Origin of the sequence: Brevibacterium gallinarum (genome assembly GCF_014836885.1) — a bacterium.
Taxonomy (GTDB): domain Bacteria; phylum Actinomycetota; class Actinomycetes; order Actinomycetales; family Brevibacteriaceae; genus Brevibacterium; species Brevibacterium gallinarum.
Map to the genome: position 1 here is coordinate 113,814 of NZ_JACSPY010000005.1, position 57,671 is coordinate 171,484.

General features: G+C 68.3%; 48 protein-coding genes, 1 tRNA gene and 1 CRISPR repeat array (2 of these 50 cut by a window edge). Of the genes, 36 read left to right on the top strand and 13 right to left on the bottom strand.

Annotated elements, in window-relative coordinates; genetic code table 11:
- On the bottom strand, positions 1-144 hold the 5' end (the start) of the coding sequence (locus tag H9634_RS06965) for a Crp/Fnr family transcriptional regulator (RefSeq protein ID WP_175293179.1). It extends 534 nt beyond the left edge of the window; the window shows 144 of its 678 coding nt (coding positions 1-144); it begins with the start codon at positions 142-144; its stop codon lies off the left edge, out of view.
- A 384-nt stretch (positions 145-528) separates the two neighbouring features.
- On the opposite strand from H9634_RS06965, the gene nth reads away from it, so the two are divergent.
- A complete protein-coding gene (nth, locus tag H9634_RS06970) occupies positions 529-1,371 on the top strand; it encodes an endonuclease III (RefSeq protein ID WP_191725976.1) in 843 nt (280 codons plus the stop codon).
- Positions 1,368-2,075 (top strand): NUDIX hydrolase, encoded by a 708-nt coding sequence (locus H9634_RS06975; RefSeq protein WP_318245028.1) that lies wholly within the window; start codon positions 1,368-1,370, stop codon positions 2,073-2,075. The genes nth and H9634_RS06975 overlap by 4 nt, the downstream gene beginning before the upstream one ends.
- Positions 2,076-2,247: 172 nt before the next feature.
- Here the strand turns inward: H9634_RS06975 and H9634_RS06980 are convergent, their stop codons facing one another.
- Entirely contained in the window at positions 2,248-2,655 is a 408-nt protein-coding gene (locus H9634_RS06980) for a phage holin family protein (RefSeq protein ID WP_191725977.1), read from the bottom strand.
- A 224-nt stretch (positions 2,656-2,879) separates the two neighbouring features.
- Positions 2,880-4,820, bottom strand: a complete 1,941-nt coding sequence (acs, locus tag H9634_RS06985) for an acetate--CoA ligase (protein ID WP_191725978.1) — start codon at positions 4,818-4,820, stop codon at positions 2,880-2,882.
- 286 nt (positions 4,821-5,106) lie between these two features.
- Between acs and H9634_RS06990 the strand changes: the two genes are divergently transcribed.
- The 8 genes from H9634_RS06990 to H9634_RS07025 all read left to right on the top strand — a co-directional run bounded on the left by H9634_RS06990 (position 5,107) and on the right by H9634_RS07025 (position 12,982).
- Positions 5,107-7,716 (top strand): hypothetical protein, encoded by a 2,610-nt coding sequence (locus tag H9634_RS06990; RefSeq protein ID WP_191725979.1) that lies wholly within the window; start codon positions 5,107-5,109, stop codon positions 7,714-7,716.
- Positions 7,717-8,044: 328 nt separating this feature from the next.
- Positions 8,045-9,088 carry a septum site-determining protein Ssd gene (gene ssd / locus H9634_RS06995; protein ID WP_225210683.1) on the top strand — a complete coding sequence of 348 codons (1,044 nt, stop codon included), beginning with the start codon at positions 8,045-8,047 and terminating at the stop codon, positions 9,086-9,088.
- Positions 9,085-10,353, top strand: a complete 1,269-nt coding sequence (locus tag H9634_RS07000; RefSeq protein WP_191725981.1) for a TadA family conjugal transfer-associated ATPase — start codon at positions 9,085-9,087, stop codon at positions 10,351-10,353. The genes ssd and H9634_RS07000 overlap by 4 nt, the downstream gene beginning before the upstream one ends.
- A complete protein-coding gene (locus H9634_RS07005) occupies positions 10,350-11,078 on the top strand; it encodes a type II secretion system F family protein (RefSeq protein ID WP_191725982.1) in 729 nt (242 codons plus the stop codon). Before H9634_RS07000 ends, H9634_RS07005 begins: the two co-directional genes overlap by 4 nt.
- Positions 11,075-11,794 carry a type II secretion system F family protein gene (locus H9634_RS07010; protein ID WP_191725983.1) on the top strand — a complete coding sequence of 240 codons (720 nt, stop codon included), beginning with the start codon at positions 11,075-11,077 and terminating at the stop codon, positions 11,792-11,794. The genes H9634_RS07005 and H9634_RS07010 overlap by 4 nt, the downstream gene beginning before the upstream one ends.
- Before the next feature lie 192 nt (positions 11,795-11,986).
- Positions 11,987-12,232 (top strand): DUF4244 domain-containing protein, encoded by a 246-nt coding sequence (locus tag H9634_RS07015; protein ID WP_191725984.1) that lies wholly within the window; start codon positions 11,987-11,989, stop codon positions 12,230-12,232.
- A 1-nt stretch (position 12,233) separates the two neighbouring features.
- On the top strand, positions 12,234-12,608 hold the full coding sequence (locus H9634_RS07020) for a TadE family type IV pilus minor pilin (RefSeq protein WP_191725985.1): 375 nt from the start codon (positions 12,234-12,236) through the stop codon (positions 12,606-12,608).
- The gene (locus H9634_RS07025) at positions 12,608-12,982 is read left to right on the top strand and encodes a hypothetical protein (RefSeq protein ID WP_225210684.1); all 375 of its coding nucleotides are present in this window, start codon (positions 12,608-12,610) and stop codon (positions 12,980-12,982) included. Before H9634_RS07020 ends, H9634_RS07025 begins: the two co-directional genes overlap by 1 nt.
- A 6-nt stretch (positions 12,983-12,988) precedes the next feature.
- Here H9634_RS07025 and H9634_RS07030 read toward each other — a convergent pair whose 3' ends face one another.
- A complete protein-coding gene (locus tag H9634_RS07030) occupies positions 12,989-15,475 on the bottom strand; it encodes a DEAD/DEAH box helicase (protein ID WP_191725986.1) in 2,487 nt (828 codons plus the stop codon).
- A 65-nt stretch (positions 15,476-15,540) separates the two neighbouring features.
- Here H9634_RS07030 and H9634_RS07035 point away from each other — a divergent pair, with 65 nt between their 5' ends.
- On the top strand, positions 15,541-17,259 hold the full coding sequence (locus H9634_RS07035) for a methyltransferase (protein WP_191725987.1): 1,719 nt from the start codon (positions 15,541-15,543) through the stop codon (positions 17,257-17,259).
- Positions 17,260-17,382: 123 nt separating this feature from the next.
- Entirely contained in the window at positions 17,383-20,214 is a 2,832-nt protein-coding gene (gene topA / locus H9634_RS07040; protein ID WP_191725988.1) for a type I DNA topoisomerase, read from the top strand.
- Between the two features lie 17 nt (positions 20,215-20,231).
- On the opposite strand, the gene H9634_RS07045 is transcribed toward topA, so the two are convergent.
- Positions 20,232-21,200 (bottom strand): RNase H family protein, encoded by a 969-nt coding sequence (locus tag H9634_RS07045; protein ID WP_191725989.1) that lies wholly within the window; start codon positions 21,198-21,200, stop codon positions 20,232-20,234.
- 233 nt (positions 21,201-21,433) lie between these two features.
- Positions 21,434-22,174 (bottom strand): lipoate--protein ligase family protein, encoded by a 741-nt coding sequence (locus H9634_RS07050; RefSeq protein WP_404801677.1) that lies wholly within the window; start codon positions 22,172-22,174, stop codon positions 21,434-21,436.
- A 308-nt stretch (positions 22,175-22,482) separates the two neighbouring features.
- On the opposite strand from H9634_RS07050, the gene tmk reads away from it, so the two are divergent.
- A complete protein-coding gene (gene tmk / locus H9634_RS07055; RefSeq protein ID WP_191725990.1) occupies positions 22,483-25,113 on the top strand; it encodes a dTMP kinase in 2,631 nt (876 codons plus the stop codon).
- Positions 25,110-26,294: a DNA polymerase III subunit delta' gene (locus H9634_RS07060; protein ID WP_191725991.1), complete on the top strand. Its 1,185-nt coding sequence runs from the start codon at positions 25,110-25,112 to the stop codon at positions 26,292-26,294. The genes tmk and H9634_RS07060 overlap by 4 nt, the downstream gene beginning before the upstream one ends.
- A 23-nt stretch (positions 26,295-26,317) precedes the next feature.
- Here H9634_RS07060 and H9634_RS07065 read toward each other — a convergent pair whose 3' ends face one another.
- Positions 26,318-27,430: a M20/M25/M40 family metallo-hydrolase gene (locus tag H9634_RS07065; RefSeq protein ID WP_318245030.1), complete on the bottom strand. Its 1,113-nt coding sequence runs from the start codon at positions 27,428-27,430 to the stop codon at positions 26,318-26,320.
- Between the two features lie 173 nt (positions 27,431-27,603).
- Here H9634_RS07065 and H9634_RS07070 point away from each other — a divergent pair.
- The 5 genes from H9634_RS07070 (at position 27,604) to H9634_RS07090 (ending at position 32,202) form a co-directional block, all read left to right on the top strand.
- Positions 27,604-27,676: transfer RNA gene (locus H9634_RS07070), tRNA-Thr, on the top strand.
- 555 nt (positions 27,677-28,231) lie between these two features.
- Complete coding sequence (locus H9634_RS07075; RefSeq protein ID WP_191725992.1) at positions 28,232-29,278, top strand: YeeE/YedE family protein; 1,047 nt, start codon at positions 28,232-28,234, stop codon at positions 29,276-29,278.
- Between the two features lie 30 nt (positions 29,279-29,308).
- Entirely contained in the window at positions 29,309-29,533 is a 225-nt protein-coding gene (locus tag H9634_RS07080; protein ID WP_102161239.1) for a sulfurtransferase TusA family protein, read from the top strand.
- A 125-nt stretch (positions 29,534-29,658) separates the two neighbouring features.
- Positions 29,659-30,546 carry a universal stress protein gene (locus tag H9634_RS07085; RefSeq protein WP_191725993.1) on the top strand — a complete coding sequence of 296 codons (888 nt, stop codon included), beginning with the start codon at positions 29,659-29,661 and terminating at the stop codon, positions 30,544-30,546.
- 135 nt (positions 30,547-30,681) lie between these two features.
- The gene (locus H9634_RS07090; protein ID WP_191725994.1) at positions 30,682-32,202 is read left to right on the top strand and encodes an RNB domain-containing ribonuclease; all 1,521 of its coding nucleotides are present in this window, start codon (positions 30,682-30,684) and stop codon (positions 32,200-32,202) included.
- A 41-nt stretch (positions 32,203-32,243) separates the two neighbouring features.
- Here H9634_RS07090 and H9634_RS07095 read toward each other — a convergent pair whose 3' ends face one another.
- Together H9634_RS07095 and H9634_RS07100 are read right to left on the bottom strand one after the other, a co-directional pair.
- The gene (locus tag H9634_RS07095; RefSeq protein WP_191725995.1) at positions 32,244-32,879 is read right to left on the bottom strand and encodes a TetR/AcrR family transcriptional regulator; all 636 of its coding nucleotides are present in this window, start codon (positions 32,877-32,879) and stop codon (positions 32,244-32,246) included.
- Positions 32,880-32,973: 94 nt separating this feature from the next.
- Positions 32,974-33,846: a hypothetical protein gene (locus tag H9634_RS07100; RefSeq protein WP_191725996.1), complete on the bottom strand. Its 873-nt coding sequence runs from the start codon at positions 33,844-33,846 to the stop codon at positions 32,974-32,976.
- 243 nt (positions 33,847-34,089) lie between these two features.
- Here H9634_RS07100 and H9634_RS07105 point away from each other — a divergent pair, with 243 nt between their 5' ends.
- From H9634_RS07105 to H9634_RS07125, 5 genes are all read left to right on the top strand, one after another.
- Positions 34,090-35,703, top strand: a complete 1,614-nt coding sequence (locus tag H9634_RS07105) for a carboxyl transferase domain-containing protein (RefSeq protein WP_191725997.1) — start codon at positions 34,090-34,092, stop codon at positions 35,701-35,703.
- Complete coding sequence (locus tag H9634_RS07110; RefSeq protein ID WP_191725998.1) at positions 35,703-37,703, top strand: acetyl/propionyl/methylcrotonyl-CoA carboxylase subunit alpha; 2,001 nt, start codon at positions 35,703-35,705, stop codon at positions 37,701-37,703. Before H9634_RS07105 ends, H9634_RS07110 begins: the two co-directional genes overlap by 1 nt.
- A gap of 9 nt (positions 37,704-37,712) precedes the next feature.
- Positions 37,713-38,888, top strand: a complete 1,176-nt coding sequence (locus H9634_RS07115; RefSeq protein ID WP_191725999.1) for an acyl-CoA dehydrogenase family protein — start codon at positions 37,713-37,715, stop codon at positions 38,886-38,888.
- Between the two features lie 122 nt (positions 38,889-39,010).
- A complete protein-coding gene (locus H9634_RS07120) occupies positions 39,011-39,343 on the top strand; it encodes a hypothetical protein (protein ID WP_191726000.1) in 333 nt (110 codons plus the stop codon).
- Positions 39,344-39,464: 121 nt separating this feature from the next.
- Positions 39,465-39,800 carry a hypothetical protein gene (locus tag H9634_RS07125; protein ID WP_191726001.1) on the top strand — a complete coding sequence of 112 codons (336 nt, stop codon included), beginning with the start codon at positions 39,465-39,467 and terminating at the stop codon, positions 39,798-39,800.
- A 557-nt stretch (positions 39,801-40,357) separates the two neighbouring features.
- Here the strand turns inward: H9634_RS07125 and H9634_RS07130 are convergent.
- Positions 40,358-40,699, bottom strand: a complete 342-nt coding sequence (locus H9634_RS07130; protein ID WP_191726002.1) for a DUF3024 domain-containing protein — start codon at positions 40,697-40,699, stop codon at positions 40,358-40,360.
- 39 nt (positions 40,700-40,738) lie between these two features.
- Entirely contained in the window at positions 40,739-41,440 is a 702-nt protein-coding gene (locus H9634_RS07135; protein WP_318245031.1) for a FadR/GntR family transcriptional regulator, read from the bottom strand.
- A 144-nt stretch (positions 41,441-41,584) separates the two neighbouring features.
- Between H9634_RS07135 and eat the strand changes: the two genes are divergently transcribed.
- The 10 genes from eat (at position 41,585) to H9634_RS07185 (ending at position 51,638) form a co-directional block, all read left to right on the top strand.
- On the top strand, positions 41,585-43,021 hold the full coding sequence (eat, locus tag H9634_RS07140) for an ethanolamine permease (protein ID WP_191726003.1): 1,437 nt from the start codon (positions 41,585-41,587) through the stop codon (positions 43,019-43,021).
- A gap of 47 nt (positions 43,022-43,068) precedes the next feature.
- A complete protein-coding gene (locus tag H9634_RS07145) occupies positions 43,069-44,478 on the top strand; it encodes a glutamine synthetase family protein (RefSeq protein WP_191726004.1) in 1,410 nt (469 codons plus the stop codon).
- Positions 44,459-45,262 carry a gamma-glutamyl-gamma-aminobutyrate hydrolase family protein gene (locus H9634_RS07150; RefSeq protein ID WP_318245032.1) on the top strand — a complete coding sequence of 268 codons (804 nt, stop codon included), beginning with the start codon at positions 44,459-44,461 and terminating at the stop codon, positions 45,260-45,262. Before H9634_RS07145 ends, H9634_RS07150 begins: the two co-directional genes overlap by 20 nt.
- The gene (locus H9634_RS07155) at positions 45,259-46,629 is read left to right on the top strand and encodes an aldehyde dehydrogenase family protein (RefSeq protein ID WP_191726006.1); all 1,371 of its coding nucleotides are present in this window, start codon (positions 45,259-45,261) and stop codon (positions 46,627-46,629) included. Before H9634_RS07150 ends, H9634_RS07155 begins: the two co-directional genes overlap by 4 nt.
- A gap of 75 nt (positions 46,630-46,704) precedes the next feature.
- Positions 46,705-47,460: a 3-oxoacyl-ACP reductase gene (locus tag H9634_RS07160; RefSeq protein WP_191726049.1), complete on the top strand. Its 756-nt coding sequence runs from the start codon at positions 46,705-46,707 to the stop codon at positions 47,458-47,460.
- Positions 47,461-47,592: 132 nt separating this feature from the next.
- Positions 47,593-48,264 carry a GAP family protein gene (locus tag H9634_RS07165; protein WP_191726007.1) on the top strand — a complete coding sequence of 224 codons (672 nt, stop codon included), beginning with the start codon at positions 47,593-47,595 and terminating at the stop codon, positions 48,262-48,264.
- Positions 48,265-48,428: 164 nt separating this feature from the next.
- Positions 48,429-49,172: a DUF5058 family protein gene (locus H9634_RS07170; protein ID WP_191726008.1), complete on the top strand. Its 744-nt coding sequence runs from the start codon at positions 48,429-48,431 to the stop codon at positions 49,170-49,172.
- A 28-nt stretch (positions 49,173-49,200) separates the two neighbouring features.
- A complete protein-coding gene (locus tag H9634_RS07175; protein WP_191726009.1) occupies positions 49,201-49,926 on the top strand; it encodes a hypothetical protein in 726 nt (241 codons plus the stop codon).
- 102 nt (positions 49,927-50,028) lie between these two features.
- The gene (locus H9634_RS07180; RefSeq protein ID WP_191726050.1) at positions 50,029-51,222 is read left to right on the top strand and encodes an amidohydrolase; all 1,194 of its coding nucleotides are present in this window, start codon (positions 50,029-50,031) and stop codon (positions 51,220-51,222) included.
- A gap of 98 nt (positions 51,223-51,320) precedes the next feature.
- Positions 51,321-51,638, top strand: a complete 318-nt coding sequence (locus H9634_RS07185) for a putative quinol monooxygenase (RefSeq protein ID WP_191726010.1) — start codon at positions 51,321-51,323, stop codon at positions 51,636-51,638.
- A gap of 99 nt (positions 51,639-51,737) precedes the next feature.
- Positions 51,738-54,149: direct repeats of the CRISPR family, unit length 28 nt; unit sequence ATGCTCCCCGCGCACGCGGGGATGAGCC.
- Between the two features lie 297 nt (positions 54,150-54,446).
- Here H9634_RS07185 and H9634_RS07190 read toward each other — a convergent pair.
- Together H9634_RS07190 and H9634_RS07195 are read right to left on the bottom strand one after the other, a co-directional pair.
- On the bottom strand, positions 54,447-54,713 hold the full coding sequence (locus H9634_RS07190) for a hypothetical protein (RefSeq protein ID WP_191726011.1): 267 nt from the start codon (positions 54,711-54,713) through the stop codon (positions 54,447-54,449).
- Positions 54,714-54,817: 104 nt separating this feature from the next.
- Entirely contained in the window at positions 54,818-56,509 is a 1,692-nt protein-coding gene (locus H9634_RS07195) for an AMP-binding protein (protein WP_318245033.1), read from the bottom strand.
- Between the two features lie 190 nt (positions 56,510-56,699).
- Here H9634_RS07195 and H9634_RS07200 point away from each other — a divergent pair, with 190 nt between their 5' ends.
- Both H9634_RS07200 and H9634_RS07205 read left to right on the top strand, forming a co-directional pair.
- Positions 56,700-57,260 (top strand): MaoC family dehydratase, encoded by a 561-nt coding sequence (locus tag H9634_RS07200; protein ID WP_191726013.1) that lies wholly within the window; start codon positions 56,700-56,702, stop codon positions 57,258-57,260.
- Positions 57,260-57,671, top strand: partial view of an HpcH/HpaI aldolase/citrate lyase family protein gene (locus H9634_RS07205; protein ID WP_191726014.1) — the 5' portion only. It continues 407 nt past the right edge of the window; the window shows 412 of its 819 coding nt (coding positions 1-412); the start codon lies at positions 57,260-57,262; the stop codon falls past the right edge of the window. Before H9634_RS07200 ends, H9634_RS07205 begins: the two co-directional genes overlap by 1 nt.

The following is a 57,671-nucleotide window of genomic DNA, read 5'->3' on the forward strand; positions in this document are numbered from 1 at the left end:
GAGCTCGTTGCCGGAATCACCCTCGCGGAACAGCACGGTACCCCGTCGCAGGCTGCGCGGCTTCATGAATTTCAGCAGCGCACTCGTCGATTCATCATCAAGACCCGCAAACAGCGTGGCATTCCGGACTACTTCGATATCCACAGTTCCTCCTGAGGTCTTCCCTCAACATACGTTTGTCGCCGATGTGTCCCACCGCACACTCTACTTGATGCCGGTGCCGGCGTCATGCCTGTTACCGGCCCGTAGAGCATGTGCGATCCTAACAGGCGCCCGACTCGCGATCGTGAGTTTGGCCGCACTGCGGAACGGAGTTCTCCACGAGCTGAAATGCACCGTGCCCGAGGCGGTCCGCACCTCCGCTCCGGAGCCGGTGATCCCCCTGTGCCGGAGCCGGTGATCCCCCTGTGTCAGGGCCGGTGGACTCCCCGTGCCCGAGCCGGTGGGCTCCCCGGGCCCGAGGCGGTGGTGACCTGCGCGGGGCGGGCGACCCACGCCTCGGGCGCGGGGATCGATAAGGTGGGAGGCATGCTGAGTGTCGCGGAGAAGAGTGCGCGCCGATTCGCCAAGGAGACGCCGCTGGGGCGGACGCGGCGGGCGCGGAAGATCCACCGGATTCTGGCCGAGGTGTACCCGAACGCCCGCTGCGAGCTGGACTTCGAAACCCCGTTCCAGCTGCTCGTGGCGACGGTCCTGTCGGCGCAGACGACCGACATCAGGGTGAATTCGGTGACCCCGGGCCTGTTCGCGGCGTTCCCCGACGCCGAGGCGCTGGCGGCTGCGCGGATCGAGGACGTCGAGCAGCTCATCCGCTCCACCGGGTTCTACCGGTCGAAGGCGAAGAACATCGTGCGGCTCGCCGGCGAGCTCGTCGACCGGTTCGGCGGCGAGGTGCCGGCGAACCAGAAGGACCTCGTGAGCCTGCCGGGCACAGGAGTGAAGACGGCCAATGTGGTGCTCGGCAACGCCTTCGACATCCCCGGGCTGACCGTCGATACGCATCTGGGCCGGCTGGCTCGCCGAATGGGGTTCACCACCCATAAGGATCCGGCGAAGGTCGAAGCCGATGTCGTGGCGCTGTTTCCGAAGAAGGACCTGACGCTGCTGTCGCACCGGATGATCTTCCACGGCCGCCGGATCTGCCATTCGCGCCGCCCGGCCTGCGGAGCGTGTCCAATCGCCAAGCTGTGCCCGAGCTTCGGCATCGGCGAGCTCGACCCCGCCAAGGCGGAGAAGATGCTGCGCTTCGAGATGGCCCCGAAGGCCGAGTCCGAGCAGCCGCACGTCGCCTCTGACCCCGACGTCTATGCCGGCCCCGGGATCGCTGAACAACCCGCGGCCGGCGCCTCTGCCCCCGAGGAGCGGGCGTGAGCCTGTGGGTGCCGAGCCCCGGTGACCCGGTCAAGTCCGCGCTCGCGCGGCTGGCCGAATCCGGCGGCAACGAGGAGTGGATGCGGCGGGCGCACAAGAAGGACGATGCACCGGTGCGCGACGCCTCCGTGCTCATGCTCTTCGGCCGCGGGCAGGCCCCGCGCACACTCGCCGGCCGCCGCGAGCAGGACCGGCTCGAACGCCTCGGCGTCGCCGACGTCGACGTGCTGCTGCTGCAGCGCTCAGCGAAGCTGCGCCACCACCCCAACCAGGTCGCCTTTCCCGGCGGCGGGCGCGATCCCGAGGATGCCGACGAGATCGCAGCGGCGCTGCGCGAGGCGGAGGAGGAGACCGGCCTCGATCCCGACGGCGTCGAAGTCGTCGGCACACTCGACCCGCTCTACATTCCGGTCAGCTCCTTCGAAGTCACCCCGGTTCTGGCGTGGTGGCAGAACCCCTCGAACGTGTGGGTTGTCGACCACGGCGAGTCCTCCCGCGTCTACCGGGTGCCGGTGGCAGACCTCGTCGCCCCGGAGAACCGCGGCACCTTCACCGCACCGGACCGCTCGTATCGCACCCCAGCCTTCGACGTCGGCGTGCTGCGCGTGTGGGGCTTCACCGCAGCGCTGCTCGAGTTCGCCCTCGAGGAGATGGGCTGGGCACGCGACTGGGATCGCGCCGCCCAGATCGACATCGAGCTCTGACCTGCACCTCAGACACGACTGAAGCCTGCATCCGCACAGGATGCAGGCTTCACGTCACAGGCTCACACGGGCTCCCAGCGAGGGAGCCGGAACCGGCGCCTCGGGACCGGAACCGGCACCGCGGCACCGAACCTCCGCCTCGGGACCGGAACCGGCGCCTCGGGAGCGGAACTCAGACGCGGGGGCCCGAGGGGTTGGTCAGGGCGCGCTTGAACGCGTTGAGCGCCGACTTGCCGGAGTTGATCGCCGACTGCGGGGTCGGGTTGCCGTTCTTGAGGAACGGCACGGCGATGCCGACGAGGATGAGCGCGAGCACGAGCAGGATGCCGAAGACGATGAGGGCGCTGAGCCACCACGACAGCCCGACGGCCTCATGGAAGACGGCCACGAGCAGGAAGGTGATGACAAGCGAGCCGAGGAACAGCAGGAACAGTCCGGCGATCGCCAGGCCGGCACCGATGCCGAGCTTCTTGGCGCCCTCGGTGACCTCGGCCTTCGCCAGGGCCGACTCCTCCTGGACGAGTGCTTGGCCATCAGCTTGGATGTCTTTGATGAGCTGGGAGATCGACCGCTCGGACATGCTGGCTCCTTCATAGATGAGGAATGGGTAACGCTGCTTGTGCTCTAGCCTAATGCGTTCTGCCCGCCTGACAAACGCCAGGGCGCGCGGAAATCTGCGAAACCACCGGTCAGCGGCCCGCGCCGGAGTCCGCCAGCGCGGGCGTGCCGCCTCTCGGGCACCGGCTGGGATCCGCTGCTGCGGTCCCGGAGCCGTGCCCGAGGCGGCGGCTGGCCGGGCAAATCTCAGCCCTCGGCGACGCGGCTGGCGATGACGTCCATGACCGAGGCGTCGGCCAGGGTCGTCGTGTTGCCGATGCCGCGGTTCTCTGCGACGTCCTTGAGCAGGCGGCGCATGATCTTGCCGGAGCGGGTCTTGGGCAGCTCCTCGACGATGAACACCTGCTTGGGCTTGGCGATCGGGCCGATCTCGCGGCGCACGTGGTTCTGCAGCGCCGCGGCGGTGTCGTCGTCCTCGGTGGCCTTGCCGCGCAGCACGACGAAGGCGATGACGGCCTGGCCGGAGGTCTCGTCGGCGGCACCGACGACCGCGGACTCGGCGACGTCGGGGTGGGAGACGAGCGCAGACTCGATCTCAGCCGTCGACAGGCGGTGGCCGGAGACGTTCATGACGTCGTCGATGCGGCCGAGGAACCAGATGTCACCGTCGGCGTCGAAGCGCGCACCGTCACCGGCGAAGTACTGCCCTTCGACCTGAGACCAGTAGGTCTCCTTGAACCGCTCGGGGTCCTTGTAGATGCCGCGCAGCATCGCCGGCCACGGCTCGGTGATCGTGAGGAAGCCGGCGGCATCGGTCTCACACGGGTGGCCGGCATCGTCGACGACCTGGGCGCTGATGCCCGGCAGCGGACGCTGGGCCGAACCCGGCTTGAGGTCGACGGCACCCGGCAGCGGGACGATCATGTGCGCACCGGTCTCGGTCTGCCACCACGTGTCGACGATCGGGCAGCGCCCGCCGCCGATCACCTCGTGGTACCACAGCCACGCCTCGGGGTTGATCGGCTCGCCGACCGAGCCGAGCAGACGCAGCGAGGACAGGTCGAACTTCTGCGCGTGCTCGCGGCCCCACTTCATGCACGCCCGGATCGCGGTCGGGGCGGCGTAGAAGATCGAGACCTTGTACTTCTCGACGATCTCCCACCAGCGGCCGCGGTGCGGGCTGTCCGGCGTGCCCTCGTAGATCACCTGGGTGGCACCGGCGGCCAGCGGGCCGTAGGCGACGTAGGAATGGCCGGTGACCCAGCCGACGTCGGCAGTGCACCAGAAGACGTCCTGCTCCGGCTTGATGTCGAAGCTGGCGTACATCGAGTACAGCACCTGCGTCAGATAGCCGCCGGAGGTGTGGAGGATGCCCTTGGGCTTCCCGGTGGTGCCCGAGGTGTAGAGGATGTAGAGCGGATGCTCGGAGTCGAAGAACTCCGGCGTGTGCGCATCCGACTGCTGGTCCATCAGCTCTCGCCAGTACTGGTCGCGGCCGTCGGTCATCTCGATGTCGTTGCCGGCGCGCTCGACGACGACGACGTGCTTGACCGGAGTGTCGCCCTTGGCGAGCGCCTCGTCGACGGCCGGCTTGAGCGAGGACGGCTTGCCGCGCCGGTGGCCGCCGTCGGCGGTGATGACGACCTCCGCCTCGGCGTCCATGATCCGCGAGTGCAGCGCATCGGAGGAGAACCCGCCGAAGACGACCGAATGGGCGGCGCCGAGGCGGGCGCAGGCGAGCATCGCGATCGTCGCCTCGGGCACCATCGGCATGTAGATGGCGACCCGGTCACCGGACTTCACACCGAGGCTGGTGAGCATGTTCGCGGCCTTGCACACCTCGGCGGTGAGCTCGGCATAGGTGTAGGTGCGCGAGTCGCCGGGCTCGCCCTCGAAGTGGATGGCGACGCGGTCGCCGTTGCCGGCCTCGACGTGGCGGTCGAGGCAGTTGTAGGCGACGTTGAGGCGGCCGCCGACGAACCACTTGGCGAACGGCGGGTCAGACCAGTCGAGCGTTTCGGAGAAGTCGGTCTCCCAGTCGAGCAGCTCACGGGACTTCTCCGCCCAGAAGGCGAGCGGGTCGGCTGCGGCCTTATCGTACTCGTCTGCTGTGACGTTGGCGTTGCGCTTGAACTCCTCCGGGGGCGGGAAGGTCTGGTCTGCGGGCTGCTGGCTCTGGTCTGTCATGTCGTGTACCTCCGACATCGTTGGGGAGCTGGGACAAAGGCCTCTGTGGTGCACCTTACATCGAATCCTCTCACCGGTTAAGACTGTTCATCTCAGTCGGCCACAGTGTGGGAAACGGCCGCAGGCTGGCGTCGGCAAGGGGTGATGTCGGTAAGCTAGCCCTCGACATGCTTACGTCCAGCGAAGGACCGCGGGACGCCGGGAGGCCGAGCAGGCCGCCGGTGGGCCGCGGGACTGAGACCCGGCCGCCGCGCCAGGTCACAACGACTGAGGAGAACTTCCGATCATGAGCACTCCCTACCAGCCTGGCGGACAGCAGCCGGATCCGCATCAGCCGACGCCTGCCTATGGCAGCCAGCCCGGCGCTGGATACGGCGCCGGTTACGGCGGACAGGATCCCGCAGCCTACGGCAGCCAGAACCCGGGCGCCTACGGCAGCCAGGGCCAGACCTACGGCCAGCCGCAGGGCCAGGCACAGGGCCAGCAGCAGGGTCAGGCGCCGCAGTCCGCGCAGTGGGATCAGCAGCAGGCTGGCTACGGCAGCCAGATGCCGGCCGCCTACGGCAGCCAGCCCGGTGCCGGATACGGCCCTGGTGGCTACCCGCAGCAGAGCGCAGCCCCGCGCCGGCCCGGTGCCGGACTGCTCGGGCCGCTGACGCTGCGCGACATCCTGCTTCTCGTCGGTGCGCTCTTCGGGCTCATCTCGCTCATCACTCCGTTCTGGCGCGACATGTACGGTTTCGGCTACGGGCTCGAGAACACCTTCCTCATGACGAGCAGGTACGGCTGGCAGATCGTTCTCATGTGGCCGCTGCTGCTCATCATCGCCGGGGTCATCACGCTGCTGAATAAGACGGTGCGCGGCTTCCCGCAGCGCATCGGCTCGCTCAGCCCCGATCAGCTCATCTCGGTGCTCACCTCGGTGGCCTTCGCCACCTGCGCCATCGAGATCGCGCTGACGGTGTTCTCGATGTCTGCCTGGCACGTCGGCGCGTACTTCGCCTTCGTCGGCGCGCTCGTGTCCTTCTTCGCCGGTGTCTTCACGATGCTGCCGTTCTTCGCTGCCGAGTTCGCCCAGCGGCCCGACAGCCAGGCACACCCGAAGGCCCGCCCCGTTACGCGCGATGCCGCGTCGACTGCTCCGGGACTCAGCCAGCAGGCCCAGCCGCACGTTCCGCACGGTCAGTACGACCAGTACGGTGCTCAGTCTCAGATGGGTCAGCAGGCCGGTCAGGGCCAGTTCGGTCAGCAGGACGGCCAAGGCCAGTTCGGTCAGGGCCAGTACGGCCAGCAGGGCCAGTTCGGTCAGCAGGATCAGTTCGGGGCCCAGCCGGGCTACGCGGCTGCCGACCAGCAGCAGGCCGGTGCGATGTCCGCTGGCTACGCCGACCCGCAGGCCTACGGTTCGCAGCCGCAGGCTTACGGCTCCCAGCCGGTAGGCCACGACGGTCAGCCACAGGCCTACGGCTCTCAGCCGGCAGGGTATGACGCGCAGCAGCATGCCTACGGCTCTCAGCCGACAGCCGGTGAGGCCCCGGGCGCTGATTCCGGCAGCCAGGGCGCTGGTGCCATCGCCGGTGCCGTCGGGGCCGGCGCGGCCGGAGCCGCAGCCACCGGCATCGGCATGAATGCCAGTGACACCGACGCGCAGGCCGGTGACTTCGCCGCCGGTGAGGAGCCGCGTCAGCAGCAGGTCTCCGACGACGGCCAGGCCTACCTCGGCAGCCACAGCGCCGATGCTCCTGAGCACGCGCAGAGTGAGCCGACCCAGGCGTTCATGGCCGGCGGCCGCACCCACAGCGCAGACTTCAGCGATGCCGCAGTCGCAGAACCGGCAGCCGAGCACGGCTCCGACGAAGCAGCTGCACAGAGCCCGGCAGGCGCTGACCTCGACGATGCCGATCGCATCGTCGTCGCCGACACCGTCCGCGGTGCTCCCGCTGAGACCATCAGCGAGGAATCGGCCGCGTCCGTAAGCGAGGCACCGGCGGAGACCACGGATCCGACCGAAACCGAGCGCACCGCGGCAGATGCCGGTGGTGAGACCGCAGCGGCTGCCGAGTCAGTCGGCACTGCTGATCCGACCGAGACCGAGCGCACGGCGGCAGCTGAATCCGACAGCCAGCCGGTCGACGCCAGCGGCTTCGGCACCGCGACTGCCGACACCTCGGACGCGGGCGTCTCCGGCGTGGACGGCTCGGGCGTGGACACCTCCGTCGCGGATACAGCAGCTGAGGAACCGGCCGTCGCGGCGCCAGCTGCCGAAGATCAGGCTGTCGAAGCTCCGGTCGCCGACACCTCGGCGCCGGCTGCAGGCGAACCGGCAGCCGACCAGCCGGCCACCCGCCGGGAGGCGCGTGTGCGCGGCGAGCAGCAGGCCAGCGATGACCCGAACGAGCCAACCCAGTGGTTCCGGGCCTACGAGCGCGACACCTCGGGCGCGGCAGCGACCGGTTCGGGCAGCACCTCCGGCAGCACCGCCGCCAGCGATCTCGCCGACAGCGAGCAGACCGTTGCTGCAGGTGAGCCTGTAGTCACCGGCGATCCGTCGCTCGACCAGCCGACCCAGGCATGGAGCCCCGCGGTTGAGGCACAGGCGCCCGCCTCTGATGCGACACTCGACCAGCCGACCCAGGCGTGGAGCCCGGCAGCCGAATCGACGACCGACACCGGCGAATCGGCCCAGGCCGTGCCCTCGGGTCAGGCCCAGCCGTTCTGGTTCGCCGTCCCGGAGCCGCGCGAGGCGATCGACCCGAGCACCGGCCGGCCGCTGTTCACCGTCACCCCCGGTGAGTGGTTCCTGGCGCTGTCGGACAACGGCACCACCTTCACCGTCCGGGATGCCACCGGACAGGAGGGACTGCTGCGCAACCTGGAGGGCATCCAGCGCGGCTGACCCACCGCTGGCACCCTGAAGCACACTGCGCGCCCTGGCCTGCATCACCGATGCGGACCAGGGCGCGCAGTCGTGTGTGCAGGTCGACGGGCGGGAGGCGACGTGCGCGCAGAAGCTGTGGACGCGTGAGCGGATGCCGGCGCGCCGGTGGGCCCCGCAGCCGGGTCCAGCGCCGGTGAGATCTGCGATTCAGCGGGCTCACCAGCATCGACGCTGACGGCTGTGGACGCCGGTGACCTGTGGTCACAGGCGCCAGGTGTGGCCGTCGTCATCCACAGCCGAGGCGGTCTGCGTCCTGGGGAGAATGGGTTCGGGTGAGGCTGAGCGCATGTCCCGCATCGCGCTCGTCACCCAGCTGACCAGCCTCGCCGAGCAGTGCGCCGCACTCGCCGACGGCATCGGCATCCGCCTCGACGTGCTGGCTCCGCACTCCGGCGGCTGGCAGGACGCCGTGCTCGTCCTCCTCGGTGAGGATGTCACCGACCCGCTGCCAGCACTGTCCGCGCCGACGGTGCTCATCGCCGTCGACCACGCCGCCGAGGTGTGGCAGCAGGCCGCGCGGCTCGGCACCGACACCGTCGCAGTGCTGCCGGCCGCCGCCGAATGGCTCACCCAGCGGATGATCCACGCCGTCGAACCGCCCGGCAGCCCGGCCACCACGATCGGTGTCGTCGCCGGTTCCGGGGGAGCCGGCGCCTCGGTGCTGGCGTGCGCCCTCGCCCGCCATGCCGCGACCGAGGCGGTCGAGACGGTGCTGCTCGACGCCGACCCGCTCGGCGGGGGTGTTGATCTTGTGCTCGGCTACGAGAACATCGACGGGCTCAGATGGCCTGCGCTGACGACCTCGCGCGGGCGGCTGAGGCCCTCGACTCTGCCGCAGGCGCTGCCGCGAAGTGAGGGACTCTCCGTGCTGTCCTGGGACCGCGAGACCCACGCCGATCTCTCCGGCGACGTCTTCGACGCCGTCATCACCGCAGCCCAGCAGGCCTTCGACCTCGTCATCGTCGACCTGCCCCGGCACGCCCCGGTCGAATGGGCCTCCAGCTGCCACCATCTCGTCCTCGTCACCCCTGCCCGCGTGCGCGCCGTCATCGCCGCCTCGTGCGTGGCCAGCCGGCTGCGGGCCGTCCATCCGGCTGTCGGCCTGGCCGTGCGCAGTGTCGACCGGCAGGGTCTCGACCCGGCACTCGTGGCCGACAGCATCGGGTTGGAGCTGCTCGGCAGCTACCGCGACGACCCACCCTTAGCCGCCCAGGTCGACCGCGGGGAGGGCATCCCCTATGCGCGCACCCGCCTCAAGCGGTTCGCCGCCGAAGTGCTCGACGGGATCCTCACAGACTCACCGCACTACGCCAGCGCAGGTGGCCGATGAGTGAGTGGCTCGAACCCGGACTCATCAACGATGTGCGCGCTCACCTGCTCGATCATCCCGGCCCGATCACAGCCTCGGCAGTGGCGACGGCAGTCCAGCGCACCGGGCGGGTGCTCGGCTCGGCGGCACTGCTCGAACTCGTCGCCCGGATCTCCGCGCAGCTGGCCGGGGCCGGCCCGCTGCAGCCGCTGCTCGATGAACCAGGGGTCACCGACGTGTTCGTCAACGGCCCGCGTGACATCTGGGTCGACCGGGGCGCGGGCCTGACGCGGGTGCGGCTGTCGCTCGGCGGCGAATCCGATGTGCGCACGCTGGCCGTCAGGCTGGCAGCTCTCGGCGGCAGGCGCCTGGACGACTCGACCCCGCTCGTCGACGTGCAGCTGCCCGATGGCGTGCGGCTCAACGCCGTCATCCCGCCGCTGTCCGGCGAGCACACGATCATGTCCTTCCGCATCCCGCGCCCGCGCGGATTCACCCTCGCCGAACTCATCGACACCGGTGCGGTCCCGGCCGCCATCGCCGAGCTGCTGCACCAGATCCTGACCCGGCGGGCGAACTTCCTCATCTCCGGTGGCACCGGATCGGGCAAGACTGCCCTGCTTGGGGCGCTGCTGGCCGAATCGGCAGACGACCAGCGGCTCGTCATCGTCGAAGACTCCCGCGAACTCAGTCTCGACCACCCGCACGTCGTGCAGCTCTCGGCCCGCCAGTCCAATGTCGAAGGGGCCGGCACCGTGTCGCTGACCGACTTGGTGCGCAATGCGCTGCGAATGCGCCCGGACCGTCTCGTGGTCGGGGAGTGCCGCGGCGCCGAGGTGCGTGACATGCTCACCGCACTCAACACCGGTCACGAGGGCGGGTGCGCGACCATTCACGCCAATACCGGCGAGGCGGTGCCGGCCCGGCTGGAGGCCCTCGGCGCGCTGGCCGGGATGACTCCGGCCGCAGTGCGCTCCCAGGTCGCCAGCGCCATCGACGTCGTCATCCACATCCGCCGGCTGCGGACCGGTGAGGCAGCCGGGACCGGCGAGGCAACCGAGACCGGCGAGGCAACCGGGTCGGGTGCAGGTGCGCGTGCAGGTGCGGGTGCAGGTGCGGGTGCATCGCGCCAGGTGAGCGAGCTGAGCGTGCCGCGTGCCGAACCCGATGGCCGGATCGTCATGCACCCGGTCTGGCACGTCGGCACCGGCTTCGACGCCACCGGCCTCGACATGCTCACCACCCTGCTCGCCGAACGCAGCGGCATCATCGGGCCACACCGATGACCGCCGTCATCCTCACGCTCATCGGCAGCCTGACAGCCGCCGGCTGGTGGCTGCTGAGCGCTGACACGGCAGCCAGCCGGCTCGCCCAGCTGCTGCCCGGCAGACCTGGCCGCAGGCAGACCCCAACCCGGCCGAGTCTGTTCGCCCGCTGGCGCGGTCAGGGGAGCAGCGCCTCGGACCCGGACGATGAGTCCGCAGCGATCGCGATGATCGACAGGGCCGCTGCTTTGCTGCGCGTGGGCATGCCGCCGGAGGCGATCATGAGCCAGCTCGGCGAGCTCAGCGACGATCCCGTCAGCGCCGAGGTGCTCGGCCGCATGGCACGCTCGCTGCGACTGGGCGAGCGCCCGCACGAAGCGATCCGCCGGCACGCCGGACAGCTGCCGGCAGCCCAGCACGACATCTTCGATGGAATGGCCGCCGTGTGGTTCGTCGCCGAGACCGCCGGCGCGCCGGCAGCCGACATGCTCGCCCGCTACGCGACCTCCTGCCGCGAGAAGGCCGACGCCGCCCGCGAACGAGCAGTGGCGCTGGCCGGCCCGACATCGACGGTGCGGGTGCTCACCTGGCTGCCGGTGTTCTCCCTCGGGCTCGGCGCGTTCATCGGCGCCAACCCGCTGCGCCTGGTGCTCACCGTGCCCGGGGCGCTCAGCCTCGGCGGCGGCATCGCACTGCTGCTGGCCGGCCGCGCCTGGATGCGCAGGATGCTCAGGAGGGCGCAGTGAGCGGGTTCGTCATCGCCGTCATCGCTGTCATCGGCGCGCTCGTCGCGGCCGCCGTCGTGCTCTTCGATCCGGGTACCGCCGGCCGGCTCGCCCGGCTGAGCGGCAGCCGCACCCATCCCCGCGCCCGAGGCGGTGGTTGTGATGGCCGTGAGCCGGTCTCGAGCACCGGGTCGGGCGGCAGCGACTCGGCTGTTGACCGGCTGGCCTTCGACCTGGAGCTGGTGGCGATCTGCCTGCAGAGCGGCCTGACCCCGGAGCGGGCGCTGATGCTGGCAGCGCAGGCCGCCGGTGACCGCAGCGGGCTCGGCAGGCTGGGTCACGCGATCGCACTCGGGCAGCCGACTGAGAGGCAGCCGACCGAGAGCAGGCAGTCCGGGCCCGCGCACGCGGCAGCACACGAGGAGCCCGGCATCACCGGTGGCGGCTCAACCGGGCCGATCACCTCACGCCTTCCCGACACTGATGAGCGTTTGCGCCCGGTCGTCTCGCTCATCGACTTCAGCCGCCGCACCGGTGTTGCCCTGGCCCCGCTGCTGCGCGGGCTGTCAGCGGATCTGCGCCGCAGCGAGCACCGCCGCCGTCAGCTGGCCGCCGCGCGGCTCGGTGTCACCCTCGTCATCCCGCTGGGTGTGTGCATCCTGCCGGCCTTCATCCTGCTCGGCATCGTCCCCGTCGTCATCACTCTGGTCTCGGACATGGCAGGGGTGTTCCAGTGAGCGCGGCTGTGGATGACGGTCTCGCGTCTGCGCACACGGGTGTGGACGCACGTCGGCCATCCACACCTGAGAGGCGGTATCTGGAGACAGCCGGCTGGCCACCGGAGGCTGGGATCAGCTCGCCGACCCCTGGGTGCTCAGCCCGTGGGCAGCGCAGCTGGAGTCCGCAATAGCACACAGTGAGGAGACACCATGGACACGACACGAGACCGCACAGCACCGGCACGCAGCCCGGACCAGCAGACGGCAGCCGGTGAGCAGACCCGCCTGCTGGCCCAGCGCATCAGCTCCGATGAAGGCGCCACGACTGCCGAATACGCGATCACCACACTGGCGGCCTGCGGGCTGGCGGCACTGCTCGTGACCCTGCTCAAGAGCGAAACGCTGCTCGAGCTCGTCACGGGTGTCATCAGCTCGGCGTTCGGGCTCGGCAGCTGATATGACCAGGCCAGCCTGCGAAGCGCGCCGGCGGCGGATCGCCAGCGACCGGGGAGCGGCGACCGCGGAGTTCGCCATGGTGCTGCCGGCCCTGGTGCTGCTGCTGGCGCTCTTCGCAGGCGCGGCCACCGTCGGGATGACCCAGCTGCGCGCCTACGACGCCGCCCGGGCCGCTGCCCGCGAGGCAGCGCGGGGAGAACCACAGCACTCGGTTATCTCCGAGGCAGAGAAACGCGCCGGACCAGGATCGAAGGTGACGATCAGGACCGACGGCGGATACACCGAGGTCGCCGTCGTCATCAGCCTGCCGCGACCGGTGAGCATGGTGCAGAAACAGGTCGCATCGTCAGCGACAGCGAGGACGGAGGGCGGCTGATGCGCAGTCCAGCCACAGCTCCACACGAGACTGATGCGGGGTCGACAAGTGTCGCGGCGATCATGATCGCCGCTGCCGCCTTCGCCCTGGTGGCAGGACTCGGATTGGGCGGCAGAGCCTTCCTCATCCACGCCCAGGCCGCCGGGACCGCTGACCTGGCAGCGCTCGCCGCCGCTGATGCCGCACGCGGCATCGCACCGGGCGACCCCTGCGAAGCTGCCGCCGCCACGGCCGCGAAAGCCGATCTCAAGGTCACCGAATGCATCGCCCGTTCCGACCTGGGCGCGGCAACCGTCACCGTGAGCGCACCCCTGCCGGCCCCGCTGCCGGCGATCAAGGTCAAAGCCGTCGCCGGCAGCTCGGCGGGCCCATAGGCGGGATCAGATCCCGCGAAGCAAGGCGGTGAGGATCCTTGCGGCAGCATCCTTGTCCAACGGGTTGTTGCCGTTGCCGCACTTCGGCGACTGCACACACGACGGGCAGCCGGTCAGGCACTCGCATGCCTCGATCGCCTCCAGTGTCGCGGTCTGCCACTCATCGAAAGCACTGAAGCCGCGTTCGGCGAAGCCGGCACCGCCGGGCTGGCCGTCGTAGACGAACACCGTGGTCTTCCCGGTATCAGCATGCCGGTCAGTCGACACCCCGCCGATGTCCCACCGGTCGCAGCCGGCGAACAGCGGCAGCAGGCCGATCGAGGCATGCTCGGCGGCATGGACGGCACCGGGCAGATCCGGTGTCACGATCCCGGCGTCCTCGACCAGGGACTCAGGCACCGTCCACCACACAGCCGAGGTGCGCAGGGTCCGTTCGGGCAGGTCGAGGGTGTGTTCGGAGAGCACGACGCCGGTGCCGTTCTGCCGGATCTGATACCCGGTGACCTGGTCGAGCACCTCGACCATGCCCAGGTGCACGCGCCCGCCAGAGGGCAGTGGGCGGGAGGCGGTGACCGATTCGATGCTGATCTCGGTGACGGACTTCGGCTGAGTGGTGTAGTCGACGGTGCGCGGTTCGACGAGGGCGACCCGCTCATCGAGATCGAGATCGGTGACGACGAAGGTCTGGCCCTGATGGACGTACACGGCCCCGGGATGGGACTGGCGCAGCGCCCCAGCATCATCGACGGTGCCGAGCACCGTGCCGGTCGCGGCATCGACGAATCGCACGATGCCGCCGCCTCCGCCGCGGATGTCGGTCAGTGCCGCTGCCGGCTCGCGCTTCGTCCAGTACCAGCCGGTCGGCCGGCGGCGCAGCAGGTTCGCAGCAGCCAGCTGCGCGACCGTCTGCTCGGCAGTCGCGCCGAAGAGCGCGAAGTCCTCCTCGGTCAGCGGCCGTTCGGCAGCCGCCGCGCACAGATGCCCGCCGAGCACATACGGGTTCGACGGGTCGATGACCCCGCCGTCGACCGGCGAGCCGAACACCGACTCCGGATGATTGACGACATAGGTGTCGAGCGGGTCGTCGCGGGCGATGAGGACGGCCAGCCACTCCGAACCGGCGCGCCCGGCCCGGCCGGCCTGCTGCCACAGCGAAGCCAGGGTGCCCGGCCAGCCGGCCATGACGACGAGATCGAGACCGGCGATGTCGATGCCGAGCTCGAGGGCATTCGTCGAGGCCACCGCGCGCAGCCGGCCGTTGCGCAGACCGGTCTCCAACAGCCGGCGCTCCTCAGGCAGATAGCCGCCGCGATAGGCGGCGACCGTGCGGGTGAGCTCCGGGAACGACCGCGAGACCGCCGCACGAGTCGCCTCAGCCAGTGCCTCAGTGCCGCGGCGGGAGGCGATGAAGGCGATCGCAGAGAAGTCCGAGCACACCGCGTCGGCAAGCAGATCGGCGGACTCGGCGATCGTCGAACGCCGCTGTGGCCCATCGGTGAGCACCCCGAGCGGATCCCCGGCCTCAGCGCCGAGCCCCAGCGGATCATCACCCTCGGGCCCCACACCGACCCCGAGCGGGCCAGCGACCCCGAGCGGGCCAGCGACACCAAGCGGGTCATCGACGCCGAGAGCATCGAAGACATCGGCATCAGGGTCCCCGGTGGCATTCGGCACAAGCGGCGGCTCCCACAGCACGAAATGCCCGGCCGCCCGCGGCGACCCGTCCTCGGTCACCGCCGTGCACTCCCGGCCGGTGAGCCGGGCGAAGGCGGCAGCCGGATCGGCCATCGTCGCCGACGCCCCGATCACCACAGGCTGAGCGCCGTAGTGGGCGGCCAGGCGCAGCAGCCGGCGCAGCACGAGGGCGACATGCGAACCGAACACCCCGCGGTACCGGTGAGCCTCATCGACGATGATGAACCGCAGATTCCGCAGCCACCGGGCGAACCGGGCATGCTGCGGCAGGACCGTCCGATGCAGCATGTCGGGATTCGTGTAGATGAGATTGGCGTGCGCCCGGGCCCAGTCCTTCTGCGCCTGCGAGACATCCCCGTCATAGGCCGCCGGTCGCAGCCCCGCGAGCACAAGCTGGCTGACCTTCTCCATTTGATCGTGGGCCAGCGCCTTCGTCGGCGACAGATACACCGCCGTCGCCTGCTGCCGGGGCAGCGCATCACGGGTCGCAGCGAAGGCTTCGAGGACCGGCAGCAGGAACCCGAGCGACTTGCCCGAGGCAGTCCCGGTCGAGATGACCGTATCCGCACCGGCATGGGCCGCCTCGGCGGCAGCCGCCTGATGCGTCCACGGCCGGGTGATCCCGAGCGACTGCCAGCAGGCGACCACCTCGTCAGGCACCCAGTCCGGCCAGTCGGCGTACTCGGCCTGCCGCGCCGGCAGGGTCTCGACATGGCGGATCCGGTCCTCACGCTGACCGAACCCGCTGACGAGGTCGAGCAGCCGCCGTGTCGGCGCCGCATCCTGCCGCTGAGCCATAGGCTCCCATTGTCCCACCAGGCCAGGACACCACCCCGTCCTGCCGGTCTCGTACAGTGGGACACGTGAACACCACGCCATCCACCGTCTCGGTCCCGGTCCCGGCTGCCCACGAGACCACCCTGCGCCGGCTCGCCGAGCTGCTCAGAGAATCCTTCCCGTTCAGCCCGGAGGCCGCGCCGCTGTGGGACACCCACGCCCAGGCGGCGATCGAGCGGTCGAACGCCGCCCCGGCGATCGTGCAGGCCCAGGCCCGCGTGGCTGCCGGTGAGATCCCCGCACCCGAGGCGGTGCTCGCCCTGCTCTTCACCCTCGACCAGGCCGTGGACGCCGGTGACGTCGCCGAGGCGTGCGGGCCTGAGCTGTACGGCGCGCTGCGCGCAGACGGCTGGCTCATCGACGCAGATGAGACGGCCAGCAGCAGCACCCCTGGCAAGACCCCCGGCGAGGCCCCCGCCGGCGGCACCGGCGACGGCCAGGTGCGTGCGGCGCTGACGATCACGACCTTCGACGGACTGCTCATCGCCGCCGACTGGGGCACCCTGACCCGCGACGAACCGCTGGCAGGCGACCATGTCCTCGGGCTCGGGGGAGCAGGCCGGACGCTGGCGGCGATCACCCCGCGCATGCCCGTCGAGCTGGCCTGCGACATCGGCACCGGCTGCGGCATCCAGGCGCTGCTGCTCGCCGCCCACAGCCAGCGCGTCATCGCCACCGACATCTCCACCCGGGCGCTCGCGATCGCCGAGCTCAACGCCGGGCTCAACGGCATCGAGTCGATCGAATTCCGGGCAGGTGACATGCTCGCCCCGATCGACGAACCGGTCGACCTGCTCGTGGCCAACCCGCCGTTCGTCATCACCCCGCAGGGCCAGACCCAGGCCTTCGAATACCGCGACGGCGGGCAGCCGGGGGACGCGATCATGGCCGGGCTCATCGCCGGCATCCCCGAACGGCTGCGCCCGGACGGCAACGCGGTGCTGCTGGGCAACTGGGAGTACCACTCCGCCGGCAAGCACAGCGCACCCGGCGACCCGTCCGGCGGGCGCACCGTGCCCGAGGCGGTGGTGGCCGAGGTGCCGGCACCGATCCGCTGGTGCGAGGAGCTGAGCACACCCGGCAGTCCGGCAGCCGAGACGTCGATGCTGCTGATCGAACGCGAGCACCTCGACCCCGTCGCTTACGCCGAAACGTGGATCCGTGACGGCGGGGTGGCCCGGATGAGCGACCGGTGGCAGGCAGACACCACCGCCTGGCTCAACGACTTCGGCACCCGCGGGGTCGCACGCATCGGATTCGGGTGGATCCGCATGCACCGGGCACCCACACCTCGGGAACGGGCGCTGCACCATGTCAGGGAGACCGGGCCGCTCGCCGGGGACACCGCCACCCTGGCCGCCGTGCTCGACACCCGGCTGGCCGTGCTCGAATGGCTCGCCGGCACCGACGACGCGGGCCTGGAGCACACCGCGTTCATCCGCGGCCAGGACCTCGTCGAGCACCGCCACCACACCCCCGGCGAGGACGAACCGCACACCATCACCTATGAGCAGGGCACCGGATTCGGGCGCACCATCACCGGCGACACCGCGCTGGCCGGACTCCTCGGCGTCAGCGACGGCAGCCTGACACTCGGCGCCATCAGCGATGCGCTCGCCCAGCTGCTCGACGCCGACCCGGCCGCCCTGCGCGCCCAGCTGACCGGGCAGGTCCGCCGGCTGCTGGCCGACGGATTCCTGTTCCCGGTGCTCGAACCCGGCGATCGGGAGTTGAGCACGCGCTGAGGGTCGCCGTGAGCGGCAGATGCTAAGTTCTGTAAGGTGTAAGCCACCGTGCGGCCAGTCAAGGACCGTCCGGCCGCTGCGGTGCACCGTCGCTCCGCGCACATTCCGTCGAAAGGGAACCTCGTGGCACAAACGGCTGCTCAGCCGCGCCGGCTCGTCATCGTCGAGTCTCCGACCAAAGCCCGCACCATCGTGGGCTACCTTGGGGACGGCTACGACGTCGAAGCCTCGGTGGGCCATATCCGAGACCTGCCGCAGCCCTCGGAGCTGCCTGCGGATATGAAGAAGGGCCCGTTCGGCAAGTTCGCCGTCGATGTCGACTCCGACTTCGAGCCGTACTATCGGGTCGCCCCGGACAAGAAGAAGAAGGTCACCGAGCTCAAGCGGCTGCTCAAGGACGCCGACGAGCTCTATCTGGCGACAGATGAGGACCGTGAGGGTGAGGCGATCGCCTGGCATCTGCTCGAAGTCCTCAAGCCCACGATCCCGGTCAAGCGGATGGTCTTCCACGAGATCACTCCCGAGGCGATCGCCCGCGCCCTGGAGAGCACCCGCGAACTGGACTACTCGCTGGTCGACGCGCAGGAGACCCGCCGCATCCTCGATCGGCTCTACGGCTATGAGGTCTCGCCGGTGCTATGGCGCAAGGTCCGCGCCGGGCTCTCAGCCGGACGAGTGCAGTCGGTGGCCACCCGCCTCGTCGTCGAACGCGAACGCGAGCGGATGGCCTTCGTGCCTGCCCACTACTGGGACCTCGACATCGACCTGGCTGTGCCCGGCTCGGGTGCCGAGTTCGCCGCCCGCCTGACGACGTATCACGGCCGGCGGGTCGCCGGCGGCCGTGATTTCGACGATGCCGGGCAGCTGAAGAAGAAGGCCGCCTCTGAGGTCGTCGTGCTGACTGAGGACATGGCGACCGAACTCGCCGGCCAGCTCACCACCTCGGCGAAGGACAGCCTGCGTGTCGCGGCGCTGGAGACGAAGCCGTACTCGCGCCGCCCGGCCGCGCCGTTCACCACTTCGACCCTGCAGCAGGAGGCTGGCCGCAAGCTGCGGATGACCGCCCGCCAGGCGATGCGCACCGCCCAGTCGCTGTACGAGAACGGCTACATCACGTACATGCGAACCGACTCCTCGGCGCTGTCGACGCAGGCGGTGACCGCCGCCCGGAATCAGATCGCCGAACTCTACGGCCCCGAATACGTCCCGGAGTCGGCCCGGGTCTACGCCCAGAAGCAGAAGTCCGCGCAGGAGGCGCACGAGGCGATCCGGCCCGCCGGTGACTCCTTCCGCACCCCGGCCCAGGTCTCCGGGAAGCTCTCCGGCGATGAGTTCCGGCTCTACGACCTCATCTGGAAGCGCACCGTCGCCAGCCAGATGGCCGATGCCAAGGGCAAGACGGCCACGATGCGCATCACTGCCGACCTCGGTGAGGACAGGACGGCGGGCTTCACCGCCTCGGGCACGGTCATCACGTTCCGCGGCTTCCTCGCCGCCTATGAGGAGGGCCGTGACGCCGAACGCTACGCCGCCAAGGAGGGCGGCTGGCTGCCGGAGGTCGAAGAGGGCCAGGCGATCTCCGTCGCTCGCGCTGAGGCCGACGGCCACACGACTGCACCGCCGCCGCGCTTCACCGAGGCCAGCCTCGTCAAGCGGCTCGAAGAGCTCGGCATCGGCCGGCCGTCGACGTACGCGGCGATCATCTCGACGATCCAGGATCGCGGCTACGTCACCGAACGCGGCAGCGCGCTGGTGCCCAGCTGGCTGGCGTTCTCCGTCGTGAGGCTGCTCGAAGAGCACTTCGGAGGGCTTGTTGACTACCAGTTCACTGCAGCTCTCGAAGCCGACCTCGACGCGATCGCCGGAGGTGCGAAGGAGCGCAGCCAGTGGCTCAGCGAGTTCTACTTCGGCACCGGGGCTGACCATGAGGGTCTCAAGCCGACAGTCGACGACTTAGGCGACATCGATGCGCGGGCGATCAACTCGATCGACATCGCCGAGGGCATCGTGCTCAGGGTCGGCCGGTACGGACCCTATCTGGAGGTCTCGCCCGAGGCGGCGGCTGCCGCCGGTGCCAAGCAGGCGCCTGCCAACGCCGATGGCGAGGTCGCCCCGGTCCGCGTGTCGGTGCCCGATGACCTGGCACCCGATGAGCTGACCGAGGCAAAGGCCCGTGAGCTCATCGCCGAACAGGGCCAGGGCGACCGCGAGCTCGGCGTCGACCCGGAGACCGGGCACACGATCGTGGTGAAGTCCGGCCGCTTCGGCCCGTATGTCACCGAGATCCTGCCCGAACCTGAGGAGAAGCCCAAGCGCGGGGCCAAGAAGCCCAAGCCGCGCACGGCCTCGCTGTTCAAGTCGATGAACCCGGCGACGGTCGACCTGTCGACGGCGCTGACGCTGCTGAGCCTGCCGCGCGAGGTGGGAGCCGACGCTGAGGGCGAGGTCATCACCGCGCAGAACGGCCGGTACGGCCCCTACCTGAAGAAGGGCAGCGACTCGCGGTCGCTGGAGACTGAGGAGCAGATCTTCACCATCACCCTTGAGGAGGCGCTGGCGATCTACGCCCAGCCCAAGCAGCGCGGCCGCCGTGCGGCTGCCGCCCCGCTCAAGGAGTTCGGCGAGGACCCGGAGTCGAAGAAGCCGGTCGTGCTCAAGGACGGCCGCTTCGGCCCCTACGTCACCGACGGGACGACGAACGCGACCCTGCGCAAGGACGACGCCGTCGACTCGATCACCGCCGAGCGGGCCTTCCAGCTGCTCGCGGAGAAGCGGGCGAAGGGACCGGCGAAGAAGCGCACGACGGCTAAGAAGACGACTGCCAAGAAGGCGCCGGCGAAGAAGACGACGGCGGCGAAGTCGACGACTGCCAAGAAGTCGACGACCGCGCGCACGACGGCGGCGAAGAAGACCACCGCGGCGAAGAAGACGACGGCTACGCCGAAGACGCCCTGACCGCAGGCCCTCGCCGTTCAGGCGACGGCTGCTGCGGCAGAGGGGTGCACCCACAGCCGATCCGAGTCGCACGGTGTGAGGAGGTCCAGGGGGACGACCGGTGGTGTGTGCTGTGGGTCCGTAATGTCACCTGATAGTCCGCTGCGGCCCACGCGGGCACACTCATCGGCCAGGACATTGCCCGGGATTCCAACATGTGCCGGGACGTGTACGAGCAGCATCGGTGCCGTGCGTCTGGCGAGGGCACGGATGAGTCCGCCGTCTGCAACCCGCTTCGGAGCGCTGTAGATGCCGGTGTCGTCAGAGTCCTTGTCCATGAGCGATTGCGGCAGCTGCTCGCCGGTGTCAGCCACGTGCAGGAGCATCCGGGTAAAGCGGATCGCACTTCTCGAGTCAGAGCACAGAACCACCGGCACGTTGTGCGGGACAGCTTCCAGGGCGATGGCCAGTGCACGAATCTCGACCTGTCCGATGTCGTCTGACTCGTACAGTGGGATCCGCTCGATTGCGCAGATTGTGCGATCGAGGGTGACGGCAGCCGCTGCCGCAGTCTGGGAGTCGCTGCACAGGGTCGCGTCAGTGTAGACGACCCGTGTCTCGGTGGTCTCCGTTGACAGTTGGGACACTGCCGCTGTCAGGTCGCGGTCGAAGCGTGCCTGCAGCGCAAGGCTGCGCAGCAATCGCGAGCGGCTGCTCGGCGCGCCGTCCTGAAGCTGGAGAGTCGTCACCTGAGAGGCCGCGATGCGATTCGGCCGGATCCCGGACAGCTTCCGTCTCAGCGCCTCCTGTGCCAGGATCGTCACGCGGCGCTTGCTGCGCGAACTGTTTTGCGGGCGCATGAGCGTCATCGCGTCACCGACCACGCCGCAGACCTGATCGCCGATGTCACCGTCAGGGTCGAGCTGCAGGGCCAGCTTCGTCGCCGCGCCGATCGCTGTGCCATGCAACCGCAGCCCGCCGAGAATGAGGCGGTTGAGAAGATCCACTTCAATCCAGAATGCGTAATGAGCTGCTGGATTCCGCTCTGCCGTTCCCATCGTGTCCTCCTCACCGGCTGTGACCGACCCTTTGCCGATCAGCTTCCACGGTAAAAGGGGGGACGGACATCGTCTGATGAACCGGCATCACCGACGTACGGGGATGCCCGGTTCGGCTGCATGCGGGTCGTTCGTTCCGATGACAATGCCGCCGCTGGGTCAGCGCACAGCCGCTGCGCCGCTCACAGCTCGTGTTTGTCCCGGTACTCTGCCGCTGCTGCCAGCGTCTCCTCACCGATCTCCCCAGCGACCACCTCGTAGGCGGTGCTGTAGGCGGCGTCGAAGGCCTCGGCGACCGCTTCGACCGTCACCTCGGGATGCACCTCGCTGATCGACCCGCCGGTCGCTGGATCCCACTCGACCCCCAGGGCTGCCTCGACGTCGGTGAGCACTGCCCGGATCGGATCGGGATCGGTCACGACGATCGACGATGAGAACAGCCAGCCGGCCGCGGTCACCCGCTGCGCCGTGCCGATCGCCTTGATCCTGCCTGCGACATTGACGCTGTGCTCACCAGGGCAGTACTCACCGGGAATCTCGCCGAGGCGCGCGTCGATGCCGAGCGAGCGCAGCACCTGGGCGTACATCGCCCCGAAGTCCGTGAACCGGCCCTGCGTGCCCGACAGCAGCGTGGAGGCCGGTTCGATGTGATCGATGACGAGGCTGCCGCGGTGATACGGGGCCACCCGCCCGCCGAGCGAGCGCAGCACCGGCGTGAACCCGTGGGCGCGCGCGGCTTCGACCGCGGCGGGAAATCCGGGCAGGAACCGGTCGCGGGCACCGAAGGCGACGGTCGGCTCCGGCCGGTAGATCCGCAGCACACCCGGCCGCTTCCCGGCCCGCACCTCATCGAGCAGCACGCGGGCCAGGGAGAGCGCATCGACCGGGTCATCGGTCCCGCGCCCGAGGCGGTGCAGCCGGATGCGGGCAGGCGCAGGCTGGCCATCGGTCAGGGGAGAGGCTCCGGCCGGGTCGGCAGCCGGGGCAGAGGCATCAGCCGGCTGGGCGGAATCAGCGGCCCGGGCGGCTGCGTCACGGGAGTCGGTGTCGGTCACCTAGATAGGATAACCGCGGCCGCGCCCGCCCCGGCCCGCCGGATCCGCCGCATCCGGCCCCGCCGCCGCGTCCAGCGCCGGCAGCCGCCGCCTGGCGCCTCGTCCAGCAAGCGGACAGGTGGGCCTCGTAGGCTGATATCGTCGATGTCCGAGCCGATGAGTATCGTGGAGATGTGATGACAACTCCGAATCCCCCGAGCGGCGCGTCCGCAGCCGCATCAGCGGCGCCCAGACGGCATCCGCTCGCCCCGCTCGTCCCGCTTGGACTCGAAGTCGGCGCCTGGCTGCTGCTGCTGACCACCGGTGCGATCGCCTTCGGTCTCGCCGGCATCATGGGATTCTTCGACACCGGCCTGCCCGCTGACCTGCACAGCGTCCAGCCGGTCTGGGAGGTCGGCGAATTCAGCGTCCGCCACGGCGCGATCGCCCTCACCGTCCTCCTCGTCGTCGCGGCAGCCGGCCTGTTCCTGCCGACTTCGCTGCTCGGCTCACGCCTGTCGACCACCGGCGGCCGGGTGCTGTCCTCCTCCGCCGCAGCTGCCGGAGTCTCGGGCCTGTTCCTCTTCTTCTTCCCCTCCGTCTGGCTCGCCTGGCTCACCGGCCTGCTGCTGGCGGTCATGGTCGCCCTGCTCGTCCGCCAGGCCCCGGGCGTGCACCGCAAACCGTGGCGCTCGGTCGGCGTCGCCGCGGGCCTCGGCCTGTTCGTCACCTACATCGCCCAGATCGCCTCGGGCGTCTCCGCCGGTGTGCCCGCCCAGCGCTGGCTGCTGCTGCTGGCCGCCCTCGTCATGCTCGCCGCGGCGATCGCCTCCTTCCTGCTGCCGGTCTCCGCTGATTCCGTCGACCAGACCACTGGTGCGTTCCCCGCTCAGCACCGCGGCCGCGGCGAGGCCGAGATCGCCCGCCCCTGGGCCTGCTACGTCCTCTTCGGGGCACTCGGCGTCATCGTCGCGCTGCCCCAGATCGTCGTCGCCGACCTCAGCTTCGGTCAGGCCGGCACCTACGCGATCCTGTGCGCCGCCCTCGTCGGTTGGGCCGCCGGCTTCGAAGCCGGCCCGACCTTCGCCCCGGGCATGACGCGCCCGCGCCTGACCTCCTTCGCCGTGCTCACCGCCGGCGTGCTGCTCGTCCTCATCGGCGCGCTCAAGGAGCTCTCGGGCATGGCGATCCTCTCCGGCGCCGCAGCGTTCGTCGTCGGCATCGGCGTGCGCGCCCAGCCGTATGCGTTCTCCCGCCGCATCGGCTTCGGCATCGGTGCCTTCGCCGCCCTGCTGCTCACCTGGCTCGGCACCGCGCTCAACGTCCCGGTGACCGACTTCATGGTCTGGGAGATCACCACCACGGAGGTCGCCTACATCATCCCCGGCCTGCTCACCATCGCCGCCGGCATCATCGCAATCACGACGTTCTCCCCGCTGGGCGTGCGCGGCCTCGGCGTCGACCTCGTCCACGCCTTCCGCGCACCCGCCGCCCGCACGACCGCTCCCGAGGCGCCGGTCGCCGCGCCCGAAGCGGTGGCCGGCTCCCAGCCGGGTGCCGTCGATGCTGCCCGCAGGCTCGCCGAGCGCGGCCTGTTCATCGCCTTCGAAGGCGGTGACGGGGTCGGCAAGACCACCCAGATCCGCAAGCTCGGTGAGCACTTGGCCGCCCGCGGCTTCACCGACATCCACACCACCCGCGAACCCGGCGGCACCGAGGCCGGACAGCGCATCCGCGAGGTCCTGCTGGGCGGCAGGGGAGTGGCCCAGCGTGCTGAGGCGCTGCTCTTCGCAGCTGACCGCGCCCACCACATCGCCGACCGCGTCGACCCGTGGCTCACCGCCGGCGGGGTCGTCATGACCGATCGCTACATCGACTCCTCGCTGGCCTATCAGTCAGCCGGCCGGCAGCTCTCGGTCGCTGAGATCGGGGCGATCTCCCGCTGGGCGACGACCGGGCTCATCCCGCACCTGACGATCATCCTCGACATGGATCCGGCGGCAGCGAACGCTCGCACCGAATCCCGCGGCGGGGCCAACCACCTCGACCAGGCCGGCCTCGAGTTCCATTCGCGGGTCCGGCAGGCGTTCCTCGACATGGCCGCGGCAGAACCGCAGCGCTACGTCGTCATCGACGCCGACCGCGACCCCGATGCTGTGGCCGCCGACATCGCCGCAGCCGTCGACCGGACGCTGACAGTCCAGGGCATCCGCCCCCAGCCGCCGGTCGTCGATCAGCCGGCGGCCGCCGGTGAGCAGCCAGCAGACGGACACCACCGGGCAGACGCTGCGAGGGAAGCCGGCCCTCAGCTGAAAGGCGACTCGTCAGCTGCTGAGGAGGACGCCACCACGGTCCTGCCCTCAGCCAGCAGCGGCACCGGCAGCCACGCGTCCGGCGAGGACGAGACCACAGTCATCAGCACTCCGGCAGTCGACGAAGCCGACGATGACTCGGCCACGACCGTGCTGCCGCACCGCGGCCGCGAACCCGGTTCCCAGGACGCCGTGCTGCTGCCCCAGCAGCACGACGCCGGCAACCGCGAGGACACGGTCCGCCACGAGAACGCGATCCACCAGGAGGATGCGAACTACCGGGAGGACGCGCTCCACGAGGAGGACGCGACCCGCCAGTTCGACGCGCCCCCGGCACCGCAGCAGCCGGAAGCCGAGCCGGATCCCGGTGACGCCGAGACGACGGTGATGCCGCGCCAGCAGCTGCACAACTCCTCGCGACAGAAGCTGCAGGCCCAAGCCGAGATCGAACGCCAGGCCCGTGAGCGGCTGCGCGAAGCCCGCATGCGCGGGATGCGCCGAGGAGACCAGCAGTGACCGGCGTGTGGAGCGAACTCGTCGGCCAGGACGCAGCGATCGAACAGCTGCGCCGCGCCGCCCATGCCGCTGGCCGCATCGCCGCCGGCGACACCTCGGGCACCGCCTCGATGACCCACGCCTGGCTCATCACCGGCCCACCCGGCTCGGGCCGGTCGAATGCCGCCCGCGCCTTCGCCGCCGCGCTCTTCAGCCCGTCCCACGGCGATGAGCTCGATGCCGAATCGCACCGGGCACTGGCCGGCACGCATGAGTCGATGACCGTCATGTCGACGCAGAAGTCGCTCATCTCCATCGACGAGGTCCGCGACCTCGTCTCCCAGGCCCACTCCGCCCCGGTCAACGCCCCCTGGCGGGTCATGATCATCGAAGACGCCGACCGGATGGCCGAACGCACCTCCAACGTCCTGCTCAAGGCGATCGAGGAACCGCCGCCTGCCACCGTGTGGATCCTGTGCGCGCCCAGCACCCAGGATGTGCTCACGACGATCCGCTCACGCTGCCGCAACGTCAACCTGCGCATCCCGCCGACCGAAGCGATCGCCGAGCTGCTCATCACCCGCGACGGCGTCGACCCGGACAAGGCCGCCTGGGCGGCGGCAGCCGCACAGAACCACATCGGCCGGGCCAAGCGCTTCGCCCTCAATGAGGCGGCCGCCGCCGAACGGCAGCGCACGCTGGACATCCCCTCCCGGCTGACGTCGCTGGGCACCACCGTCCGGCTGGCCGGCCGGGTCGTCGACAGTGCTGCTGAGCGGGCCAAGGAGCGCACCGCTGAACGCAATGCCGCCGAACGCGAGGAACTGCTCACCACCCTCGGCGTCGAACCCGGCAAGGCTCCGCCGCCGGCCGTGCGCGCCCAGGTGCGCCGGCTGGAAGAGGAGCAGAAGCGAAAGAACGTCCGCGCCCGCAACGACGAGATCGACTCGATGTTCCTAGAGCTGCTCTCGCTCTACCGCGATGTGCTGCTGTGCCAGCTGGGCATGAGCGAGGGCTACATCAACAAGGGTGAGGACGAGCGCATCCGCGCACTCGCCGAAGGCAACACGGCCACCACCACGCTGCGCCGCATCGACATCCTCACCCAGGCCCGTCAGCGGCTGGCGACGAACATGGCTCCGCTGCTCATTGTCGAAGCCGCGTTCATCGGGCTTGTGAACCCCTGGCTGCTCGACGAGTGAGCCTGCCAGCAGGCTGAGGGTGCTCAGTCGTCGAGCAGGCTGCCGACGAGGTCCCGGACGAGCTCGACCCGCCTGGGAATCCACGCCGCCACCGCATGCTCGCTGTCGGCGTGCGACCCGCCGCCGATTGTGCCGAGCCCATCGAGGGTCGGCACACCGATCCCGGCGGTGAAGTTCCCGTCCGAGCCGCCGCCCACACCGATCGAGCGCAGCGGCGGGTGCCCGAGCCTGCCGGCGATCCGCTGGGCACGGGCATAGAGGTTCATCGAATGCTTCGTCTCAAACGGCGGCCGGTTGATGCCCCCGCGCAGCAGCAGCTTCGCACCCGGATGCTTCGGCTTGAGCATGCGCAGCGCGGCATCGACCCGACGCTGCTCCTCAACCTGCACCGCCCGGGAGTCGATGCCGACCTTCGCGGCCGCCGGCACCGTGTTCGTCGTCGTACCCGAGGTCATGACCGTCGGCACCACGGAGGTACCAGCCGAGCGATCGCCGATCGTGAGGATATCGAGCACCTGGGCTGAGACCTCGGCGGTGGCATTGATGCCCTTCTCCGGCTCGACACCGGCATGCGAGGCACGGCCGCGCACCTCGAGCTCATAGATCGCCACACCCTTGCGCGCGATCTTGACCGCCCCATCGGAGCCGCCGGACTCGAACACGAGCGCAGCCTTCGCCCCACGCGCCTCCTCCTCGATGAGCGACCGGGAGGTGATCGAACCGAGCTCCTCATCACCGGTGATGAGCACTGAGACGCCGTCAAGGCTGCCGCGGCGGGCCAGCAGCTGGCCGAGGGCGTGGAAGATGATGAGATCCCCGCCCTTCATGTCATCGGCACCCGGACCGCGGATGATCCCGTCGATGAAGGAGAACGGCAGCCGGCGGATCGTACCCAGCGGCCACACCGTGTCATGGTGGCCGATGAGCACCACCTCACGCGGCCCGGAGCCGAAGCGCCAGAGTGCGTGGGTGGCCTTGTCGATGCGGATGAGCCGGGCGGCGCTGCCGAGGTGGGAGGCACCGATCTTCGAGACGAGACGGGCGCTGCGGGCGACCGCATCAGGATCCGAGGACGGGGACTCGCATTCGATGAGCTCCTCGAACTCGCGCAGGAAGCGATCCATATCCACGGCCACGTTCTCTCCAGGTCCTCTCGTCTCTCGCAGGGGCGATATGCGGCGGCAGGCGGGGCTGCCGGGCAGCGGTGCGAGCGCTGTGCTGCCAGCTTCACTGTATCGCGCCGGCTGGTGCAGGCGCGGGGATGTCCTTTTGACGCTCGGCTGAGCGAGCCGCTATCCTTGTCCAGGTTGCCTCCTTAGCTCAGTCGGCAGAGCGTCTTACTCGTAATAAGAAGGTCGCCGGTTCGATTCCGGCAGGAGGCTCTCTTCTTGCCCGGAAACGCGCGGATGTCACCAGATGACATCGGCGCGTTTCCGCGTCCGGGACTCTGCTACTCTCAGCAGAGTCCGCTGCCTGACGGGCGCTCGGCACCGCCGAGTGAGCACAACCGAAACAGCACACATCGAATGAAGGGAGAGTCAGCGCGATGTTCCGCCTGCACCTGTTCTCCCGCCGCGTCATCGACCTGATGTACGTGTGCACCTCGAGCTGTCGCGCCTGATCTCAACCCGCCGCCCCGGCATCAACCTCCGGCCCGGCACCACCAGCGCATGTGTTCCCTGCGTGGAACTTCCGCGGGGGGAACTTCCCTGCGTGGAATCTCCCTGGGGAACGTTCCTGAGCGGAATTCTCCGGAGCGCCGAGACCTGGAGCCATCGCCGCCTGCGGCCAGCCGTCGCCCACCCCTGACACCTGCCTGAACCAAGCCCGGTGCCAGGCCACCGCGACGCAACATCCCCCCGTTTCTCACTGCCGTACACCCGCCTGCCCGATTCAGGGCCGCGCGGCATGACGGCCATGGATCACAAAGGACTTCCATGATCATCACCGGACTTCTCATCGGCCTCGCCCTGGGCTTCGTCTTCCAGCGCGGTCGCTTCTGCGTCACCGGAGCCTTCCGCGACATCTTCATCGCCGGCAGCACCCGCTGGTTCTCCGCGTTCATCCTGCTCATCGCCGTCCACGCCGTCGGCCTCATGACGCTGGGCACCCTGGGCATCATCACCTTGGAGACCAGCCCATTCCCATGGCTGGCCTCGATCGTCGGCGGATTCGTCTTCGGGTTCGCCATCATCCTCGCCGGCGGCTGCGCCACCGGCACCTACTACCGCTCCGGCGAGGGACTCATCGGAAGCTGGTTCGCCCTCGTCTTCTACGCCCTCTTCTCCGCGATCATGAAGGCAGGACCAGCCGCCGGCTTCACCGAATGGATCCGCGGCATCACCCTCGAGCGCGGGTCCCTGCCGGCGACCTTCGGCGTCTCCCCATGGGTGTTCGCCGTCGTGCTCGCAGCCATCGCCGCAGCACTCGTCGTCCACCACCAGCGCAAGGCCAAGACCCCGCTGGCGGCCCTGCCGCCGCGCAGGACCGGCCTTGCCCACCTGCTGACCGAGAAGCGCTGGAACCCGTTCGCCACCGCTGCGGTCATCGGCATCATCGCCACGATCGCCTGGCCGCTGTCAGCGGCCACCGGCCGCAACGCAGGCCTCGGCGTCACCACCCCGTCATCGAACCTCGTGCAGTACCTCACCACCGGTGACGCCGACCTCATCGACTGGGGCGTCATGCTCATCCTCGGCATCCTCACCGGCTCGTTCATCGCCGCCAAAGCCGCAGGCGAGTTCCGGCTGCGGGTGCCCGACGCACCCACCGTGCTCAAGTCGATCGGCGGCGGTGCGCTCATGGGCGTCGGTGCAGCGATCGCCGGCGGCTGCACCGTCGGCAACGCGATGGTCGAAACCGCCCAGTTCAGCTACCAGGGATGGGTCTCACTCATCTTCATGATGCTCGGCACCGGGCTGGCATCCAAGCTCACGATCAGACCAGCCACCGCCTCGGCGCCGGCCGCCCGCGTCAGCGCCTGATAACCACCACACACCGAAAAGGAGACCACCATGCAGCATGTGCTCGAGACCAACGGACTCGTCTGCCCGTTCCCGCTCGTCGAGGCCAAGGACGCGATGAACGGCCTGCCGGCCGGCGACGAACTCGTCATCAACTTCGACTGCACCCAGGCCACCGAGTCGATCCCGCAGTGGGCGGCCGACAACGGCTACCCGGTCACCCACTTCGACCGGACCGGCGAGGCCTCCTGGACCATCACCGTGCAGAAGGCCTGACCGCCTCGGCAGCGGAACCGACGCTGGGCGCGCGAGAACCGCGCGCCCAGCGTGCGTCCCGCCTGTCGAACACGCAGTGAGACCCGGTAGGGTACGCAGTGAGGGTTTGAACCGAGGCAGGTGCGATGCAGATCAACGGCGACATCATTGTCGGAATCGACGGCTCCGAGGCGTCATGCGAAGCCGCAGCGTGGGCGCTGAAGGAATCCCGGCGCTCCGGCCAGCCGCTCAGGCTCGTCTCCGTCGCAGCCGCCGCCCACCCCAAGTTCGCCGACCTCACCGAAGCCCGGCAGGCCGCCGAGGCCGCACTCGCCGACGTCGGCCAGCGGCTCACCGAGCTCATGGAGGGCCAAGAGACCCCGGCGGTGTTCACCACCGAACTCCACGACGGCGACCCTGCTGAGGTGATGGCCGAACTGAGCGAGGACGCCGGCCTGCTCGTCATCGGCCACCACGGCTCCGACCAGCCGCCCACCGGCCGGATCGGCACCGTCAGCTCCGGACTGCCCGGCCACGCGCTCAGCCCCGTGCTCATCCACCGGGCCGTGCGCGGCAGCGAATTCGACTCCGTCGACGTGCACCCGCGCGGTGAGGCCGGCGTCGTCATCGGCCTCGACACCTCCGACTACTCCGGTGTCGCCGCCCTCAACGCCGCAGGCTACGCGGCCGCGACGAACGCGACCCTGCACATCGTCGTCGGCACCGCCCCGCTCGACGGCGACGAGATCGTGCGAGCCCAGACCGAACTCGACATGACCTGGCTGCGCTCGCACTTTCCCGGCCTGCGCGTCGATGCCGCCTACCACGACGCCGACCCCGTCGACCTGCTCATCGACCAGTCCCGCGAGGCCGACCTGCTCGTCATGGGCAAGCGCGGCATCGGCCGGTTCGCCAGCATGCTCGCCCAGCTCGGCCGCACCACCTCGCAGGTGATGCCGCGCGCCGAATGCTCCCTGCTCGTCGTGCCCTTCCGCGACGACCCGAAGCTCGAAGACCGCCGCCTGGCCGACTGAACGGGCTGACTGAACAGGCCGTCTGAACGGGCTGACTGAGCCGGCTGACGCCTGGCCGACTGAACGGGCTGGCTGAGCTTGCTGAACCGGCTGCGATTGCGCGGCACCACGGGCGGTTCCCGGTAACCTGATCCCATGCTCAGCCGCCTGCGTCTGCCCAGCTCACTGTCCCCTCGGCGCCGGGAACCGGCCCCCGGCCCACTCGCCGCGCGCCTGCGCGAGGCCTACGCTGCGCTTGCGGCCGACCTGCCGGCGGAGTACCCGGCAGCCGCACTGGCCGACGCCGAGGCGGCGGTCGCCGAACTCGGCAGCGACCCTTCTGCCGTCGGCCGGGACGGTATCGCGGCCGAGCGGGCCGACCTGCGTGAGATCCCGTTCGTCACCATCGACCCCGCCGGTGCCACCGACCTCGACCAGGCGATGCACCTCGAAGCCCTCGACGCGGCTGAAGACGGGGCAGCCTTCCGCGTCCGCTACGCGGTCGCCGACGTCGGCCGGTTCATCACCCCTGGCGGGCCGCTGGATGCCGAGACCCACGCCCGCGGGCAGACGATCTATCTGCCCGACCGGCGCATCCCACTGCACCCGGAGGTCATCTCCGAAGGCGCGGCCTCCCTGCTGCCGGGCGAGGACCGGGCCGCCTACGTCTTCACCGTCGAACTCGCCGCCGACGGCACGATCCTGAGCCAGGACCTGATGCGCGCGGTCGTGCGCTCCCGCGCGCAGCTCGACTACGACACCGTCCAAGCCGACGCCGATGCCGGCCGGCCGCTGCCCGAGGCGATGGCCGCGCTGCCGGCGATCGGCGCGGCCCTGCAGGCCGATGAGGTCGCCCGCGGCGGCATCGACTTGGCGATCCCGGACCAGGAGGTCACCGAGACCAACGGCGACTACACCCTGGCCTACCGGCCCAGGCAGGGCATCGAGGACGACAACGCGCAGATCAGCCTGCTCGCCGGCCGGGTCGCAGCCGCCCTCATGCTGCGCGCCGGCCACGGGGTGCTGCGCACGATGCCGCGCCCGGATGAGGAGACCATCAGCGCATTCCTCGCCATCGTCACAGGCCTCGGCTTCGATGCCGCGGCGCCCTACCAGGACGTCATCCGCAGCGTCGGCCACCAGGAGCGCGACCCGCGTGCGCTCGCCGTCCACTACGCCTCACCCTCGCTGTTCCGGGGTGCCGGCTACACGCTCATCGGCGCGGAGACCGGTGAGGATGAGCTGCTGCAGGCCGCCGTCGGCGCCCCCTATGCGCACACGACCGCTCCGCTGCGCCGGCTCGTCGACCGCTACGTGCTGCCGATCGCCGAAGCCGCATGCCGGGAGGCCGACGCCCCGGCGTGGGCGCTCGACGGGCTGACCGAACTGCCCGAGGTGATGAAGGAGACCGGCCGGCTGGCCGGCCAGATCGACAAGCAGGTCATCGAATACACCGAGGCCATCCTGCTCGCCGAGCGCACCGGCGAAGTCTTCGACGGGGTCGTCGTCGGCTCGCGGACAACGAAGGACGGCACCGCACTCGTCGAGGTGCACGTGCCCGAACCCGCCGTCGTCGTGTGGGCTGCCGGCAGAGCGCCGGTCGGCGAGCCGGTGCGGATCCGGCTGCGCTCAGCTGAACCGGAGACGGGCACGCTGCTCTTCGACGTCGTCGCCTGAGCCGCAGATCCCACCAGGGCGCAACGATTTCAGTCGCCGGTTCAGCCTCGGGCGGGCAGCCCGAGTGAGGCGCGCGCACCGGCGAGCAGCTGGGCGCGCACGATGTCGCGGTCGATGCGCCGGGCGACATAGGGTGTCGAGTTGATCATGCCGAACACGGCATGGACCCGCACGGTCGCCTCATCGAGGCTGAGTGCGGGGTCGAGGGCGGTGAGCTGCTCGGCCCACAGGGTCACGTACTGCCGCTGCAGCTGCCGCACCCGGCGGCGGGCCTCATCGGGCAGCGCGGTGAAGTCACGATCCTGAATCCGGATGAGCTCCGGCTCGCGGAGGGCGAAGTCGACATGGAAGTCGATGAGCCGGCCGATGAGCGCAGCCGCGCCCGAGGCGCCGGTCGCCTCGGCCAGCAGCTCGCGGCCGCCGGTGTGCAGGTACTCGGAGATCCCGACGAGCAGCTCGATGAGGATCGCTTCCTTCGACGCGAAGTGCCGGTAGACCGCTGGCCCGGAGATCCCGGCCCCGGTGCCGATGTCCTCGATGCCGACAGCGTGGAAGCCGCGTCGGGCGAACAGCCCCTTGGCCGCCTGCAGAATCGCCTCGCGGCGCTGCGCCTTCGCAGCCGCGCGGACACCACCGCTGGGGGAGTGGGTGGCAGCCGGGACAGCAGAGGCGTTCATGGCCGACAGCCTAGCTCAGTGAGTCGCCGCTAACCGAATCATCTCAGGGCCGCCGGAGCCGATGCCCACAGCGCGGCAGGAGTTCGCGTGCGGATCAGTGTGGGCGCTTCCAGTTGTGTGCGGTGGGCGGTGAGGCACCCCGGCTGGTGATGCCGGATGCGGCGGAGGGGAGGAAGCGCAGATCTCCCAGCGGCAGGCGCACCTCGGGGCTCGGATGGGACAGCGAGGCGATCATCTCGCAGGCACGGTCCTGCCTGCGCTTCATGAGGGTGAAGCTCAGCATGACGCCCACTCCGCAGGCGATGAGCGGAATGGTGACGACGACGATGCTGATGATGCCCCCTATGACCTGCCCGTTGCCGAAGAAGTACAGCGGCGCGAGGACGGCTGGGACGATGCACAGGATGCCGGCGGCGACGGGGATCCTCCAGTCACCGGGTTGGTATCCGCCGGGGAAGTTCGGCAGGCCGTCAACACCGCGGGCCAGCCGTCCAGGCTGGCTGCTGGCCCATTCGAGCACTGTTTCGATGACGCTCGCGCGGTATCGGTCAGCTGCCCGCACTTCGATGCCGAGACTGACGGCTGCCGCGATGAGGATGCAGAAGCTGGCGAGCACCGCCGCCCCCCCGATGGCGCTGCCGGAGCCGGGGGAGCGGTGATCGAGCCAGAACCCGAGCGCGATCACCGCCCAGGACGCGATCCACAGCCCGATCAGCGTCATCGTCACACGCCTGAGGAGCCGGCAGCGCCGCCAGGCGCGTCCGGCGACAGCAGTGAGCACAGCCTGCAGCTGGCGGGCCTCCGCCGTGCGCACGGCATCCGGGCTGGGTGCGGCAGCTTCGGCGCGACGCGCCCGCGCCAGCTCGGCGACAGCCCGGCCGCGGTCGGTGAGTCCGAGGGCGCGGGACAGCTGGGCGTCGCTGAGCGCGGCGACCATGAGCTGTGCATCGGCGTGGGAGGTGTCCATGACTTCACACTAAGTCCCGGCCGCCGTGTCAGCCGGTGCGCGCATGTGGCAGGGCTGCCACAGCCGGGGAGCCGGACCGCCGCAGACGCCAGTCGGCAGCAGGGCCGCCCGACGCCAGTGCCGGCCGGCAGCTGTGCTCGCCGCCAGAAGTGCCGGCCGGCAGCTGTGTTGTCCCTCACGTGAATCGTTCGCTACCATAAGACTCGGTTAACGATCATTAACTGAACTGTCGGGAGATCACATATGCCAGTCATCGGCTCACCGGTCGATCCCGCCACCGCAGAGGCCAACGCATCCGCCCACGCTGAGCTCATCGCCGAGCTGCGCCAGCGGATCGAAGCCACTGCCCACGGCGGCTCTGAGAAGTCACGCGAGAAGCACCTCGCGCGCGGCAAGCTGCTGCCGCGTGACCGCGTCGAGAACCTCCTCGACCCCGGCTCACCGTTCCTGGAGCTCTCCCCGCTGGCCGCCAATGGCATGTACGACGACGCCAGCCCGGGAGCCGGCATCATCACCGGCATCGGCCGGGTCGCCGGCCGCGAATGCGTCATCGTCGCCAACGACGCCACCGTCAAGGGCGGCACCTACTACCCGATGACGGTCAAGAAGCACCTGCGCGCCCAGGAAGTTGCCCGCGAGAACCGCCTGCCCTGCATCTACCTCGTCGACTCCGGCGGGGCGAACCTGCCCAACCAGGACGACGTGTTCCCCGACCGCGAGCACTTCGGCCGGATCTTCTACAACCAGGCGACCCTCTCTGCTGCCGGCATCCCGCAGCTGGCCGCCGTCATGGGCTCCTGCACCGCCGGCGGCGCCTACGTCCCGGCGATGGCCGATGAGTCGATCATCGTCCACGAGCAGGGCACGATCTTCCTCGGCGGCCCGCCCCTGGTCAAGGCCGCCACCGGCGAGGTCGTCACCGCCGAAGAGCTCGGCGGCGGGGCCCTGCACTCGCGCACCTCCGGTGTCACCGACCACCTGGCCGCCAACGACTCCCATGCCCTGGAGATCATGCGCGACATCGTCGCCACCCTCGGGCCCAAGGACGCCCCGGCCTGGCAGCGCACCGAACCCGAGGCGCCGGCCCACGACCCGGCCGAGCTCACCTCCATCGTCCCGACCGACTCGAAGGTCCCCTACGACGTCCACGAGGTCATCGCCCGGATCGTCGACGGCTCGAAGTTCCACGAGTTCAAAGCCGAATACGGCACCACGCTCATCACCGGCTTCGCCCGCATCGACGGCCATCCCGTCGGCATCATCGCCAACAACGGCGTGCTGTTCGGCGAATCGGCGATGAAGGGCGCCCACTTCATCGAACTGTGCGATCAGCGCGACACCCCGCTGCTGTTCCTGCAGAACATCTCCGGCTTCATGGTCGGCCGCGACTACGAAGCCGCCGGCATCGCCAAGCACGGCGCCAAGATGGTCAACGCTGTGGCCACCGCCCGGGTGCCCAAGTTCACCGTCGTCATCGGCGGCTCCTACGGCGCCGGCAACTACTCGATGTGCGGGCGCGCCTACAGCCCGCGCTTCCTCTGGATGTGGCCCAACGCCCGCATCTCCGTCATGGGCGGAGAACAGGCCGCCAGCGTGCTGGCCACCGTGCGCCGCGACGCCATCGAAGCCCGCGGCGAGGACTGGCCGGCCGAGGCCGAAGCCGAGTTCAAGGCCCCGATCCTCGATCAGTACGAAGCCCAGGGCAACCCGTACTACTCGACTGCCCGCCTGTGGGACGACGGCATCATCGAACCCGCCGACACCCGCCAGGTGCTCGCACTGGCCCTCGAGGCCTGCCGGTACGCGCCCCTTGCCCGCCCGCTCGACGCGCCAGGCTATGGCGTCTTCAGGATGTGATGACCGTGAAGCTCTTCGACACAATCCTCATCGCCAACCGCGGCGAGATCGCCCTGCGCGTCATCCGCACATGCCGGCGCCTGGGCATCCGCACCGTCGCCGTGTACTCTGATGCCGACGCCGAGGCCGCACACACCCTGGCAGCCGATGTCGCCGTGCACCTCGGCCCGGCTGCCGCCAGCGAGTCCTACCTCGTCATCGACAAGGTCATCGCCGCAGCCCAGGCCACCGGCGCGCAGGCGATTCACCCCGGCTACGGCTTCCTGTCTGAGAACCCCGCGTTCGCCCGCGCCTGCGAAGAGGCCGGCATCGTGTTCCTCGGCCCGACGGCCGATGCGATCGAGACGATGGGGGACAAGATCACCGCCAAGCAGGCGGTGGCCAGCCACAACGTGCCGCTCGTGCCCGGCGTGTCCGAAGGCGGGCTGAACAATGAGCAGCTCGCCGCCGAGGCGGTGAAGATCGGCTTCCCGGTCCTCATCAAGCCCTCGGCGGGAGGCGGCGGCAAGGGCATGCACGCCGTGTTCGAGGAATCCGAACTGGCCGACAGGCTCGCTGCCGCCCGCCGTGAGGCGGCCAGCTCGTTCGGCGATGACACCCTGTTCCTCGAGCGCCTCGTCGCCACTCCCCGCCACATCGAAGTGCAGGTGCTCGCCGATGAGCACGGCAACGTCATCCACTTAGGCGAACGCGAATGCTCCCTGCAGCGCCGCCACCAGAAGGTCATCGAAGAGGCCCCCTCGGCGCTGCTCGACGAAACCACCCGCGCCCGGATCGGTGAGGCCGCCTGCAACACCGCCCGCTCGGTCGGCTACCGCGGGGCCGGCACAGTCGAATTCATCGTCGCTGCCGATCAGCCCGATGAGTTCTTCTTCATGGAGATGAACACCCGCCTGCAGGTCGAGCATCCGGTGACCGAGGAGGTCACCGGCATCGACCTCGTCGAATGGCAGATCCGCATCGGCGCCGGTGAGGAGCTCAGCCTCACCCAGGACGACATCACTGTGAACGGCCACGCGATCGAGGCCCGCATCTACGCTGAGGATCCCTCCCGCGGCTTCCTGCCCACCGGCGGCCAGGCCATCGACGTCATCACCCCGGAGGGCGAGGGCATCCGCGTCGATGCCGGGCTGGCGGCCGGGCAGTTCATCGCCTCGGACTACGACCCGATGATCGCCAAGCTCATCGTCCACGCCCCCGACCGGGCCAGCGCCGTGCAGAAGCTCATCGCCGCGCTCGGCCGCACCGCAGTGCCGGGGATCGTGACGAACATCGATTTCCTGCGCACGCTCATGAGCCGTGACGACGTCAAGGCAGGCGAGCTCGACACCGGGCTGATCGACCGGATGAGCGAAGACGAACTCGCCCACACCCCAGCCGAGCTCGACCTGCTCTTCGCCGCCGCGGCGATCATTGAACGCGAGCAGCGAGCCGCGACCGCCGTCGGCGCGGTGACCGTCGACGGGGCCGACCCAGCCGGCGCCTCGGCGTGGGACCGGCCGACCGGCTGGCGCACCTCCCGCCCGGTCGAGGTCACGGTGCCGCTCGTGCACGCCGGAACCGCACACGAAGCGATCTGGCGCGGCGAGCAGGTGCGCTGGAGCGCCGACGGTGAGTGCCGGCTCGTCAGCGGCGGGCGCACCCACCGTGCGCGAGTCGCCACCGCCGGGGACACCGTATGGGTGATGAGCGAACGCGGCATCTTCGCCTTCACCCGCCCGCAGGCTGACACCGCCCTGGACCCCGGTGCCGCCGGGGCCGACATCACCGCCCCGATGCCCGGCGCGGTCATCGACGTGCGGGTCGACGACGGCGCCGAGGTGAGTGCCGGCACGCCGGTCGTCGTCGTCGAGGCGATGAAGATGGAGCACGTGCTCACCGCCCCCGCCGACGGGATCGTGCACCTCAGGACCCAAGTCGGCACCCAGGTCGCACTCGACGAGGTGCTCGCCACCATCGTCGACGCTGATGCAGAAGAAGACAGCCAGGCAGAGAAGTGAGGATTCACCATGACGACGACATTCACCCCGGGAATGCTGCCCGACGAGTACGAGGACCTGCGCCAGCAGGTCGCGAAGTTCACCGACACTGAGGTCGCGCCGGTCAGCGCCGAACTCGATGAGAAGCGCGAGTTCCCGTATGCGCTGGTGAAGAAGATGGGCCAGATGGGCCTGTTCGGACTGCCGTTCGACGAGGAATACGGCGGCATGGGTGGCGACTACTTCGCCCTGTGCCTGGCGATCGAGGAGATCGCCAGGGAGAACCAGTCGCTGGCCATCACGCTGGAAGCGGCCGTGTCGCTGGGTGCGATGCCGATCTACCGCTTCGGCACCGAGGAGCAGAAGCGCGAATGGCTCCCGCAGCTCACCGACGGCTCCGGCCTGGCCGCCTTCGGCCTGACCGAGCCCGAGGCCGGCTCCGATGCCGGTGGGACGAAGACGAAGGCGACGCTGACTGACGGTGAGTGGACGATCAACGGCGGCAAGTGCTTCATCACCAACTCCGGCACCGACATCACCCGGCTCGTCACCGCCACCGCGGTCACCGGCACCCGCACCGGCCGCGACGGTGCGCAGAAACCGGAGATCTCGACGATCATGATCCCGGCAGGCACCCCGGGCTTCACCGTCGAGCCGAAGTACGACAAGGTCGGCTGGAACTCCTCGGACACCCACCCGCTGACCTTCGAAGACGTCAAAGTCCCGGAGGAGAACCTGCTCGGTGAGCGCGGCCGCGGGTATGCGAACTTCCTGCGCATCCTCGATGAGGGCCGCATCGCTGTCGCCGCACTCTCAACCGGTGCCGCCCAGGGGTGTGTCGACGAGTCGGTCAAGTACGCCAAGGAGCGCACCTCCTTCGGCAAGCCGATCTCGGAATACCAGGGCATCTCGTTCAAGATCGCCCGCATGGAGGCCCGCGTCGTCGCTGCCCGTGCTGCCTACTACCTGGCGGCCTCGCGGATGATCGCAGGGCTTCCGTTCAAGAAGGAGGCGGCCGTGGCGAAGATGATCGCCGGTGACGCCGCGATGGACAATGCCCGCGATGCCACGCAGATCCACGGCGGCTACGGCTTCATGAACGAGTACCTCGTCGCCCGCCACTACCGCGACTCGAAGATCCTCGAGATCGGTGAGGGCACCACCGAGGTGCAGCTCATGCTCATCGCCCGCGACCTGGGGCTGTGAGGCTGAGGGGCCGCGGCTGAGGCTCAGCAGACAGCGGGGTCGCGACGAATCGTCGCGGCCCCGCTTCGTCGTGTCAGGGGGTTGTCCGTGCATCGTGCTAGGCTTGAGTAAGCAGAAAAGCTATGCTGCTGAAGGAGGCGGACATGGCTGTCCAATCACTCGCTCACCCGAACGGCACTCTCAGACAGCGGCTGGACGAGATCGACACCGCGGTGTCGATGGTGGTCGTCTACGACATCGTCAGAGAGGCAGGGAGCTCTCTGGCTGGTTACTGCTCTCGCCGATCTCTATGGCATACGGACGACGAGCGTGAGAAGGACTATTGGAGTACGCGCGCCCGGTTGGTGCGCTCGCAGATTCGCCGCCTCGATCCTAATGACCTCCTCGGTCTCATCGTTCAGGGCGACGCGTGGGTGGATGAGCTGGCGGAACTCGATCGTCAATATCCTGCGTAGTCATCTTCCAAGGACCCTGCGGCTTGATACCGGGTCTCCGGAACGACCGTTGTCAGTGCGTCGTGCGACTCTCGAAAAGACAAGGCCATCACATGGGTGATACCACTCGGAAAGGGGCCTTGTGGCCGTCCGAGTACCTCATATTCCCCACGCCACACTCAGGCAGCGGCTCGACGCCATCGACACCGCAGTGACGATGACGGTCGTCTATGACATCGTCAAAGACGCCGGCGAAAGCTTGGCCGGTTACTGTTCGCGCCGTGGACTCTGGCATACGGATGACGAGCGTGAGAAGGAATACTGGACTGCTTGGTATCTGCTTGTGTGTGCTCAGATTGACGGGCTCGACCCGGACGACCGCCTGGGCCTCATTGTTCAAGGCGATGTGTGGCTCGACGAGCTGGCGGAGCTGCGACGGCAGTCCGTAGCTGATTCTTACTCAGCAGCGTCAAAGTGAACCCGTGAGCGAAGAAGCCTGTGCAGCTCAGGGCTGTCCTGCCGATCTTGTTCCAATCTTGAGGAGATGAATATGAGTACCATGCCCGGATCGATCACGGCGATCACCGTCGGTTTGCTTGCAACAGTCGCGCTTCTGATAACCCTCTACGCGGCCGGAGCGCCGGTATGGGGACAGGTCGTGCTCCTGGTGTGTGCGGCAGTCCAAGCCATCGCATTGTTGCTGTGGATGAATGATCAACGACGGAGGCGGACACGATGACCGAGCGTTACCTGTCTCTCAGCGAAGTGGCGGAGCTGCTAGAGGTGCAGCCCGCGACTCTCTCTCGCGGTACAAACTGCCAGAACCTGATGCGCTGATCGGCCGCACTCGCGGCTGGCGACGAGAGGCGATCGTCGAATGGAATGCGTCCCGGCCCGGTCGAGGCTGGCGCAAGGGACAGTCCGGCACTCAATAACGGGGTATCCGGACGCCGCAGTCTTCGCGGTTAGGGGAGTGGCATCGTCCGGCGCTGGTGGCCCAGGGCCTGATATCTGAACTGCTGTTGGCCGGCATGCTCAACCCCAGAACGCGAAGGTCTCATCACGGTCGATGCAGCGCAGCGCCGCGTTGATGTCCGGGCTGGGCATGAAGAGGTCGTAGTACCGCCAGCGCAGGTTCCGGTTCATCCGATAGATCGACCATTCGCCGCGGCTGGCGGTGTACCGCAGGCGCGCAAAGGTCTCTTCTATCCAGTCGTGGTCCTCGCCTGATCTGCCGGGGCACAGATTCCACAGGCTGATGGTGACAAGGAGACGTGAAACAGTGCAGGTGACGTATGTCCGCTGCCGCAACTCCTCCGGAGAGTGTTCGAGACACCACTCTTCGATGCGGCGTATATCCCGTTCCGGTATCGCCATATCGAAACGGCAGCAGGTCCGTGGAAACGCGCGGTGGCGTCACGGAGCTCTGGAATCCTTGAGGTACCCGACCAGAAGCGCGGCGGTTCCGCGCGCGTGCTCGAGCGCCGCATGCTCAGCTTCCGTCGGACTTCCGCTCAGCACCGCTTCCAGAATCGCGCGGTGCTGTTCATTGGAGTGCGCCAGGTTCGTATTGATCATCGGGATGCGATCGAGCATCGCGTTGACCCGGTCGCGCACCTCCGCGGCCGCCTTGTGCAATGACGGGGTGCCCGTCAGTTCAGCGATTGCGAGGTGGAATCGAGAATCAAGCTGACGATACTGGCTCGGCTCGGCGGCATCACAGGCATCGCAAGCTTCGCGCAAGTGCCGACGCTGCTCGCCGGTCAGCGGCGCCTCCGCCGCGAGTCGAGCGGCTGCCGAATCCAGCACGGCTCGGAACTGCAGTGCATCGTTGAGCTCGGATTCGTCGATCGGACGATGCAGCTCATGGTCTGCTGGCAGCCCAATAACGAATGCTCCACCGTAGCGTCCGCGCTTGATGTCAAGGACGCCTGTCTCCTGCAGCTCGTGGAGGACGTCGCGAAGCGTAGCTCTTGAGACTCCAAGGCTTTCAGCGAGCTCCCGTTCGGCGGGGAGCTTTTCCCCCACCATGTACTGGCCGAGGCTGATGGCGCGCAGCAAGCGAGAAAGGGTCTCTTCAAAGACGTTTCCGGTGCGTACCGTGCGGATGTCGCTCACCTATGTCTACCCCTCTTCCGAAGTGTCTGCCTCACCGTAGAAGTATACGGAACCCTTGACACCGGCATGTGATCGGGGTTACATTCTCATCAGTTTAATGGTTTGTAAGCAGACCAATAAAAGCATTTTTGGGCAGGGGTCCTGATGAAGCAAAGAGTTGAGTACGGCAGCGTCGCCGACAACTACATGGAGAAGCGCCAGCTGCGCAGCGGAGCAGCCGGATGGATCCTGCTGGCAGGTCTGGGGGTCGCATATGTGATCTCCGGTGACTTCTCCGGCTGGAATCTCGGCCTGGCCGAAGGCGGCTGGGGCGGACTTGCCATCGCGTTCTGCCTGATGGGAATCATGTACGTGTGCATGACTCTTGGACTGGCAGAACTGTCTTCCACGCTGCCGACTGCGGGGGCAGGTTACGGCTTCGCGCGGAGGGCCCTTGGTCCACTTGGAGGTTTCGCAACCGGAACCGCGATCGTCATTGAGTACACGATGGCGCCTGCAGCGATCTCCACGTTCATCGCAGGCTACGTGCAAGCCCTTGGAATCCTCCCGGAAAGCGTCCCCAACTGGGTCATCTACCTCGTCGCCTATCTCATCTTCGTCGGCATCCACCTCTGGGGAGTGGGCGAAGCGCTGCGGCTGATGTTCCTCATCACCGCTATTGCGGTCATCGCCCTCCTCGCCTTCGTCTTCGGCATGATCTGGCACGTAGAACCGGCCAACATGTTCAACATCGCCCCTGACGGATCACTCGGATCAAGCGAGTTCCTGCCCTTCGGAGTCTCCGGGGTGCTGGCATCGCTGGTCTTCGGCATCTGGTTCTTCCTCGCCGTTGAAGGCGTACCTCTCGCCGCCGAAGAATCCGCCAACCCCAAGCGCGACATGCCGCGGGGCATCCTCACAGCGATGGGATTGCTCGTCGTCTTCGGTGCGCTCATGCTCATCATTGTCCCCGGCACGGCTGGCGCAGACGCGATGGGCGTATCCGACAACCCGCTGCCAGAAGCAGTGAGGACCGTGTACGGAGAGAACTCGATGCTGGCCACGTTCGTCAACTGGGCCGGCCTTGCGGGTCTGATCGCCAGCTTCTTCTCGATCATCTTCGCCTATTCGCGGCAGCTCTTCGCACTTTCGCGTGCTGGCTACCTGCCGAAGTTCCTGTCGCTAACTGGAAAGCGCAAGACGCCCTACATGGCGCTCATCATCCCGGGCATCATCGGGTTCGCCCTCGCGGTCGCGACCGGTGGCGATGGCGGAATCCTGCTGAATGTGGCGGTGTTCGGTGCCACGGTCTCCTACGTCCTGCTCAACCTCTCCCACGTCGTCCTGCGGTTCAAGGAACCGCATCTTGAGCGCGGGTACCGCACGCCCGGTGGAGCAGTCACCACGATCACCGCACTGGTGCTGGCCTCTGTCGCCGTCGTCGCAACCTTCTTCGTCGACATCGTCGCCGCTGGAATCGCTGCCGCTGTGTTCCTCGTCTTCCTCGCGTACTTCTGGTTCTACTCGCGCCACCACCTTGTGGCGAAAGCTCCCGAAGAGGAGTTCGCCCAGATTTCCGAAGCCGAATCGGGTCTGCACTGACGATCGGCACATCTCAACTCACTGACCATATCCACGGAAGGATCTCAATGACCGCGCCCACAGGATTCGGCGACCCGCAGCGGGTCACCACCGGTTCAAACCCAGCACCGGCCCTCACCCGTGAGGATCTCATCAGCCTCGTCGATGAAGGAACGATCGACACCGTCGTCGTCGCGTTCACCGACGTCCAGGGGCGGCTGCAGGGAAAGCGGCTCGGAGCGCGCTTCTTCGTCGACGATGCCATCGACCACGGCTCCGAGGGATGCAACTATCTGCTGGCCGTCGACGTCGACATGAACACTGTCGAGGGCTACGAGATGTCGTCGTGGAGCACCGGCTACGGAGACCTCGTCATGAAACCGGACCTCTCGACACTGCGGCTCATTCCGTGGCAGCCGGGAACCGCACTCGTCACCTGCGACATCGAATGGACCACCGGCGAGCCCGTCGTCGCCAGCCCGCGGCAGATCCTCGCAGCCCAGGTCAAGCGACTCGAAGAGCGCGGTCTCACGGCGTTCGCCGGTACTGAGCTGGAGTTCGTCACTTTCGACACCAGTTACGAGGAGTCCTACAACCGCGCCTACCACGACCTCACCCCGTCGAACCAATACAACGTCGACTACTCCCTGCTGGGCACCGCCCGCATCGAACCGCTGCTGCGTGACATCCGCAACTCGATGGCCGGGGCCGGAATGTACGTCGAAAGCGCCAAGGGCGAATGCAACCTCGGCCAGCACGAGATCACATTCAAGTACGACGAGGCGATCCGGTCGTGCGACAACCATGCCGTGTACAAGAACGGGGCGAAGGAGATCGCCTCCCAGCACGGCAAGGCCATTACTTTCATGGCGAAGTTCAACGAACTGGAAGGGTCCTCCTGCCATGTGCACCTGTCCTTCCGCGGACTCGACGGCGAGCTCGCCATGGCCGGTGACGACGAGCACGGGTTCTCTCCGCTCATGGGCCAGTTCATCGCCGGCCAGCTCGCCTGCATCGAGGACTTCACCTACTTCCATGCCCCCAATATCAACTCCTACAAGCGCTTCGTCGAAGGCTCCTTCGCCCCGACAGCAGTGGCCTGGGGCTTCGACAACCGGTCGTGCGCCTTCCGGGTCGTCGGCTCAGGCCCGTCGCTGCGCGTCGAGTGCCGCGTGGGCGGCGCTGACCTCAACCCGTACCTTGCCGTCGCCTCGCTCATCGCCGCCGGCATCTACGGCATCGACAACGAACTTGAACTGCCACCCATGACCGACGGCAATGCCTACGCTTCGGATGCCCGCCGGCTGCCGACGACGCTGCGCGATGCCCGCGACCGCCTCGCGGAATCCGACATCGCCCGCGAGGCCTTCGGTGAGGAGGTCGTCAAGCACTATGTCAACGCTGCGAATGTCGAGCTCATGCAGTTCGAGGCAGCCGTCACAGACTGGGAGCGCTTCCGTGGCTTCGAACGGCTCTGACGCGCCCGAGGCGGTCGTCCCGCCGCGGATCGGAATCACGACGTACATGCAGCCAGCTGACTGGAGTCACTGGCGCGGCGTCGAGGCAGCACTCATCCCGGCGGAGTACGTGCGCATGGTCACCGCTGCCGGGGGAGTGCCGATCCTGCTGCCGCCGCATGGCACCCACCCGACGATGCTCGACGCGGTCGACGGGCTGCTCATCTCCGGAGGAGCAGACGTCGGCCCGGAGACCTACGGTGCCCAGGCTCATCCAACGACTGCCGCACAGTCATGGCGGGACGAACATGAGTTCGCTCTGCTGGCCGAAGCCCGCGACCGGGGCATGCCGGTGCTCGGTATCTGCCGCGGGATGCAGGTCATCAACGCGGCATTCGGCGGCACACTGCACCAGCACCTGCCCGAGATTCTCGGCCACTCCGACTATCAGCCTGCCCCGGGCGTCTACGGCGAGGTAACCGTTCAGATCGAACCGGGCTCCACTGCTGCCGCGCTGCTCGGGGCTGAGACGACGGCACCATGCTTCCACCACCAAGCCGTCGACCGCCTCGCCCCCGGACTGCACGTCACCGGGCGGGCCGCCGACGGGACGATCGAGATCCTCGAGCCGGCCGCCGCCTCGGGAACGGAAGCGCTGAGCGCTGAAGCCGCGCTGCCCGGCAGCGGCTGGCTGCTCGCCGTGCAATGGCATCCCGAACACAACAGCGCTGATGCGCGCATCGTCACAGGACTCGTCGCCGCCACCCGCAGCTACCGCACCGACACGTCCGGAGGAGGACAATGAGCACCTATGAGGTCATCAACCCCGCCACAGCCGAAGCGATCCGCACCGTCGAGCTGGCCGATGTCGCAGCCGTCGATGATGCGATCGAACGCGCCCAGCGGGCGTTCGAGCAGTGGCGGGCCGTCGCGCCGAGCGACCGCGCCCGCCTTTTGCGCCGCTTCGCCGCCGTGGTCGACGAGCACATCGACGAACTCGCCGAACTCGAAGTGGCCAACTCTGGGCACACGATCTCCAACGCCACCTGGGAAGCCGGCAACGTACGCGACGTGCTGGAATACTCCGCCGCTGCTCCCGAACGCCTCTTCGGCCGGCAGATCCCGGTCGACGGAGGCATCAACATCACCTTCGCCGAGCCTCTCGGCGTCGTCGGCGTCATCGTGCCGTGGAACTTCCCGATGCCGATCGCCGCATGGGGATTCGGCCCAGCGCTGGCCGCCGGCAACACCGTCGTGCTCAAGCCTGCCGAGGTGACCCCGCTGACGGCTATGCGGATCGGTGAGCTCGCACGCGAAGCCGGCATCCCCGAGGGTGTGCTCACGATCCTGCCGGGCAAGGGCTCGGTCGTCGGCGAGCGATTCGTCACCCATCCCGGCGTGCGCAAGGTCGTCTTCACCGGGTCGACCGAAGTCGGCAAGCGGATCATGGCCGGCTGCGCCGACCAGGTGAAGAACCTCACCCTGGAACTCGGCGGCAAGAACGCCAATATCGTCTTCCCCGACGCCGACCTCTCAGCCGCAGCCGCCGCAGCACCCGGCGGTGTGTTCGACAACGCCGGCCAGGACTGCTGCTCCCGCTCCCGGCTGCTTGTCCACGCGGACGTGTTCGACGACTTCCTCAGCGAGCTCAAAGACGCCGTCAGCGGGTTCCGGTGCACTGACCCGACAGACCCGGACGCGGACATGGGGCCGCTTGTCACCGCCGCCCACCGCGATTCCGTCGCAGCCTATGTCGACGGTGCCGAGGTGGCGTTCCAGGGTGAGTGCCCGACCGGCCCGGGCTTCTGGTTCCCGCCGACGGTCATCACCCCCGATGACATCACCGCCCGTGACTTCAACGAGGAGATCTTCGGCCCCGTGCTGTCCGTCGTGCCGTTCCGCTCAGAGTTCGAGGCAGTCTCGATCGCGAACAACACCGAGTACGGACTCTCCGGTTCGATCTGGACCCGTGATCTCGACCGGGCGATCCGCGTCTCCCGGTCCGTCGAAGCCGGCAACCTGTCGGTCAACTCCCACTCATCGGTGCGGTACTGGACGCCGTTCGGCGGCTACAAGCAGTCCGGCCTTGGCCGGGAGCTCGGCCCCGATGCGGTCGCCGCCTTCACCGAGACGAAGAACGTCTTCATCGCAGTCGGCCCAGCCTCGGACTGACCGCGCTGACCTGATCCCAACAGCATTCCCTGACAGAAGGAGAACTCCGTGAACACACCAGTCGTCGCCGGCCGGATGGACGGCAAAGTCTGCGTCATCACCGGTGGGGCCTCGGGCATCGGCCTGGCGAGTGCCCGCCGCTTGGCATCCGAAGGCGCCACCGTCGTCATCGCCGACCTTGACGAGACCCGCGGCCCGGAGGTCGCCGAGGAGCTCGGCGGACTCTTCGTCCGCACGAATGTCGCCGACGAAGACAGTGTCAAGGCACTGTTCGAGCAGACAGTCGCCGCGTATGGACGCGTCGATGTGGCCTTCAACAACGCAGGCATCAACCCGACCGAGGACAACTCGATCCTCACCACCGGGATCGAGGCGTGGGCGAAGGTGCAGACCGTCAACCTCACATCGGTCTACCTGTGCTGCAAGTACGCCCTTGAGCACATGGTCAGGCAGAAGTCCGGCTCGATCATCAACACTGCCTCCTTCGTCGCCCTGCTCGGCGCGGCGACCTCGCAGATCTCGTACTCCGCCTCGAAGGGCGGAGTCCTGTCGATGAGCCGCGAACTCGGCGTGCAGTTCGCCAAGGAGGGCATCCGCGTCAACGCGCTCTGCCCCGGACCGGTCAACACGCCGCTGCTCGAAGAGCTCTTCGCCAAGGACCCGGAGCAGGCGCAGCGCCGCCTCGTCCACGTTCCGCGCGGACGCTTCGGCGAGCCCGAGGAGATCGCCGCCGCCGTGGCCTTCCTCGCCAGCGACGACGCCTCCTTCGTGAATGCCGCGACGTTCACCGTCGACGGCGGGATCTCAGCGGCATACGTCACCGCTGAGTGACACTCCCGCACACGCCCGCCGCCTGAGAGCACACCGCTCCCGAGGCGGCGGGCGTGTCTGCGTGTCGGGTCGCCTCTCGGCGGGCGACCGGCTCCTCGGGCCCGGCAGACGGTGCGTGGTTGAATGGCAGAGATGACTGCCACGCTGCTCCTCCTCGCCGGGCTCGCGCTGCTCGATGCCACGAGCATCGGCACACTCGGCATCCCGCTGTGGATGCTGCTTGCCCAGCGGGTGCGCATCAGTCTCGTCTTCGTCTACCTTGCGGTGCTCGCTGGGTTCTACTGGCTCGTCGGCGTCGCGCTGTACTATGGCGGGCTTGCTGCGTTCAGCTGGATCGGCGCGTGGTCGGGGATCCCGTGGATCGAGCTCGTGCTCGGCGTCATCTGCCTCGCCTCGGCATTCCTGCCCCGGCGCCTGTGGGAAGGGCAAGTGGGTTTCGCCAACCGGTTCCAGGACAAGGTGGCCGTCACCGGGACCTTCGCCACCGCCTCGGGCCTGGCGCTCATCGCTGGCCTCATCGAGATCACCGGCATGTACCCCTACCTGGCCGGCATCGGCGTCATCATCAACGAGGGCCTGCCCGGCGTCCTGACGCTGGCAGCCTACGCCGTCGTCATGGTGCTGCCGGCCCTCATCCTCGCGATCATCCGGCTGCTGGTCCATGAGCGGATCGAGCCTGCGCTCGCCGGTTTCCGCGCATGGGTCGAGCGCAACACCGGCACCGTCACGGCGGTGACCTTCTTGGTCATCGGCGTGCTGCTCATCTTCGACGCCGTGGTCAATCGGTTCGGGTGGATCGGGTGACTGGCAGATCGAACTGCGAGACGTTGCGTTCTGTATATTGACCCTTTTGTGATGGCATCCGTAGAGTGATGAGCACTCGCGAATATATTCCATCCCGCGATGCTGTGCCAGCAGACACAACGATGTGATCTGGAGTCGCGGAGCGACTCGGAACGGAGGCGACCGTGATCCACCTTGCCCAGTCGCGCGACATCGGCGCGATCGCGAATCTGCCGCTGCTGTGGGTTCTCGCGCTCTGCGTCTTCGGCGTCATCATCCTGCAGTCGATGATCTATATGCGTGCCGTCAAGCGAAACGCCGAGTCCGCGGACATGAGCAAGGCCGAGGTGCGAGCGGCATTCCGTGCGGGCGGAGTCGCATCCATCGGGCCGTCCTTGGCCGTGGCGCTGGTCGCCATTGCACTGCTGCCGCTGTTCGGCACTCCGCCGGTGCTCGTGCGCGTCGGTCTCATCGGATCTGCAGCCACCGAGGTGGCTTCGGCATCGCTGGCATCGGGGACCATGGGAGCCGACCTCGGCGGGCCGGAGTACAACCAGACGGTCTTCGTTGTGGCGCTGATGGCCATGAGCCTCTCGGGGGCTGGCTGGATGATCTCTGCGCTCATCCTCACGCCGATCTTCAAGCGCGGTTCGGTCAAACTGCAGCAGGTCAACCCGGCACTCATGTCCGTGGTACCCGGTGCCGCACTGCTGGCGGCGTTTGCCGCACTGACGATGACCGAGCTTCCCAAGTCGACAGGACACATCATCGCAGTCGCCGCCTCGGCGGTCGTCATGCTCATCTCACTGCTGGTCGCGCGTGCACTCAACCTCGCCTGGCTCAGGGAATGGGCGCTCGGCTTCGCGATCGCCGGTGGCCTGGTCGCTGCCTACTTCGCCCACTACGCCGGCCTCGGCCCGGCGGCATGACCGACTGCGACAACGAGAGGGACTGATCATGGCAACGGCAACCACCACCCCGTCGCATGAAGCATTCGAGCGGACCACGAGCACCTGGGGCACGATCACCTTGAGCATGGGCCTTGTCATCGCGACGTCCATGCCCTTTCTGCTGTGGATGTTCTCCGATCTCGACATCACCTGGGCGCAGATCGGCGTCGCCTTCCTTGCCGTCTTCGCTGTCTATGGCGCCTTCTACGTCATCGAACCGCTGACGTACTTTCCGATCCTCGGACCGGCAGGTATGTACCAGGCCTTCATGATCGGCAACGTGGCCAACAAGCTGCTCCCGGCCGCGATCGTGGCCCAATCGACGATCGGAGTGAAGCCCGGCACCCGCAAGTCAGAGTATGTCGCGACCGCTGCGATCTGCGGGGCAGCGGTCGTCCACGTCGTCTCGATGCTGCTCTTCGTCGGGCTGCTGGGCACCTGGCTGGTGTCGATCACGCCGGATTCCATCACCGAGGTTGCGCGCATCTACATCCTGCCGGCGATCCTCGGTGGGGTCACGGTTCAGCTCATCGGAACGCTCAAGCAGTTCAAAGGCACGATCATCGCGCTGGGTGTTGCTGCTGTCATCATCCTCGTTGCCGTACCGCTGCTCCCTGTCATCTCTCCGGGTGGCACGGCTATCGCCGTGCTGCTCACCATCGTCCTCACCTGGGTGCTGCGCGACCGGCACACCCGGCCAACCGATCCGCAGAACATGACGTCGATCAACTGACCGACCCGACTCACTGGAGGAACCTTGACGCCTGAATCCCGTGCGAGCCACACCGCTGGCAGTGGCCTGAGCAACGCAGCTGTGGCCGACCAGCTGGAAGCGATGATGCCGCAGCTCGAAGCCGACTACCGCGAGTTCCACGCGCATCCGGAACTGTCGATGCAGGAGACCTGGACTGCCGGCCGGATCGAAGAACACCTGCGCGAACTCGACCTGACTCCGCAGCGCTTCGGCGGCACCGGCGTCGTTGCCGTCGTGGAGAACGGAGACGGCCCAGTCGTCGCCTACCGCGCGGATACGGACGGCCTGCCGATCGATGAGGACACCGGTCTCGAGTACGCCTCCACGGTACGCGGGACGCTGGCCGACGGCACCGAGACGCCCGTGATGCACGGCTGCGGACACGACACCCACATCACAGTGGCACTCGGCATCGCCAGGCTGCTGACCAGCAACCGGGAGGCATGGTCGGGCACCGTCATCATGATCTTCCAGCCGGGAGAGGAAACCGGTGAAGGCGCGCTTGCCATGCTCGAAGACGGACTGTGGGAGAAGCTGCCGAAACCGCAGGCTGTCTACGGCCAGCACGTCTGGCCGAACTTCGCCGGCCAGGTGAGCCTGTCAGCAGGCACGGCGATGGCCATGTCGGACTGCCTGCGAGTGACGGTGCGCGGCAAGCAGGCGCACGGCTCCCAGCCCGAGGCTGCGATCGACCCGATTGTGCTCGCAGCCTTCATGGTCACGCGACTGCAGACCGTTGTCTCACGTGAGATCTCCGCCCGCGAGGCGGTGGTCGTGACGATCGCGACGATCCGCGGTGGTTTGAAGGAGAACATCATCCCGGACTCCGCAGAGTTCACGATGAATATCCGCACCTTCAGTGAGGAGGTGCGTGCAGACGTTCTCGCCGCGATCGAGCGGATCATCTACGCGGAAGCCGAGGCCTCAGGTGCTCCGAAGCCGAGCATCGAAGAGATGTACCGGTTCCCGCGCTGCTACAACAGCCCCCAGCATGCCGAGGAGCTGAAGAGCGTCTTCTCATCGGCGATCGGTGAGGACAATGTCGAACTCACCGAGCCGGTTACCGGCTCTGAGGATGTCGGTCGGTTCGGTGACTCCATCGGCGTGCCGTACGTGTACTGGTTCTTCGGTGCGTACTCGGAAGAGAAGATGGCGACCGAAGGCGGTCCTGCAGGCAACCATTCGCCGTTCTTCGCTCCTGATGAGGTCGCCAAGACCTTGAGCACGGGTGTGCGCACCGGGATCGCTGCGATCCTGCACGAGCTGCAGCGATGAGGGAATAGTTGGCTGCGCGGACTGCTGGCCGCGGTGGTTCAGATGTGCGATTCTTGCAGGTGAGACCGTTTGATCGAGTGTCGCGCTGAGGAGGCAACATGTATTTCATCGTCGTCAAGTTCCCCGTCAAGGATGAGAGCGTCGAGCAGTGGCCGGAGATCGTCCGCGAGTTCACCGAGGCGACCCGCGCTGAACCGGGCAACCTGTGGTTCGAGTGGTCGCGCAGCCTGGACAACCCCAACGAATTCATCCTGTGCGAGGCGTTCACCGACGAGGGCGCGGAACCGCATGTCACCAGCGACCACTTCGCCAAGGGACTCGAAGCGATGAAGCCGCACATCACGGCGACGCCAAAGATCCTGTCGCGTCAGGTCGACGGCGATGGCTGGGACGAGATGGGCGAACTGCAGGTGTGAGGAGCCACCTCACTGGCTTCACAGAGTCCAGCATCGTCTGAATCCCCAGAAGTGAATGCGATCTGACCATGCTCTGGGTATCGTTGCAGGTCAATTAGTATGCTCCCCGCGCACGCGGGGATGAGCCCCGGTGCTCCTTCTCAGCAAGCTGCCGGGCGGCATGCTCCCCGCGCACGCGGGGATGAGCCCTGAGGGCAGATGTGCTGATGGCGCGAGCCGGGATGCTCCCCGCGCACGCGGGGATGAGCCCTCTGGTCGGGATTGCGACGATCGACCTCACGAATGCTCCCCGCGCACGCGGGGATGAGCCGTAACGGAAGATGTCGAACTCGGCGGTGTAGTTATGCTCCCCGCGCACGCGGGGATGAGCCCTACACGCCAGCAGCCCAATACTCACGCGCATGATGCTCCCCGCGCACGCGGGGATGAGCCCAGACCGGCATACCGTTGCAGTGTCAACTCGGCATGCTCCCCGCGCACGCGGGGATGAGCCTGGTTGATGATCTCCAGCTGGTACTCGACGCTGATGCTCCCCGCGCACGCGGGGATGAGCCCTCTTCGAGACCGCCGACGCGCAGATCGGCATCATGCTCCCCGCGCACGCGGGGATGAGCCCCACGCCGTCAGAGGCTCGCGAGAAACGGTGCCATGCTCCCCGCGCACGCGGGGATGAGCCCCACGAGGAGACAACATGAACACAAGACCAGACATGCTCCCCGCGCACGCGGGGATGAGCCCCGTAGGAACCGACCTCAGCGATCTGCTGGCCCATGCTCCCCGCGCACGCGGGGATGAGCCGCCTGCGAGAGACTCCACTTTCGGCCCCATCGTATGCTCCCCGCGCACGCGGGGATGAGCCGTAGTCCCCGGCGCGGCGTCCTGCCTCAGTGAAATGCTCCCCGCGCACGCGGGGATGAGCCGCGCTGGGACTCCAACGGAAGCGCCCGGTGCTTATGCTCCCCGCGCACGCGGGGATGAGCCCAGCCCGGCCTCGATGTGCCGCTGGTAGGCGTGATGCTCCCCGCGCACGCGGGGATGAGCCCCCCCCCTCCCCGTCGACTACGCGGCCGACCGAGGCATGCTCCCCGCGCACGCGGGGATGAGCCCTCCCAGGGCCTCGATACGGCCCGCCCCGCCCGATGCTCCCCGCGCACGCGGGGATGAGCCCGGTCTCAACGATGACCGATGAGACGGCACCAGATGCTCCCCGCGCACGCGGGGATGAGCCCACCTCAGCGGGCAGCCGCAGCCGCAGCTTCACATGCTCCCCGCGCACGCGGGGATGAGCCCGTGCCATAAGTTCCCCTCCAGCGGGCACCCACATGCTCCCCGCGCACGCGGGGATGAGCCGTTGGTCAACGGCATCACGTATGTCAACAAGCCATGCTCCCCGCGCACGCGGGGATGAGCCCACTGGTTTCTGTGAGGTTGTTGCCGGGGTGTGATGCTCCCCGCGCACGCGGGGATGAGCCGAGTTTCGGCGCGTTGAACCCCGGATTCGATGCATGCTCCCCGCGCACGCGGGGATGAGCCCGGCGCGGTGGATGGTGACCGGATTCTGCGTAACATGCTCCCCGCGCACGCGGGGATGAGCCCCCTCGGATGTTCACGCCGTGCGCGAGGGCCGGATGCTCCCCGCGCACGCGGGGATGAGCCCAAGGACCTCGCGGGGCGGACAAGAACACCGCCATGCTCCCCGCGCACGCGGGGATGAGCCCCAGGCCCGGTTGCGGGTGCGCCCGGCGCTGGGATGCTCCCCGCGCACGCGGGGATGAGCCTGCATCAACCGCGGCGGCCTTGTCATCGACCATATGCTCCCCGCGCACGCGGGGATGAGCCACCGGCCGGTGAGCAGGAAGTCGGCGATGAACTTATGCTCCCCGCGCACGCGGGGATGAGCCGCGGTGCCGCAACGTGTGACCAGTCCAGGCGCCATGCTCCCCGCGCACGCGGGGATGAGCCCTCCAGATCGTCATACTCCGGGCCCTCGCTCATATGCTCCCCGCGCACGCGGGGATGAGCCCCCCGACGCGTAGACCAGAGCCCACAAGTAGAATGCTCCCCGCGCACGCGGGGATGAGCCTAAGCCGTCAGCCACTGGTCATATACGGCAGTCATGCTCCCCGCGCACGCGGGGATGAGCCGGGTGAGGGTTGTGGAGGAGGCAGCGATGGGAGATGCTCCCCGCGCACGCGGGGATGAGCCCGGCTGTGGCGAAGCCCGACCCCGCTTCATTGGATGCTCCCCGCGCACGCGGGGATGAGCCCGTGCGGAGGGCGCGCTCACCTGTCGCGGCCCAATGCTCCCCGCGCACGCGGGGATGAGCCCCGTTCCGCCTCACGACGGTACAGATCGAACTCATGCTCCCCGCGCACGCGGGGATGAGCCTCGTACCTGGCGTGTGAGTACCGCATCATGGCCGATGCTCCCCGCGCACGCGGGGATGAGCCCGCAAACGTCGCGAAGACGAAGCGAAACGCCGCATGCTCCCCGCGCACGCGGGGATGAGCCCGCCGAATACGAACACCCCGACTGCCTGACCTGATGCTCCCCGCGCACGCAGGGAGCGTTTCGGGTTCTGAGCGACAAACGGCTCATCTCCGGTGCAGCCAGAGCGCAGTGACACAGGTCTCAGTGTACAAGCGATGGGCCCGGGCGTGCGGCAGGGAGAGGATTGTTCTCGAGGAGCGATCTAGGAAGCTTCCTGCTGTTGGCTTCGCTCCTCCAGCAACGCAGACAATGCCGTTATGAAGAGGGGTAGAGCCGACTGCACACTGGCCTACTCCAGGTTCGGAATCAACAGCCTGCTCATCCACGCTGCTGTCTGGCGCAGACCCGAATCGCCTCGGAGACCGAGGTCCCGGGATGCTCCGAGCGGTAGTTCTTGATGTCCTCCGGCGTGACGCCTTCAGGGAGCTTCGAAACGCCGGCAGGGTTGCCCAGGATCGGCCTGCTGAAGGCAAAGGCCGCCGCCAGCGCCGCGAGCGCTGTGAGCATGGCGGCCGTTGCGTTCCCGGCGAAGTGGAAACCGAGAGCGCCCAGCGCTAAGAGGGTGACTGAGATCGCTCTGATCATGCTTCTCCTTCGCTGACGCACGGGTTCGTGATCGGGGTAAAGCCGGGGAGCCAGCCCATCTGCGCCGCGCTCCGCTTTCGGTCGCTCGGCGCACGCCCACCCTACTACTTCACCAGCTCCTCAGCCTTCGCCCGCAGCTCGACCTTGCGGATCTTGCCGGAGACGGTCATCGGGAACTCGTCGGTGATCTGCAGGTAGCGCGGGATCTTGTAATGCGCCAGCTGGCCGGAGCAGAACTCGCGCAGCCCCTCGATCGTCAGCTCCTGAGCACCGTCGCGCAGGATCACCCAGGCCATGAGCTCCTCGCCGTACTTCTCATCGGAGACCCCAACCACCTGCACATCGCGGATCGCCGGATGCTGATAGAGGAACTCCTCGATCTCACGCGGGTAGATGTTCTCGCCACCGCGGATCACCATGTCCTTGATCCGGCCGGTGATGTTGAGGTACCCGTCGTCGTCCATGATCGCCAGGTCCCCGGTGTGCATCCAGCGGGCGGCGTCGATCGCCTCGGCGGTCTTGTCCGGTTCCTTCCAGTACCCGAGCATGACGCAGTAGCCGCGCGTGCACAGCTCGCCCTTCTCACCGCGCGGCACCGTCAGCCCGGTGACCGGGTCGACGACCTTGACCTCGGTGTGCGGCATCACCCGGCCGACGGTCTCGGTGCGGCGCTCCAGGCTGTCGTCGGTGCGGGTCATCGTCGACACCGGCGCGGTCTCGGTCATGCCGTAGCAGATCGCCACCTCGGACATGTGCATGTCGCTGATGACCCGCTTCATCACCTCGACCGGGCAGGTCGAGCCGGCCATGACGCCGGTGCGCAGCGACGAGAGATCGAAGTCGGCGAAGTTCGCAAGCTCCAGTTCGGCGATGAACATCGTCGGCACCCCGTACAGGGAGGTGGCCTTCTCATCGGCGACCGCCTGCAGGGTCGCCTGCGGGTCGAAGCCGGGGGACGGGATGACCGCGCACGCCCCGTGGGAGTAGATGTCGAGGTTGCCGATGACCATCCCGAAGCAGTGGAAGAACGGCACCGGCAGGCACACGATGTCCTCTTCGGTGTAGCTGAGCAGCTCGCCGATGAAGTAGCCGTTGTTGAGGATGTTGTGGTGGCTTAGGGTCACGCCTTTGGGGAAGCCGGTGGTTCCCGAGGTGTACTGGATGTTGATCGGCTCGTCGGCTCCCAGCTCGGCTGCCAGCGTTGCGAGCCGGATGTCGGCCTTGACCGCCGGGCGGTCCATGAGCTCCCGGCCGCGGGCGAGGAGGTGACCGAACGACTCCGACTCATCCAGGCCGCCGGCAGGGGAGGTGACGACCGCCTCGGCGGCGGTGTCGATGAAGACCAGCCGCAGGTTCGCCACCGCACCGGCCACCTCGCGGGCCAGTGCCACGAAGTCCGAGTGCAGGGCGGCCATCTGCGAGATGAGCAGCGTCGTGCCGGACTGGTTGATGACGTATTCGAGCTCGTGGGCCCGGTAGGCGGGGTTGATGTTGACCAGGATCGCGCCGATCTTCGCGGTCGCGTACTGCACGATCGTCCACTCCGGCAGGTTCTGCGCCCAGATCCCGACCCGGTCGCCCTTGGAGATCCCGCGGTCGATGAGCGCCATCGCCAGCGCGTCGGTGTCGGCATCGAGCTCGGCATAGGTCCAGCGCCGCCCGGTCGGGGCGTCGATGAGCGCCTCGCGGTCAGGGAACCGGGCGACGCTCTTCTTGAAGTTCGCGCCGATCGTGTCACCGAGCAGCGGCTGGGACGACGTGCCCGAGGTGTAGGAGAGTTCTCGTTGTGCGCTCACGTGATGGCTCCTCATCGAGATCGTGGTGTGACTGCCGTCACCGGATGTGGTGCCCATCATAAACGGCGGTGTCGCCGCCGTGCATGCCGGGTCCCGAGCTCGGCTGCAGCCCGCTGACAGGGGGCGCAGAAGCCTGAGCATGAGAGCTGCCCGAGTGCCCTGTGTCACCTCCGGCTTGTACGCTTGAGCCATGACTGAGAACACGCCTTCGCCCCAGCAGAACGGCGCCGCCGATGCCGCCCAGCCGGACGCTGCCGAGCCCACCCACGTCATCCAGCAGCGTGGACTGTGGTTCGAGGAGTTCGAGATCGGTGCGGTGTACAAGCACGCCCCCGGCCGCACCATCACCGAGGCCGACAACACCTGGTTCACCGCCGTGACGATGAACACCCAGGCACTCCACCTCGATGCCGCCTTCGCTGAGACCGAGCCGTTCGGACAGCGCCTGGTGAACTCGATGTTCACGCTGGCCACCCTCGTCGGGCTCTCGGTCTCGCAGCTGACCCAGGGCACGATCGTCGGCAACCTCGGCTTCTCCGAGGTCGCCTTCCCCAAGCCGCTGTTCCACGGCGACACCCTGTACGCGGAGACGAAGATCGTCGACAAGCGCCTGTCGAACTCCCGCCCCGGCCAGGGCATCGTGAGCCTGGAGCACATCGGCCGCAACCAGCACGGCGACATCGTCGCCAAGGCGGTGCGCAAGACGATGGTCTTCACCTCCGATCACGCCACCGCAGGCAAGGAGGCGTGATGTCCTTCGCGTTCGCTCCCGCCTGGCTGTTCGTCCCGGCCGATCGCCCGGACCGATACCGCAAGGCCGCTGACCGCTCCGATATCGTCATCGTCGACCTCGAAGACGCCGTCGCCGAGGCGGACAAGGCCGCTGCCCGGAAGGCGCTGGCTGAGCACACAGCTGGCGACGATGCCCTCGATCCGGCCCGCACCGTCATCCGGGTCAACGCCCCGGACACCGAGCACTTCGCCGCTGACCTCGAGCTGCTCGCCGGTCTGCCGTTCACCCACGTCATGCTGCCCAAGGCAGAGGGCGCTGCCGGGCCCGAGGCGCTGGCTGAGTATGAGGTCATCGCCCTCATCGAGACGGCCAAGGGCGGCATCAGCGCCGCAGAGGTCGCCGCCGCAGAGAACGTCACAGCCCTCATGT

Coding starts and splice junctions, on each gene's coding strand:
- H9634_RS07190 (WP_191726011.1), bottom strand. CDS start 54,713: ATGATCAGAGCGATCTCAGTCACCCTCTTAGCGCTGGGCGCTCTCGGT.
- acs (WP_191725978.1), bottom strand. CDS start 4,820: ATGACAGACCAGAGCCAGCAGCCCGCAGACCAGACCTTCCCGCCCCCG.
- H9634_RS07015 (WP_191725984.1), top strand. CDS start 11,987: ATGGACACGACACGAGACCGCACAGCACCGGCACGCAGCCCGGACCAG.
- H9634_RS07090 (WP_191725994.1), top strand. CDS start 30,682: ATGCTCAGCCGCCTGCGTCTGCCCAGCTCACTGTCCCCTCGGCGCCGG.
- H9634_RS07085 (WP_191725993.1), top strand. CDS start 29,659: ATGCAGATCAACGGCGACATCATTGTCGGAATCGACGGCTCCGAGGCG.
- H9634_RS07005 (WP_191725982.1), top strand. CDS start 10,350: ATGACCGCCGTCATCCTCACGCTCATCGGCAGCCTGACAGCCGCCGGC.
- H9634_RS07185 (WP_191726010.1), top strand. CDS start 51,321: ATGTATTTCATCGTCGTCAAGTTCCCCGTCAAGGATGAGAGCGTCGAG.
- H9634_RS07115 (WP_191725999.1), top strand. CDS start 37,713: ATGACGACGACATTCACCCCGGGAATGCTGCCCGACGAGTACGAGGAC.
- H9634_RS07165 (WP_191726007.1), top strand. CDS start 47,593: ATGACTGCCACGCTGCTCCTCCTCGCCGGGCTCGCGCTGCTCGATGCC.
- ssd (WP_225210683.1), top strand. CDS start 8,045: ATGTCCCGCATCGCGCTCGTCACCCAGCTGACCAGCCTCGCCGAGCAG.
- H9634_RS07120 (WP_191726000.1), top strand. CDS start 39,011: ATGCTGCTGAAGGAGGCGGACATGGCTGTCCAATCACTCGCTCACCCG.
- H9634_RS07110 (WP_191725998.1), top strand. CDS start 35,703: ATGACCGTGAAGCTCTTCGACACAATCCTCATCGCCAACCGCGGCGAG.
- H9634_RS06990 (WP_191725979.1), top strand. CDS start 5,107: ATGAGCACTCCCTACCAGCCTGGCGGACAGCAGCCGGATCCGCATCAG.
- H9634_RS07145 (WP_191726004.1), top strand. CDS start 43,069: ATGACCGCGCCCACAGGATTCGGCGACCCGCAGCGGGTCACCACCGGT.
- H9634_RS07105 (WP_191725997.1), top strand. CDS start 34,090: ATGCCAGTCATCGGCTCACCGGTCGATCCCGCCACCGCAGAGGCCAAC.
- H9634_RS07180 (WP_191726050.1), top strand. CDS start 50,029: ATGATGCCGCAGCTCGAAGCCGACTACCGCGAGTTCCACGCGCATCCG.
- H9634_RS07160 (WP_191726049.1), top strand. CDS start 46,705: ATGGACGGCAAAGTCTGCGTCATCACCGGTGGGGCCTCGGGCATCGGC.
- H9634_RS07000 (WP_191725981.1), top strand. CDS start 9,085: ATGAGTGAGTGGCTCGAACCCGGACTCATCAACGATGTGCGCGCTCAC.
- H9634_RS07020 (WP_191725985.1), top strand. CDS start 12,234: ATGACCAGGCCAGCCTGCGAAGCGCGCCGGCGGCGGATCGCCAGCGAC.
- H9634_RS07100 (WP_191725996.1), bottom strand. CDS start 33,846: ATGGACACCTCCCACGCCGATGCACAGCTCATGGTCGCCGCGCTCAGC.
- H9634_RS07130 (WP_191726002.1), bottom strand. CDS start 40,699: ATGGCGATACCGGAACGGGATATACGCCGCATCGAAGAGTGGTGTCTC.
- H9634_RS07175 (WP_191726009.1), top strand. CDS start 49,201: ATGGCAACGGCAACCACCACCCCGTCGCATGAAGCATTCGAGCGGACC.
- H9634_RS07025 (WP_225210684.1), top strand. CDS start 12,608: ATGCGCAGTCCAGCCACAGCTCCACACGAGACTGATGCGGGGTCGACA.
- H9634_RS07155 (WP_191726006.1), top strand. CDS start 45,259: ATGAGCACCTATGAGGTCATCAACCCCGCCACAGCCGAAGCGATCCGC.
- tmk (WP_191725990.1), top strand. CDS start 22,483: ATGACAACTCCGAATCCCCCGAGCGGCGCGTCCGCAGCCGCATCAGCG.
- H9634_RS07075 (WP_191725992.1), top strand. CDS start 28,232: ATGATCATCACCGGACTTCTCATCGGCCTCGCCCTGGGCTTCGTCTTC.
- H9634_RS07095 (WP_191725995.1), bottom strand. CDS start 32,879: ATGAACGCCTCTGCTGTCCCGGCTGCCACCCACTCCCCCAGCGGTGGT.
- H9634_RS07080 (WP_102161239.1), top strand. CDS start 29,309: ATGCAGCATGTGCTCGAGACCAACGGACTCGTCTGCCCGTTCCCGCTC.
- H9634_RS07030 (WP_191725986.1), bottom strand. CDS start 15,475: ATGGCTCAGCGGCAGGATGCGGCGCCGACACGGCGGCTGCTCGACCTC.
- H9634_RS06980 (WP_191725977.1), bottom strand. CDS start 2,655: ATGTCCGAGCGGTCGATCTCCCAGCTCATCAAAGACATCCAAGCTGAT.
- nth (WP_191725976.1), top strand. CDS start 529: ATGCTGAGTGTCGCGGAGAAGAGTGCGCGCCGATTCGCCAAGGAGACG.
- eat (WP_191726003.1), top strand. CDS start 41,585: ATGAAGCAAAGAGTTGAGTACGGCAGCGTCGCCGACAACTACATGGAG.
- H9634_RS07200 (WP_191726013.1), top strand. CDS start 56,700: ATGACTGAGAACACGCCTTCGCCCCAGCAGAACGGCGCCGCCGATGCC.